The following is a 55,850-nucleotide window of genomic DNA, read 5'->3' as shown; positions in this document are numbered from 1 at the left end:
ACACCTTGCCCGTCCTTGCCACAGGTACCGATACCATCATCAAGCGCCATGTCATTGCCGATCATGGAAACCTTGGTCAGGCTGTCTGGCCCGTTGCCGATCAGGGTCGCGCCCTTGACCGGTGCGCCAAGCTTGCCATCCTCGATCAGATAGGCTTCGGAGGCCGAGAACACGAATTTGCCAGATGTAATATCGACCTGACCACCGCCAAAGTTGACGGCATAGATGCCCTTTTTGACCGAGGCCAGAATTTCTTCCGGCTCCTTGTCGCCACCGAGCATATAAGTGTTGGTCATGCGTGGCATCGGGGCGTGGGCGTATGATTGGCGACGTCCGTTACCGGTGGATTTGACACCGGTCAGGCGCGCGTTCAGGCGATCCTGCATAAAGCCCTTGAGGATGCCATCCTCGATCAGGACGGTTTTCTGGGTTGGCGTGCCTTCATCATCAATGGACAGCGACCCGCGACGGTCATGGATGGTGCCATCATCAACCACCGTCACACCCGGCGATGCTATCCGCTGGCCCAGAAGCCCGGCAAAGGCAGAGGTGCCCTTGCGATTGAAATCACCTTCAAGGCCGTGACCGATGGCTTCGTGCAGCAAAATGCCCGGCCAACCCGGGCCAAGCACCACGGTCATTTCACCCGCCGGTGCGGCGACTGAATCAAGGTTCACAACCGCCTGACGGAGCGACTCATCAACCGCCTTTTTCCAGGTTTTCTCATCAAAGAACCCGTCATAACCAATCCGGCCACCTTCGCCGTGTGATCCGGTTTCCATGCGATCGCCCTGTTTGACAACGACCGAGACGTTAAAACGCACAAGCGGGCGAATATCGCCAATACGCTGTCCGCCGGAACGCCAGATTTGCACGGCCTGCCAGTTGCCTGAGATTGAGGCGGAAACCTGTACCACACGCGGGTCACGCGAACGCGCATAGGCATCAATCTGGGCCAAAAGGTCGACCTTGGCCTCAAATGTGGCCTCACCCAGCGGGTTCACGTCGGAATAAAGCGATACGTTCGTACCGATTGATCCCAGATCAACCTTGCCCGAGCGGCCCGAGCCAACCGCCTTGACGGTTTCGGCGGCACGCGCAACCGCGTCATTGGAGAGTTCGTTGGAATGCGAAAAGGCGGTCGCCTCGTCGGCAACAGCGCGCAGGCCAAAGCCCTGTGCGGTATCAAAGTTCGCACTGCGCAGGCGGCCATCATCCCAGACAAGGCTTTCGGATTGGCGATATTCAAGGAACAGTTCCCCGTCTTCGGCAGCGCTGAGTGCATCATTGACCTGTGTTTCAAGCCGGTCGCGATCAAGATCACCCTTGGCGAAAAACAGATTGTCGGTGGTGCGAAGATCGGTCATGGAACCTCCTTGGGGCCGCGATAACACGGCCAGAGAAAATGTCTTTCCCTGTACGATAATTCAGTTGAGGCAGTATTATCCCTTACTCAATTTAGGGTTTCTGATGCCTTCGACTTTCATCTATACAGGTACTTGTTCGGGCAGAGGACAAAGCAATGGCCCGAGTGGTTTATATAGACTGCAATAACCAATTATGAAAGCCCGTGGCAATGTTTGTCGAACATCCCCAGCGCGTCGCCCTTCATAATGAAATCCATGCCCGACCGTTTGGTGGTGTGACTAGCCCGGCGCGGTGTTCCTGCCTTGCCTTTCAAACGGGCGAAGACCTTGATGACGCGGTGCGCGACCACTTCACCGCCTTTTGCCACCGCTACAGCCTGACGCCACCAGCTGCAGATCAAAAATATTTCGAAGCCGCCTGTGATGGATTTTCCGTCATCTGGGAACGGCACGCGGAATTCACGGTCTATGTCTTCAAACGCACCGAGCCATTCGATAACCCGTTCGAAGACCCGGTGATCAATCTTGTGCCGCGCGACTGGCTTGATGAAACACCGGGACAATTGCTGGTGGGGTTGCATATCGTCGTCGACAAGGCTGAGCGGAGTGAGGATGAGCTTTCCCGGCTGTTTGATCACAATGGCCTGACCGGCAGCCGCATATTGGGGGGCACGGCACAGGTCTGGACGGATTTTCGCCTGCATGGCGATGGATTTGGGCGCATCCTGATCAAGGATTGCGGCCTCGAACACCTTCAGGCCGGGCGTCTGGTGCAGCGGCTTAAGGAAATTGAGGTCTATCGCATGATGGCGCTGCTGGCCTTTCCGTTGGCACATACGGCGACACCCAAGGTATCGGAAATCGATACCCGCCTGTCGGAAATCACCGCTGAAATGGCGAGTAAAACCCAGACCAATGACGAAGAAACACTCGCCAAACTGACCGACCTTGCCGCCCAGACCGAGGAAATGGCAGCCTCGCTCAATTACCGGTTCAGTGCAGCGCGGGCCTATTACCGCATCGTACAGGCGCGCCTTGGCGAACTGCGCGAAGAACGCATCGAAGGCATGCAAACCATTGCCGAATTCCTTGAACGCCGCTTGGCGCCAGCAATGCGGACCTGCCAGAATATCGGCGATCGGCTGGAAGTTCTGTCAAAGCGTGTCGCGCGAGCCAACAACCTGCTGCGCACCCGTGTTGATATCCTGCTTGAGGCGCAAAACCGCGACCTTCTGGCCAGCATGGACCGGCGTGTGAAACTGCAACTGCGCCTGCAACAAACCGTCGAAGGTTTGTCGGTGGCCGCCATCACCTATTATGCGGTCGGGCTTCTGGGTTACCTGTTCAAGGCGATCAAGGATACCGGCGTTCCGATCAACGACCGGGTTGCCACCGGTGTTGCCGTGCCACTGGTGCTGGGCGCGATCTGGTTTTCGATGCACCGCATCCGCAAGGCGCTGCATCGTGCCGATGACTAACTAACGATACGTCCGCGACTTAGGCCGTATCGCGCAGTTTGTAGGCGGCATAGGTTGTAGTCCCAACCAGAACAACCGCACCGGCCTGATGGGCGACACCCAGCGGTAGCCACACGACGCTCAGAAGCGTTGTGATGCCAAGCGTGACCTGCAGGCAGGCCGCAAGCAGAACCAGATGGGTGGCAAAGCGTTGGTTGGGGTTAAGGTCCCATTTGCCAGCACGCCACCAGAACACCAGCACCATCACGAATGTCAGTTTCGCCAGCCAGCGATGATCCCACTGCACTGTCATGTGGTCCTCAAATGGCGCGAGCCAGGCCGGATCAAACACGAACAGGCCATCGGGGATCAGTTGCCCGTCCATCAGCGGGAAGGTGTTGTATATGTGCCCGGCATTAAGACCGGCGACAAAGCCGCCGGACAGGGCGGTAAGCACAATCAGACACAGCAACTGCAAGGCGCGCGTTGACGCGGCTGTGGTTGTCACACGCGGGCTCAACTGTTGCAGGGCAACCCACAGCAGGGCGATGAAAATAACCAGTGCCAGACCGAAGTGCGCGGTCAGGCGATACTGGCTGACATCGGGGCGATCAACCAGACCGCTCATCACCATGTACCAGCCCATCAGGCCCTGCAGACCACCAAGGATGAACAGCCCCCAGAGCTTCCACTTGGTTGCGCGATCAATCGATTTCTTGGCCAGGAACCAGACAAACGGGATGAAGAACACGATCCCGATCAACCGTCCCCACAGGCGGTGGATGAATTCCAGCCAGAAGATCGATTTGAAATCCTCCACCGACATCCATGCGTTGATCTTCTGGAACTCGGGATACTGGCTGTATTTTTGATAAAGCGTTTGCCAGTCGGCCTCATTCATCGGCGGAATGATGCCGGTAAAGGGCCGCCATTCCACAATCGAAAGCCCGGATTCAGTCAGGCGCGTCAAGCCGCCGATCACCACCATGATGAACACCATCGCCGCACATGAAAACAGCCAGATGGCGACGTTTTTGTTGGCTTGTGGGTGCGCAAGGCTGACTTCGGACAGGGCAGGGGAGGCACTGCTGGACATCTGGACGCTCTCTTGACGATATCTTCTGGCGGACGGGTTTTGAAATTTGGCCCAATATAGGGCGATTTTGCAAGAATTGCAGGAAAAGCTTTACGGAAAAATCGGGTCTGATGGATCAGTCAGTTCGCAACTATTAAATACCAATATTTAGTGTTATTTATATATAAAACACATAAAAAATGTATTGAATAATTTGCTATCCACACTCATAGTCATGGGCAATAGAGAGAAACCCGCATTAGAGGATCGACGATGTTTCCCATCAATCTGGACCTGACGCGACTTTCGGTCGCTTTGGTCGGCAACGGTCAGGCCACCCTGAACCGGTTGCGCCAGTTTGACGGTGATGGGGCAAAATACGTTACCGTCTATTCTGAAGACCCGATACCCGAACTGACCGAACAGGCCGGTGATCGGTTGCAGCGCTATTTGCCAAATTCGGCGGATGTCAACGCGGCCTCCATCATGTTTATCATCGACCTTGATCTTAAAAAGGCAGCCGAGCTGGCCTCCATTGCCAAGGCCGTTGGCACGATTGCGAATGTCGAGGACGTCAAACAATATTGTGATTTTTCATCGCCCGCGCGCATTCAGCGCGGTGATCTGATGATCACGGTTTCGACCAATGGGAAGAGTCCAAGACTTGCAGGACGCATTCGTCGTGCTATAGAGAACTGGCTTGATCCGAAATGGTCCGAACGTCTATCCATTCTTGCCGACCAGCGAGAGAAGTGGAAGGCCGACGGTGCTGATATGAAGCAGTTACTTGAGAAAACCGACGATTTTATTGATCGTCGTGGATGGTTGCCATGAATGTATTGCGCGAAGAAGATATTGTGACCGGCGGTTCGATGTCTACCGAAGAGGCAACAGACCGTGCTGCGGCTTTGCTAAGCCGTTATGGAGATCTGCAAGGTGTCGCTCTAATTGAACCGATGGTGCATGAAGAATTCAACGGCCGCATCACCATGACCTCATCCTTCGGGACAGAGGCCGCCGCCCTTCTGGCGCTGGTGGCCGAGGTCGACCGTGATCTGCCGGTGATCTTCCTTGATACCCGCAAGCTGTTTGGCGAAACGCATACCTATCGCGAAAAGCTGGTCGACCATTTGGGCCTGACCAATATCAAGATCATGCGCCCGGACGAGGAAAAGCTTAAGGCCGAGGATCCCAACGGCATGCTGTTTGCCTCGGACGTGGCGAAATGCTGCTATCTGCGCAAGGTGGAGCCGCTTCAGCGTGCGCTTGAGGGCTATGACGCCTGGTTGACCGGGCGCAAACGCTTCCACGGTGGCGAACGTGATGCGCTTCCGGTGATCGAGCCGGCGGGTTCGCGGATCAAGATCAATCCGCTGGCGGGGTACAAGCGCGAAGATATCGAAGACATCTTTGAGCATCGCGCGTTGCCGCGTCATCCGCTTGAGGCTGAAGGCTTCCTGTCCATCGGGTGCATGCCTTGCACCGAACGTGTTGATCCCAACACAACCGATGTCCGTGCCGGACGCTGGGCCGGGCAGGACAAGACCGAGTGCGGCATTCACTACATCATCTAGGCCCAATCAGCCTTTTATGAAAAACCCGGCCATCTGGCCGGGTTTTTTGTTAGATGGTGATGCCCTGAAGCTTTCGGAACAGTGTCACCGCATAACGATCCGTCATGCCGGAAATGTAATCCATCACCCGCATCAGGCGGCTATAGAGGTCGGGGGCTGCCATCAGCTTGCCCGACAGAAGCTTGTCGATGCGATCCGCCTGTGGTGGCAGGCGTTTGCCATGGTTTTTATGCTCGTCAATGTCGATGGCGGCCCGGACAAAACTGTCCAGCAGGCCATTGATGACCTCAAACCCGGCCATTTCAATCGGCAGGACATGCGGGGCGTTATAGATCTTTTGCACCGCCAGTTTCTTGCACGCCTTGGCATAGGGGCCAAGCGGGGTGTTGGCCAAAAGATCACCTTCGATGGTGCCGGCAAGCAATGCGTCTTCATGTTCGATGAAGGCATCAACTGCCGCCTTGACCAGATTGCCAATCGCCTTGCCACGCAGGAAACCAATCCGGTCATCTTCGGATTTTTCGGCATACCAGCCTTCCGAACGCAGGTCTTTCCAGCGCTGTTCGGCATCGCCGTCATATTTTTCCGGATGGCGAGCAATCGGGGCCAGCGCGCGTTCGACTTCCTCAAAACTGACACAGCCCAGTTCCCAGCCATCTTCAAGATCGACCACGGAATAACAAATGTCATCGGCCGCCTCGACCAGATAGACCAGCGGATGACGCCGCCATGCGCCATCAAATCCTTCAAGCGGGGATAGGCCACAAACCTTGGCAATCGCCTGCGCAATGTCGCGCTCTGCCTGATAATAGCCGGGCTTTTTAAGGCCGGTATATTCCTTGCGGCGGGCGTCGGGAACGGACGTGCTGCGCGGATATTTGATGAAACTGCCCAGCGTGCCGTAAGTCAGGTTAAGCCCACCGTCAAAGCGCTTCATTTCAAGCTGGCTGATGATGCGTAACCCTTGGGCGTTGCCTTCGAAATGGCGCAGATCTTCAAGCTCCGGCCCGGAAAGTCGTGATGTCAGCTCATCCTTGGCAAGGCGCGATGTGGTGAACCATTCATTGATGGCATCCTCGCCGGAATGCCCAAATGGCGGATTGCCGATATCATGGGCCAGGCACGCGGCCTGCACCATATACCCGATATCGGCCACGGTGGTTTCCGATCCCTTGGGCAGGTTTTTGACGATATGCGCGCCCGCCATCAGGCCAAGCGATTGCCCGACCGAGCCGACCTCGATCGTGTGGGTCAGGCGGGTATGGACATGATCATTTTCGGATAAGGGGTGAACCTGCGTCTTGTTTTGCAGACGCCGGAACGAGGATGAGAAGATTACCCGATCAACATCGATCTGAAACGGGCTTCGGCCATCGGGTGTCGGATAAGGGGCACCTTCGGGCAGGCGAATTTTGCCATCCTTGAATTCAAGCCGATGAGAAGAAAGAAGATCTTCCCAGCGCATCTTATCGCCGGAACCCTGTACAGACGACGCCACTTTTTACCCCTGTCCAAATCAAATGTTATTATCGGGCAACTTTAACGGGCCGGGGAGTCCGGTGCAATCGGACAAACAGTCTTTGACCCGATTGCACCGCGTTTATGGGCGATCAGCCAAAGAACCAGCTTTGCGGGTTATCAATCGGACGGCCATTCAGCGCACGCAGAAGGCCGATCACATTACGCCCGATAAACCAGGCGGTGGTGTAAAGGGCCATCAACCCGACAATAGCCCAGCCCAGAAGCGGGATCCAGCCAATCACGAAGGTGAAGAAGCCAAGAATGATGGCATAAAGGATGCTGATCCAGAATGTCCGGATGACAAAGGTGTAGTGGCTGTTGGTCCAGTGATTGTCGTCTTCGCGCGCGACGTAGGACACAATCAGCGCAATCAAACCGGTGGCAAAGGCCGTAAACAGGGTTGCGATCATCAGCCCGTAACAGACAGCGGCCGTATTCCCGCCGCGCTCGTCAGTATAGCGCGGTGCATTGTCAAAAGACGCATCCTGACCGTGGATATGGTCGTTCATGGATAAAATCCTATCAAGTTGTCGCAATCCCCATCGCGTCTTTGCCATCATATAGCGCGAAAGTTTATAAAAGCTATCCCATAGCGGCATCTTGCGCCTTTGCGGGCACATTGGGGCCCTTTCACGCGGATTTTACGCCCGGTTTACCGTGTTTTGCCTCGACTCTTGGCAAATTCGCCCTACATTTGGCGCCATGTTGTCAATTGACCAAAAACAGGAATTTCCGCATGTCGGACTATGATTTTGATTTGTTTGTTGTTGGTGCCGGTTCGGGTGGTGTGCGCGCCGCCCGCGTGGCATCGGGATATGGCGCCAAGGTTGCCATCGCCGAAGAAAGCCAGGTCGGTGGTACGTGCGTGATCCGTGGCTGTGTGCCGAAAAAACTGCTGGTGTATGGCGCACACTTTGCTGAGGATTTCGAAGATGCCTCTGCCTATGGCTGGACCCTTCCGGGCGAACCGACTTTTAGCTGGAAGACCCTGATCGAAAACAAGGATACCGAGATCAATCGTCTCAATGGCATCTATAAAAGCCTTCTGAAGGGATCGAATGTCGAGCTGTTTGAAAGCCGTGCGGTCCTGAAAGATGCCCATACCCTTGAGGTCGGCGATAAAACGGTGACCGCCGAACGCATTCTGATTGCGGTGGGCGGCACGCCGGTCATGCCCGATATCCCTGGTATCGAACATGCCATTTCATCCAATCAGGCCTTCCATCTTGAAGACCTGCCCGAACGCATCGCGGTTGTTGGCGGCGGTTACATTGCCGTTGAATTTGCCGGTATCTTTGCCGGTCTTGGCGCAAAGGTGACCCAGTTCTATCGCGGTGATCAGATCCTGCGCGGCTTTGATAACGATATCCGCAACCATCTGGCCGCCGAAATCGTCAAAAAGGGCATTGATCTGCGTCTGGACACCAATGTCACGGCGATTGAAAAGAATGACGACGGCTCTCTCAGCCTGACGCTGACCGGTGGTGGGCATCAGGAAGTCGATGCCATCATGTTTGCCACGGGGCGCGAACCCAAAACCCACGGTCTGGGTCTTGAACAGGCCGGGGTGGAATTGAACGACCGCGGGGCGATCAAAACCAATGCCGGTTTGCAGACCAGCGTTCCAAACATCTATGCCGTTGGCGATGTCCGCGATCACGTGCAACTGACGCCGGTCGCGATCAAGGAAGGCATGTCCTTTGCCGATACGGTTTATGGCGGCAAGCCTTGGTCGATGTCCTATCAGGCGATTCCGACCGCTGTATTCAGCCAGCCACCGGTTGGCACCGTCGGACTTTCCGAGGAAGAAGCGCGCGATAAGGGCAAGGACATCGAAATCTATAAATCAACCTTCAAACCGATGCGCCACACCCTGTCGGGCCGTGATGAAAAAACACTGATGAAGCTGGTTGTCGACAAAACCACCGATGTGGTGCTTGGCGCCCATATGGTTGGCCCGGATGCGGCAGAAATCATTCAGGGCATCGGCATTGCGGTTCGAATGGGCGCAACCAAGGCGCAGTTCGATCAGACCGTTGCGGTTCATCCGTCTGCGGCAGAGGAATTTGTCACCATGCGCTTCCCGGTTAGCGACTGATTTGGACTAAAAAGGGCGGTATCACGTGATACCGCCCTCCTCAACTAGTCTTTAACCAAAAAACGGAAGCATTTCCCGTTTTTTGCTTACCTGCGCTGCCCAGTGCGTGGATCCGTAACGTACTTAGTGTAAACGTAGCGGTAGCCCGGCGGGGCGATATCTCTTGAAGTTGTCATACCTCAATCTCCAATATCGAGGATTTACTTGACACTGGAGCCCCTGATAATGCACGTTGAGTTTGCGAAACTTAATCGTGCTGGGGCTTTCCCAGCCCTCCCGTGGGCAAATCCAGTACCTCAGGAGGAATTTTGCCCTGCAGCGCCAACTGCAGGGCATTTCTCTAATGCTCATCAGTCATTATCAGGTTAATTTGATTGATGAGCTGTTGTTTGTCTTCTTCAAAAAATGGTGTTGGTATTTCCAGCCAAGCTTTGCGCCCGTGGCGAAGCCGTACTGGTATTCGGTCGTTACTTAATTGTTTCGACTCGCTGCCGGATTGTTCTGGCTCGCTACTTGTTGTCTGCGAAAGGAGCCTTCTTGCAAGGATTTCTCTGACGGGGCTCGCTGCCTTGTCGCTGGTATCAGTTACCTCATCAATGTCATTTTCTGTGTCTGTGTCTTGAGTTGATGAAGGCGCAGGATTTTCTGTTGTGGCAGCTGTCTGTTCTTCGCTCTCTGGCGATGCAAAGGTTAAAGAGTTTTTGAACGACGTTAGGCAGCTTTGTGCTGCTGCAGGCAGAAATTCCATTTGTATCAAGTCATACTTGATCGCCGCGTCAGAAGGTAGGTGTGCGCCGTACTTATCAAAGAGCTTTTGGAAGACAGGCGGCGTAAGTAGCCACTTTCTCAAAAGTGCTTTCTTGGCTTCTTTGCTCGGAGCATACTCAAATATCTCAACGTCCTTGGAAGCGGCTAGCATTCCAGGGCCGGCGCGTTCTACTAAGCCAAAGTAGCGTAGGGATGCCATCGCTGAGAGCGCTGATCCATTGTTGGCGTTACTGTACCCCATGCTTTGCGCTGCCGCATCGTTTGGAATGGCGTGCAAATGATTCTCTTTATAGAGGCTAACTGCCTTCTCAAGGGATTCCTGCAAATCCATCGAAGGGTATCTGGGACTCTTTTTTCGCGCCATCGATTTGCCCTTGGCTGAGTAGAATTGTCTCTCTTGATATCACTATTTTTCGGTTCAATCAACGTATCAGTACGTGGATTTGTGGAAAATTGACGTTCTTTATGGCGTATTAACTTTTTTGTTTTTCGGTGAATAGTTGTAAATTATTGAAATAATTGATTATTTTCTGATCTTAACATTTATAATCTTCATGTTTTTAAACGTATTTCCCTGCGTTTCTCGATATGCCTGTGGATATCTCTGTTGAAATTTTAAAATAGTTGTTGTTTTTCAAGTGATTAGGTGGTGGGTGTGAAAAGTATGTGGTCTTCTCGTGGGTAGCGGTATCCGTTTTTGGGGTAGTTTTCAGCTGTGTGTGGATAGGTATGGGGCTGAGGGGGTGCCCCAAGTAAAAGAGGGCAGAACCAGATGGCTCTGCCCTCTTTTACTTGGAAGCAGTCCGTGACTGACTTCCGACGCGAAGCCGTAAATATCTTCCCCAGTTCGATCAGGCTGTTGCAGTTCATCCGTCCGCGGCGGAGGAATTCGTGACGACGCGCTTCCCTGTTGTCAACGGATAGCTCTTTTTGTCGTCTCTCCAGATTTTAGACGGTGCCCATTGGGCACCGTTTTTTTTGTCAAATGTCTAAGCCGTTGAGGATCACACTTGTTTATCAGCGGCGTCCTAGTGACCTCGCTACATGCTGGATGGACAAGATGTCTGAACAGCCTCTGTAGTGATCACAAGATCACGAGGACAAATATGAAAATCATGACAAGAACTAAGACGACACTCCTGGCGGTGCTGATGCTTTTGGGTGCGGGTATTGTTGCGACAAATCCGGCATTCGCATATTTCAGTGCAAGCGATTTCAGCACTATCGATTGTTCCGGCCTGATCGACCCGGATGATGTTCGGTTTAGCCAGGACAGCATTTCTGCCAATTTCTCTGATCAGAAACCCGTTAAAGACCTGATCGATGGACTGAAAGATGGATCGGTGAAGCCGTCTGATGTGCCGGCAATCCGTATCGTCAAAGTCGATCCCAAGCAGGTTGTCAAATCAGGTGGAAATGAAGTGGCAGCAGGCGTTTATACGATCGATAATCGTCGCCTTTACGCGTTCCAGCAGGCGGGTAAAAATATCCCCTGCACCAAATTGGACTCAATTCCAGAAAATCAGAAATTCAAGTTCACGACAGACAACGATGGTACTTCCATCAGGGTCCGTTAAAAATAGTCGCCGGGAGGGCTGTCATGTCCTCCCGTGCCGGATGGACAAATATCATCTCTAAGGAGTGCGATAAATGGGCGAAGACGAGCTTCAGGAACTTGCAAAGGTCATAACGTGCAAGGAAGATTTTATCGCTTTTCTTGGGCATCTTATCGCGGACGGACGTGAGACTCCTGACAAGTGGGAAAACGCAAACGCATTATCTTACATTGATGGAATGCGTGGCTATCTCATGGATACGAAAGAAGAAGACTCTGAGAACAGGAGCATAAATTGGCCAAGGCTTGCCGGTGTCATGTTGGCTGCCAGAGTTTATGAATAAGACTAGGCGTATGCAGGCAGATACACCCGGGCCCGTTTGCGCGTCTCGTAAAGAAAAAGGGCGGAGCCAGCTGGCTCCGCCCTTCGTTTTTAGCCCCCAGCAAGGCCCGGGAAGATGATCAGAAGGGCGACGGCCAAAATCTGCAGGCAGATAAACGGCAGAAGCGACTTGAAGATGTCGCCTAGCGATATGTCGGGTGGCGCGACCGATTTCAGGTAAAAGGCCGCAGGCCCGAATGGCGGCGACAGGAAGCTTACCTGCATGTTCATGGCAAACAGCACACCAAACCAGACCGGGTCATAGCCGAGCTCTTTTACGATCGGCACAAAGATCGGCATGGTCAGAAGCGCAATACCGACCCAGTCAAGGAACATGCCCAGCACAAACAGGATCAGCATCATGAACAGGATGATGATGGTCGGATCATCGGAAATGCCGGTGATCAGGGTTGAGACAAACTTGATCCCGCCCATCAGGTTGAATACGCCGACAAGGGCAGATGCACCGATGCCGATCCAGACAATCATGCCGCAGGTCGAAAGCGTTTGAAGTGCTGCCGCCTTAAGCATCGGAAGCGAAAATTCCCGGCGCAGGACGGTCGAGGCAATCACACCTGCCACACCGACGGCCGAGGCCTCGGTCACGGATGCGATGCCACCATAGATCGACCCCAGAACACAGAACACGACCAGAATGGGCAGGAAAAGGCCCTTGAGCAGGCGGATCTTTTCTTCGCGCGGGATTTTTTCGGTCTGTGGCGGCGGGGCAATGTTGTTACCGGTGTAAGAGCGAAACAGCACATAGGCGACATAGAAGCCCGCCAGCATGAAGCCCGGCAAAAAGGCCGAGGTGAACAGATCACCGATCGATACGTTCGCGGTCAGGCCATAAATGATCAAAACAATGGATGGTGGCACCATGGTGCCCAGCGACCCGCCAGCACAAACAACGCCGATGGCAAGGTTCTTGTCATAGCCCTGACGCAGCATCTGGGGCAGGGCGATCAGGCCCAGCAGAACAATCTCGCCACCGATGATGCCGCTCATCGCAGCCAGGATCACGGCAACAAAGATCGTCTGAACCGCAACGCCGCCTTTAAGGCGTCCGCCAAACAGGCGCATGGCATCAAACAGGTCGCGCGCAATACCGGATCGGTCAAGGATCGCCGCCATCAGGACGAACATCGGCACCGAGACGAAAACAAAGGATGAAACGAATGAATAGACCCGGCTTGTGATCAGCGGCACCGCCATCGGGCCGAACCAGCCAAGGGTAAAGATCAAGGCAATCAGCAGCGTGACAAATGCCAACGGCATGCCGGTCACAAGGAAACCGAGCAGCATGACAAACATGGCAAGTGTGCCGAATTCGATGCCAAGGGACTGTAAATCAAACATTTAAATGTATCCTGTTGCGCTGCTTGGCATGGCCGTGCGAAGACGCATCAATTGATTGGGCACGAGGCGCAGATTATTCGGTCGAAGTGTGGGATGTCGGCATGATTGGTGCCTTGCGGGCATAGTTGAAGGCCTGAACCAGGAACTGAACCATCAATACAATCAGGACCACCAACAAAAATACCTTAAGCACGCCCGGATAAGGCGCATTGAACGCACTGCCGGTTGTTTCAAGGTGGATGTCACCGGTGGGCGTAAAGACAGCACGTTCGACCATCAGCCAGGCGGCCCAGGCAAAGAAGCCCGATGCGATCATGCAAACCAGCGAAATACAGATATCAAGCGTCTTGCGCATTTTCGGTCCGGCAATGTCATAGAGCAGGACAACACGAATATGCTTGTCGCGCGCGGCACAATAAAGGCCGCCAAACACAAAGCCGACAGCACAGATAAAGGTCGTGGTTTCATGCGCCCACAAGGTCGGGCTGCCAAAAACGTGACGTGCCACGATCTCATAGATCAGCGTCGCCATGGAAAGCAGAAATCCAATGGCGAACACGCTGGAAACCTTCGTAATCATCTGGCCCAGAAGACCGGACACCTCAGTTGCCTGATCGGTGCTTTCTTCAAGTTCGGGAAGTTCGGGCAACGGTGAGTGTTGCGGGGTGTCAGACATTTCTGCGTTCCTTGCATCAACAGGAAATACAATCCGGCAAGGAGGGAGGCCTTCAGTCCCGATACGTCTCGGATCACGGAACCAGCCGGATTGTATCCCAGCAGTTTGCCGGCAGCAGCACGGTGCGTTGCTGCCGGCGAAAAAGCTGTTCTGTCTTAGATCATACCCTGTGACTTAAGGTAGTCTACAAGGGTGTCGTATACACGCTGTGCATCTTCGGAACGTGCCGCAACTTTTTCCCACTGGCTGGTGGCAATCTGACGGAATTTCGCACGCTCTTCAGCCGACCAGTTGTGGATGGTGACGCCACCTTCCGAACGGGCCTTGGCAACAGCTTCCATGTCTTTCATCGCCAGACGTGCATCCATGTCATGGGCCAGATCACGGACCGACATTTCAAGGATCGCCTGGATATCAGCCGGCATGGAATCCCACTTGGTTTTGTTGATCGAGACTTCAAGCATCGGCATGGAGTGGAAGCCCGGATAGACCGGATGTTTTGCAACATCATGCAGACCCATGGCCTGGTTGGTCGAGAACACGGTCGCATCCGCAGCATCGATCACTTTTTTATCAAGCGAGGTGAATACTTCGGACTGCGGGATGTTCACCGGCGATGCGCCGGCTGCGGCGAAGACCTGCTGAACCATGCCTTCCGGGGCACGCATTTTCAGGCCTTTAAGATCGGCAACGCCATCAAGCGGGACAGAGGAAACAAATGCTTCCAGGCCCGGGGTAACGGCACCGACGAACTGCAAACCACGCGGGTTCAGAAGGCTGTTCATCAGTTCCTTGCCGCCGCCATATTCAACAAAGCGCAGCATTTCGGACGGTGCCGACCATGCGCCAACCGGGTTGGCGATCAGGCCGAATGCCGGATCTTTACCGGTGAAATAGCTGGTGTCGGTGATGTGACCGTCAAGAATGCCAGCGGCAATTGCGTCCTGGGTTTCGGCATGTTCGACAATCGAGTTAACCGGCAGCATTTCCACGGAAACACGGCCACCGGTCATGACGCCGACACGTTCGGCCCATTCCTGTTCCAGCTCAAAGTTAGGCACGCCAGCAGCATCGCTCGACTGCATTTTGAGGGTAAATTCCTGTGCATTGGCGGCAAACGGCGCCGTTGCAATCAGGGTTGCGATAAAGCCTGCACCTGCAAGCGATTTAAGAGTCTTGGTCATTCGTCTTCTCCCTAAAATGCCTTATTTTCCGGCAGTATTCTCTTTGACAAAGGAAAAACTGCCGTCTTCACGCTCCGCCAGTCGGTCAAGGACCGTGGCAACAACAGTTTCAAGCGGGGCATCGATAAAGACAGTCACGCAATTCTCGTCCGGCCCCGGCGGCTCGAGAGCTGTAAACTGGCTGTCTAAAAGTGCGGATGGCATGAAATGACCGACGCGGCGTTCAAGCCGGGTCTGGATCACTTCGCGCGTGCCATCCAGAAAAACAAAGGTGATCGGGTCGAGGTGCCTGCGCAACACATCGCGATAGCGACGTTTAAGCGCAGAACAGGCGATGAAAATGGCCTGACCGGACTTCGCGCTCCCGGCTTCCCCATCAGTTGAACCAGCCTGCGTGCGGGCCGCTGCTGCGACCGCATCAAGCCAGGGCCAACGCATATCGTCATTGAGCGGAAGACCACGGCGCATGTGTTCGACATTCGTGCTTGGATGGTGATCGTCGGCGTCCAGATACATGGTATCTGTCATGCTTGCCAGACGACGCGCGACCTCGGTTTTGCCCGATCCGCTCACACCCATGACAACGACATACTGCGTTTGCCGGTTCATTGAATTCGATGCACTCACTGATTTTCAGGGCGGGTTTTACTCTTGGACTGCCCTGTTGTGTTATAATGTTAGCGCTAACATAATGTTAGCGCTAACATTGAGTCAACAGCCGAATTTCCGTTGTTTGCTTTACCGTCAGAAGGAGCTTGTCGGTTTGGAAAAGACGTAATAAATGTAAGGTTATGAGGAAGCGCAAAGGGGCCGGACGGCCAACAATATCCGATGTTGCCGAACGGGCTGGCGTCAGCACCATTACGGTCTCACGCGCGTTGCGCGATCCGTCAAAGGTGTCTGATCACCTGCGACGAAAAATCAACGATGCGGTGCGCAAGCTTAATTACGTGCCCCATTCGCATGCCAGCGCGCTGGCCTCGACCCGATCAAATGTCATCGGTGTGATCGTTCCCTCGCTGACCAACAACGTGTTCGCCGATACGCTGCGTGCCATTTATGACGAGCTCTATCAGGGACCGTTTCAGGTGCAGCTCGGCAACTCGCGCTATGTCGCCAAGGACGAGGAACGCCTTGTGCGCACCTTCCTTGGCCAGGGCCCGTCAGCCATGATTGTCGCCGGGATTGATCAGACCGATGCAACCCGCGAACTTCTTGAAAATGCCGAATGTCCGGTGGTCCAGGTCATGGATATCAGTGATGACCCGATCGACATGATGGTCGGGTTTTCGCATTTCGAAGGCGGGCGGGCCGCCGGTGTGCATCTGGTGCAAAAGGGCTACAAACGCATCGGGTTTCTTGGCGCGCGCATGGATCCGCGCTCGCACCGCCGTATGGAAGGTTTCAAGGAAGCCTTGCGTTCAGGCGGGCGATATGACCCGGACCTGATGATGACGACCACCGATTCTTCAAGTGTCTCGCTTGGCGGGCATTTGATCGAACAGTTGCGCAAACGTCGCCCGGACCTTGATGCCGTGTTTTGCAACAATGATGACATGGCGCTTGGCGCGCTGTTTGGCTGTCAAAAGGCCGGTATCTCGGTCCCAGACGAAATGGGGATCATCGGATTCAACGACCTTGAAATGATGGCGGCAAGCTACCCGTCACTGACTTCCATCCGAACCGACCGCTATCAGATCGGCAAACGGGCTGTGCAAATGATCAAAGCGGTGCTGGACGGCGAAACCCCCGAACAAAAAATCATCGATCTCGGTTTCGAACTTCAATGCCGTGAAAGCACCATGCGCCCGAAGTCAAAGGCGCGCTCATAACTCTCACTCAGGCATTGGAAACTGAACGCTAAGCTCTGCCAGGCGTTCACGTGGTCCGGTGATTTTGATGTGCGTTCCGTCGGTATCAAACTGACGATCAAGGATGGTGATGCCGTCCTCTGCGCAGGCCTGTTCCAGCGTTCCGGCATCGGAAAATCCGGCAAACAGCTCTGCCTCACCCTGCGGGATGTATTCGATGATTTCGGCAACATCGCAAACCGCATTGGCCGCCCCGCTATAGGCGCGCACCAACCCGCCTGTTCCCAGTTTTGTTCCGCCGAAATAGCGGGTCACAATCACCGCAACATTGATCAGATCACGTCCCTGAAGGACTTTGAGGCACGGGATACCCGATGTGCCGGATGGTTCCCCGTCATCCTTGCCGTGTTCAATCAGTTGGCCTTCGTCATTAAGGTAACGATAGGCGTTCACATGATGATTGGCCTTGGGGTGGAGGGCACGCAATTCATCAATCCGCTTGGCCAGATCGTCATGAAAAACGAGTTCGGCCAGAAAGCGGGACTTCTTTTCTTCGGTTTCGGCAAAGGCAGGGCGGGCGATGGTTTTCATGGCGATGTGCTATCAGAAATGGCCGGGTTGTGCCAGATGGCATCGCGGCCCGGCGTTGGCGTTTGACCGTTAAGACGCAAACAGTTTGCCGACCAGAATGACGCCAAAAATGATCAGCATGATCAAAACAACCTTGCGGAAGGTTTCCGCATCCATCCGGTCCCGCACCCGCGTGCCCAGCTTGGTGCCCAAATAAACCGGCACCAGTCCGGCCAGCGATATCCAAAGCGTTTCAATCGTCATCAGCCCCAATCGCGCAAGGCCAAGTGCCATGACGATGCTTGAAAGACTGAACGAGATATTGATCGCCGTCAGGAAACGTTTGGGTTCAAGCCGCATGGAAAGCAGGAAGGGCAACACCGGCATGACCTGCGATCCGGTGATGCCGTTGATAAGACCCGTGGCAAAACCGGATATCGGGGCCAGTCGCCGTGCAAGCTTGTCAGATAGCGGCTTGCCATGACGAAACAGGGTAATCGCCCCATAATTCATCAACACCAACCCCAAAACCGCCCCGGCCAGAATGCTGTCGACCATTTCAAGCACAGCAAGCCCGATCAGAATGCCCGGAATGGTCGCGAGAAACATCGGCCAGAACCGGTTGATCGTTTCACGAAAGTGACCCGCCTGCGCCATGATGATGGAATTGCTGACAAGCGATGGAATGATCACCAGCGGCATGCCCGCCTTAAGCCCCAGCCCAAGGGCCAGGATCGGCAAGGCCGATGTCGAAAAGCCAAGCCCGGTTGCCCCTTTGACGAAAGCGGCAACGAAATAGGCACAGGCAATTATCGCAAGTGTTTCAAGGGGCATAGGGGATCCGGCTGAACGGTGGCGCTGCTGGTGGTAGGCGCTGGCAGTGTGCCCGCAAATCATGAACTGTGCAATTGGTCTGATGATTGCGTAGTGCCGGATTCGCACTACCTTGTTTGGTGTGATGAATTGGCATTCACCGGTGCATCTTGCATGAATTCACGGTTATGGGTGGAATTTTGCGTGGTTTTTGGGTCGGTTGGCAAAAAATTGCGGGATTTTATTGTCCAAACGTCGAGAAGGGGTGGAAATGCGTTTGCAAAACCCGTATCAAGTTTGGCCCGGTTGCATGACCGGATGCCAAGGCGGAAAACCGCTGGACAACTGGATTTGTGTTATAATGGCGGCATGATGATGAACATGCCGGATTGAGAGGAAGCAAATGAGCAAGAGCTGGAGCATTGAAAGCTGGCGTAACCTGCCGATCAAGCAGGTGCCGACTTATCCTGATGCACAGGCCGTAAAGGCCGTAGAGCAAGAGCTCGGCAGCTATCCTCCTTTGGTGTTTGCTGGCGAGGCGCGTGCGCTTAAGGAAAAGCTTGGTGACGTTGCAGAAGGCAATGCCTTCCTGCTGCAGGGCGGCGACTGTGCCGAGAGCTTCAAGGAATTTCACCCGAACAATATTCGCGACACCTTTAAGGTGATGCTGCAGATGGCGGTGGTTCTGACCTATGGCGCGGCATGCCCGGTGGTCAAGGTTGGCCGTATGGCCGGCCAGTTTGCCAAGCCGCGCTCATCAGACACCGAAACCATCAATGGCGTCGAACTGCCAAGCTATCGCGGTGATGTGGTCAACGGGATCGAGTTCACCGAAGAAGCCCGTATTCCGGACCCGCAGCGCCAGATTCGCGCCTATAACCAGTCGGCAGCGACCCTTAACCTGCTGCGTGCCTTTGCGCAGGGCGGTTTCGCCGATCTGACCAAGATCCATCGCTGGAACCTGTCTTTTGTCGATGGCAGCCCGGCCGGTGAGCGTTACAGCAAGATGACCACCCAGATCGATGAGGCGGTTGCCTTCATGGAAGCATGCGGCATCACGGCTGAAAGCGCGCCGCAGCTGCGTGAAACCGATTTCTATACCTCGCACGAGGCGCTTTTGCTGGGTTATGAGCAGGCCTTGACCCGCCAGGATAGTCTTACCGGCGAATGGTATGATTGTTCGGCACACATGCTGTGGATTGGCGACCGCACCCGTCAGGCCGATCATGCTCATGTTGAATTCCTGCGTGGGGTGAAAAACCCGATTGGTATGAAATGCGGACCGACGATGGATGAGGATGATCTGATCCGTCTGATCGATATCCTTAACCCGCAGAACGAAGCCGGTCGTCTGACCCTGATCGCACGTATGGGGGCGGACAATGTGTTTGATAACCTGCCGCGTCTGGTCAAACGTGTTAAGGCCGAAGGCCGCAAGGTCGTGTGGTCCTGCGATCCGATGCATGGCAACACGATCAAGGCATCAAGCGGATATAAAACCCGTCCGTTTGACGCGATCCTGTCGGAAGTCAAAAACTTCTTTGACGTGCACAAGGCCGAAGGCACCCATGCCGGTGGCGTTCATTTCGAAATGACCGGTACGGATGTGACCGAATGCATCGGGGGTGCCCGCGAAGTGACCGAAGATGCGCTTTCGGATCGTTACCACACTCATTGCGACCCGCGCCTCAATGGCGGACAGGCCCTTGAGCTTGCCTTCCTGATGGCGGAAATGATCAAAAAAGAACGTGACAGTGTACGCGCAGAACAGATGGCTGCTTCTGCTTGATTTGATTGGTCGGGTTGATATTGTCACGGGCGTCCGATTGCCGGGCGCCCGTTTTCTATTGTATTTTTCAGGTGATTACTGCTGTGAAACGCTCAGCCTTTCCAGATTTTCGAGCGTCAACCTTTGACGACAGAAAACTGTACCTTTCCGTCATTTTTATGATCCTACTGTTCAAGATCGCTGTATTGCTCATTTGGGGGCCAGGAGTTGCACCGGATACCGGTGGATATACACGCTTTGCCGAGTTGATATTGGAAAGTTCGGATTGGTTGACCGACGCCGGTCTCGAGGACAGTGCAATGCCGACAACTGTCTTCAGAATAGCCGGATATCCTATGTTCATTGCGCTAACGCAATTGATCTCCTCAGAGAACTGGCAGTGGATTGTTGTTCTTTCACAGTTCTTGCTGTCCGCGGTATCGCTTTACAGCCTTTCGCGCCTTATCTCCGCGTTGGGTATGAAGCCTTTTTGGGGTGCGTTCTGTTTGCTGGCAACGGGGCTGTCATTCTCGTTGCTGTTGGACTCCATGATCTTGACCGACAGTTTTGCCACGAGCCTATTTGTGATTGTGCTTAGCGAAAACGCGGTAGCGACCTTGCGCGGACGCCCCTTTGGGTTTGTTCAAGCGCTGCTCTTTGGCATGCTGATCACCCTTGGCTTTCTTGTTCGAGAAGGAGTGGCGATACTGTCAATCCTGTTTGTCATACCGTTTTTAGTTCGAGCTTTTGTCGCGGAAAAGCAGCGGTGGAAATCATGCGCTGCAATCGCTGTTTTCTTTATTCCACTAATCGTGGCTACGCAATTGTATAAGACGTGGAATGAGGACCGGACTGGATATAGTTTTATCACATCAGGATCGCAAACCATCTACATGGTTGGGCTTGTCGACGCAGCAGAAAAAGATCAGAGAATATTCTCCGGCAATGAACCGGTAGACATAACCGCACGTGAAAAACTAAGCAATTACTCCTTCTCGGAGGTTCTCGCCGTTCAGTGGAGTTTGTTCGAGCAAGGGTGCGTTGCTCCAGAGTTGGCAAATATTTCGAAGCAGAAGTATTTCGAAAGCTGGGTTAACTATCCGGGTTCAATGCTGCGCATGACAATCGGGCACATACGTGAGAACTACGCGACGCTCACTTTCCGCCCGTTCGGCGCGATTAGGGAAACAGGTTTCTGGATTCACGGAGAAAAACCTTGGCCCGATTATCGGGAACTTCGCGAAAGTATGTTTGATGATGCGGCGGCATTCGCACTGTTCTCTGGCGAAATGGTCGAGCGCGTAATTGCTATCATCATTACTGTTGCTTTCGTGATTCTACCGATTGTCTGGCTTGTACGTCTTTATCTCGGCAAGAATGTGTGCAAGAGAGAAGTACTTGTCTGCGCGGCTTTGTGGGCAGTTTATTTTGGTGTGTTATTTGCACACGCTTTGGTCCACTTGGAAACGCGTTATCTTGCACCGGTGGTACCATTCTCAACACTGATTGGTTGTTTTTATCTTCAGCGTATTTTCGATCGGAAGAAGGTACTGGACGCTAGCTCCTGACGTCGTCGACAGGGTTATGTAACCATTTTTTTCCTGCGAGGAATTGTAAAGGGGCAGCGATTGCGACAACAACGAGCGGCGCGATGATATGTGGTACTGAAATTTGTAATGTAATCCACATAAGTGATGCGAATAAAAGAGAATAACCAGAATAAATCAGAAGTGATTTTCCTGCGTTTGCGAGCGTGAGCTTAGCGTTGAAAACAAAAGGTGCCATCATTGCGATCTGAATGACAAACGCTACTGCCAATGCACACCAGTAGGCAGTCATAGGTCCGAAAAACTGTAATGCTATCAGATAGGTCGAATAAGTCGCCGCGGTCGTAATTGCACCTAGTCCAATGAATTTAGCTATTGCTCTCATTTGGTCACTTGTCTCTGGTCGTTAGTGGCAAACGCCAACGGGGTATAGATCTGTTAAAACCGCCCAGTCGGACTGTTTTGCAGCGCCAACCAGTTCCATAGGAAAAAGCGGTTGTCGCTCTTGCCGCTGTGATGCTCAGTCCACTGGGATGCAGCGTAGTACATATCCACCCCTGGGACTGGCCGTGGCGATTGTACCTCAGGCGTTTTACGCATCCAGTCTGCCAACGGGATGCCAAAGCCTTTCTTCTTACGATTTATCGTTTGGCTGGGCAGCAGCGGTTCTAGAGCTTTCTTGAGTAGGTACTTTCTTTGACCGTTCCGGATTTTGAAGTGCGATGGCAGCTTGATGCAGAAATCAACAATGTCGTTGTCGAGGAAGATAGCGCGCGTCTCTAGCGACGACATCATGGATGCACGATCGACCTTGGTCAGGATGTCATTTTGCAGATAGAGATTGGTGAAAAATGTTAGTAGTCGGTCAGTTCTGTCCACAGCAGAATTGCTATCCCAGATTTCCATGGCTTCGGAGTAAAGATCTTCAAGAGGAAGGGGCTCTTCGAAGAACTCTTTCATTTGGTCAGGAAATAGTGGCGCCATCCAGACAGGTGCCCAAACAGATTCCTGATACGACAATCCAGCAAGTGTCCGCCGAAGCTTGAAATCGAAACTCATGTTGCGACCGGATTTCGGTAGTGCGTTTGCAAGTCCGGTAAACAACTTGTGCGCGAGATCTGGCACGTATTTCTTGTAGGCCTGTGCCGGCTTCAGAGCCAAAAAAGGGTCATACCCAGCAAAAAGTTCGTCGGCCCCATCGCCCGAAAGTGCAACTGTAACATTTTCCCTTGTGAATTTACTTAGAAGGTAAGTCGGAAGCAAAGAGGCGTCACCAATTGGCTCGTCCAGTTGCCCCAGGACCTCCGGAATGAGTTCTTGTGCGTTGGCAAGGTTTAGCATTCTAAGATGATGAATGGACCCCGCGTGCTCGGCAACCAACTGAGCGTAACCCGACTCATCATAGGATGCTTCCTCGAAGCCAATGGTAAAGGATGATACCTTCCTATCTTTGGCATTCTTGGCTGCTGCACACAAAATTGCGCTTGAGTCGACGCCGCCGCTCAGGAAAACTCCGAGAGGGACGTCACTTACAAGGCGGCGAGAAACTGATTGCAAAATAAGTTCCTGAAGATGTTCTGCAAGTTCGTCATCTTTGGCTGCGGTGAGGTTGTCATCCGGGGTGATCAAAAATTCCCAATACTTGCTGATCTTCGTGTCAAGTGTATCCAGTTCGACAGTCATTTGCTGGCCAGCTGGTAACTTAAAGACATTCTCAAGCAAACTGTTCGGGGCAGGAATGTAGCCGTAAGCAAACAGTTTCTGCAGGCCAAAGTTGGATATATTGCCGTCGATCCCAGAATGTTTTTCAAGCGATTTCAGTTCGCTTGAAAAGGCAAACAGATCACTTTTAGCTGTATAAAATAGTGGCTTTTCACCAAAGCGATCACGGGCGAGGTAAAGTCTGCCTCGTATCTTGTCGATAATAGCAAAGGCAAACATGCCGTTCAGGCGTCGAGCCAGATCGGTGCCCCAGTGGCGATAGCCATGAATGAGAACTTCGGTATCAGAGTGCGATGTCTGAAAGACGGCACCTAATGCTTCAAGTTCTGCTCGTAACTCGGGGAAGTTATAAATTTCGCCGTTAAAGACGATCCCCGTTTCGTTTGACGCATCCCACATCGGTTGGGCACCGCCTTCAATGTCTCTAACAGACAGACGACGATGTCCTAAGTAGATATGTTTTTCTTCGTCGAAGTAAAACCCTTCCCCGTCGGGACCGCGATGTGCCAGTGCATCAGTCATGGCATGGATATCTGAGCGACTACCCCGTCCCATAAAGCCGGCAATGCCGCACATCGCTATTCTTGCTCCATATTGACCGTCTCTTTGACGAGGTAAGGGCTGCGCCCTTGTGATTCAAAGTATGTTCGGACAATCATCTCCGCCAGAAGACCGAGTAGGATACACATTACGCCGACCAGGAAAGTCATCGTAACGACAAGCGGTAGTGGGGTCTGGATCATTGAAGTATTTTCAAAGAACTTCAGCCAAAGCATCCAGATTGTACTCAGAAAAGAAGCGAAGAAAGACACAAGACCAATTCCGCCGAACACATAGATCGGTTTGACCATGTGACGGTCGAGGAATTTCACGACCATAAGGTCCAGAAGCACTTTCGCTATCCGCTCCAAACCGTACTTTGACTGCCCAAATTGACGGGCATGGTGCTGAACCGGAATTTCACAGACCTTTGCGCCCATCCATGTGGCGTAAATGGGAATAAACCGATGCATTTCGCCATAAAGCCGAATGCCTTTAACAACATCTTTCTTATAGGCTTTGAGCGTGCAGCCGTAGTCGTGAAGGTGAACACCAGAAATCTTTGAAATCAGTCTGTTAGCCAAACGGCTGACAAAGTTCCGGCGTATGGCCGCGTCTTGACGGTCTTTGCGCCATCCAGATACGACATCATAGCCTTCTGCCAGTTTGCCGAGCAGTTTGGGGATGTCGGCAGGATCATTCTGCAAGTCGGCATCAATTGGAATGATGACTTCGCCTGACGCATGATCAATGCCAGCCATCGTGGCTGCGGTTTGGCCGTAATTTCGGCGGAAGTTGACGATTTTCAGTTCAATTCGCTCTTTTGCCGCATCTTGCAACAGCGAGAAAGAGTTGTCTGAGCTTCCGTCATTAACGAAGATTACCTCGAATGGTTTTCCCATTTCATCGAGGACAGAGAGCAAGCGTTCGCAGAGCGGCTTTATGCTTTCTTCTTCGTTATATATCGGAACGATGACCGACAGTTCGGTTAGGTTGACAGTTTGAGAAACAGCTTGCGCCACCTGAATGCCCTGTTATCTGATGCTTTAAAGGAGTAGCGCAATGGTTAGCATGATAACATTGGAAACGTCCAGATTTTGCCGCGTCTACCTTGTTACATTTGGCAAAGTTTCAAGTCTCTTTGTTGCTAGTTGACGACTCAAAATATCAATTTGTTGCGCAATCGGCACGAATTCATAAAAAACATCTACCAATGGGCTGTAAATATTCTTAAGTATGGGTAATTGCAGGGTGTTCCTGACAGACGATTAAGGGCGAGGGATCGCAACGGGTATGATGGACGACGCTGCATTCAGCGCATGGCAAAAGAAGGTGGAGGGAACCAACATTTCCTCGACCACGCTTTTGGCGACCGACTATCTGAACCATTTCAACGAGATCGTCATGCTGCTCGAAATGGTGCCCGACATGCCCGACATGATCGAGGATTGCAAGGAATGGGCGCCGAAAAGCTATCAGGAGCATTTCCGCGATAGTGCCTTTTCCGACAAGGAGCTTGCAATTGAGGCCTATGAACACGTCCCGCCAAGATTCCGTCAGCCGTTCGAGGAAACCATCGAGCACCTCAATACAATCGTGGCACACGCGGTTTCGCAGCTTGAAACCATCATCGAGACGGGTGATGAAGACCTTCTGCGTGTGACGGCCAGCGCAGTGACCACCTCGCTTCAGAAATTCATGGATGTCGCCAGTGGCATTATCCATGGTTCGGCCAAAACCATGAGCCAGGACGAGATCGACGCAGCCCTGGCACTTTAATTGTTGCCGACGTTTTCATGTATGCGGACACAAAAAAACCGGGACTGCGAACAGCCCCGGTTTTGTTTTTGTCTGGTCGAGAAGTTAATCGTGATCAATCCGTCATTTTGGCGAGTTCACCATCAAGACGCTGAATTTCGGACTGCAACAGCGGCAAGACATCGGCACGGGCGGTGGCGACAATTTCCTGCATATTTTTAAGCGCATGTTTTGCCATGCCGTTGGCATTTTGCTGCATGAACATGATCGTCATCTGCGCTTCGATATCGGAATAAAATCGACGTACACCGGTGATAATTGCCGGATCGACTTCAAAGGTACGCTGGGAATAGCGCATGGTTTCCCAAACCATATCATCAAGCTTGTGGCGTTCGCGCGGGGCGAGGTTTGCCGCATGCCAGGTCATCGGGCCTTCTGGATAGTCGGCAATCCAGGTTTCGACCTTTTCAATGTTATCGACAAACTCCGCCTCAAGCGATCGTTCGAGGTTATAGACATCAGACGTGCTTTGATAACGGTCGAAATCAACGGCAATTTCAAAACCGGCAAAGCTTGCCAGATACACACCCAGAACGGTTGATGCCAGAATGATGCACTGGGTAAGCCAGAACTCGGTATTGGGCTGGCCACTTACGCTCAGAAAGCGAAACGGGGCGAAAAGTCCGCGCATTGGCTAGTGTCCTGTATTGGTAAGATTGAATTGGTGCCGGTCTTCAAGCGCGCTTGCCGGGATTTCACCCGTGCGTACAAGGAAATTCTCAAACGCGATCTGAAGATCAACCGGTTCTCTGATCGGAAGACCCTGTTCGCGCGCCATATCCTCAAGCCGTTCCACCCGGTCACGTGGATGGGGATGGGTTGAAAGATAATCCAGCAAACTGCGGCCGCCTTGAAGCTGTCCCAGCTTTGCAAAGGTGGTGGAAGCTTCTGCGACATGGCCGTATTTGGCCATCAGGATACGCAGGCTCCAGTCATCGGCATCGAGTTCCTGACTTCGCGAATAGTCCCGATCAGCCAGAAGTTTTGGCCAGCTTGCCGCCCAGGTGGTCAGAACCGCATCGGTCTGAAACATCATGGCCGAAAGTGCGACACCAACGACTTCGCGGCCAATACCTTCAAGGTGATCGCGCCCGTTATAATGACCGATTTCATGGCCAAGGATCGACAGCAGCTCGTTCTCGGTATCGACCAGTTCAAGCATTCCGGTATGAACAAGCATCAGGCCACCGGGCAATGCCGCGGCATTCGGGCTGTCATCGGGGATGATCAGAACGTCAAAGTCATAATCCTTTGCCGGGCCAATGGCCTCCTTGGGGATGGAATTGACCAGATCAAGAAGATAGCGTTCCGGCAGACTGCGTTCATAATCTTCGCGATGTTCTGCGATCAGTCCGGGTTCAAGCTCCGACCAGATGGCAACTTCTTCCTGAACCGAAATGCTGTTGGCCGCCCATTCAACCGCGAGGCCGCTTGCCGTATAAATCCCCCAGCAAATCAAAAGGAACGCGATACTGCCCGACGCAAATTCGGCCAGTAGATTGCGGTGCGAGATATTCACCCCGTCATCGGGAAGGGCAGATGGCCGACCACCCGTCGGGCGATGATCGGTGTAAATGGCGGTACCGGAGACGATCACCTCAATCATGCCGCGTCCAAGTTCGGCAGAATCAAAGCGTAAACCTATAATGTGACTTGCACCCTTGGCGTTGGTGCGAAGCCGCAATATCGCCTCGCGCTTGGCCCTGGTGACGGTGGCTTCGTGTGCGGCCAGTCGACCGCCGACGAAAATGCGCAGGCGGGCCAGAAGATTGCGAAAACGGTCTTCGGCAATGACGACCTTGCCGGTCACCAGTTTGCTGTCATGCAACGTGATGTCATCGGGAACTGCATCCCCGGAATCAAGATATTGATGGGGCAACAATGCTTCGTCGCGTCTGAGCGCGCGTTCATGTGCCCCATCGGCCAAGCGGCCGGTTATATAAGCGATTCCGATCAGGATGGTCAGGGCAATTCCCGGAAGAAACAGATCTTCCATGGTACTGTGCCTGCCCTGTTATTTCAGTCGTACGGCTGTGCCGTATGCGAAAATCTCAGCCGCCTTGTAGGCCACCTGTGACGTTGCGAAATGCACATCCACAACGGCGTCGGCATCCAATTTTTGGGCTTGGGCAATCAGGCGGCTGGTGGCTTCCTGCTGGGCGTCTTCCAAAAGCCGGGTGTAGGAGCGCACTTCACCCCCGAACAGGTTTTTCAGCATCGCAAAAATATCAAAAAGGAAGTTGCGGCTGCGCACGGAACTGCCAAAGACAATGCCAAGGTTTTCAGTGATTTCGCGGCCTGGAATATGGGAAATGGTTACCGCCGCCATTTCGGCGGCTGCATTGGGGCTGTGGGTCATGTTGTTTGCTCGTATTTTACTTTGTGTTTATTCCCGTGTTTTCACGGTCGCGTGCAATAGATCGGGATGAAGCCGATTTTGCAAGTCATTATCAACACGCTAAGTCGTTGATAAGAATAAAATCACGCTGAAGACCAAGGTGCTTGCTGGTTTCAAAGATTTGCATTTCTGCCATGCAAGAATGGTGATCTTGTCTGAAACATGGGATATTGCGCATTCCGCAATTGACAGCGCGCAGGGGCGATCCTATTCCAACATCATGACAAAGAAGCTTGCCATTGCGATTGCCCAACTCAACCCGATTGTCGGTGATGTCACCGGGAACCGGGACAAGGTTGTGGCTGCCTGGGAAACTGCGGCCGATCAGGCTGCGGACGTGGTTCTGTATTCTGAACTGGTCCTGTCGGGCTATCCGCCCGAGGATCTGGTAATGAAGCCGGCCTTCATGCGCCATCTTCATGACGCGGTCGAATTCATCTGCGAACACACAGCCAAACGCAAAGATGGCCCGGCCTTGCTGTTGACCACGCCATGGGAAGTCGACGGCACGCGCCATAACGCGGTGTTGCTGATTGATCAGGGCAAGATCATTGATGTGCGCGCCAAGAATGATTTGCCGAATTATGGCGTGTTTGATGAAAAACGCGTCTTTGCCGCAGGTCCGATGCCGACCCCGATTTCATTCAAGGGCGTCAAGCTGGGTGTGCCGATCTGTGAAGATGTCTGGACGCCGAACGTCGTTGCCCATCTGGCGAACGCGGGGGCAGAAATCTTCCTCGTGCCGAACGGGTCACCGTTTGAAGCCGACAAGGATGATTTGCGCCGTAAGCTGATCGAGGATCGGGTGCGCGAAAGCGGCAAGCCGATGATTTATTGCAACGAAGTCGGCGGTCAGGATGAGCTGGTGTTTGACGGCGGATCTTTCGGCCTGAACGGCGACGGATCGCTTGCGGTTGCCCTGCCGGCCTTTGCCGAGGATGTGGTGCTGACCACCTGGCAACAGGATGAAAACGGTCAATGGCGTTGCACGGATGACGCGCCGAAGGTTGGCTATCCCACCGGGCTTGATGCGATCTATCAGGCGCTGGTTCTGGGCCTGCGCGATTACGTAAATAAAAACGGTTTCCCGGGTGTTGTGATCGGCATGTCGGGCGGGATCGACAGTGCGCTTTCGGCCGCGGTTGCCGTGGATGCGCTGGGCTCTGATCGCGTGCGTCTGGTGATGATGCCATCGCCCTATACCTCGGCCGAGAGCCTTGAGGATGCGGAGCTTTGCGCAGGCATGCTCAAGACCGGGATTGAAAGCATCAATATTGGCCCGGCCATGGCCGCGTTCGAACAGATGCTGGCCCCCGCCTTTGAAGGCCGCGATGCCGACATTACCGAAGAAAACATTCAGGCCCGTTCGCGCGGGATTATCCTGATGGGGCTTTCAAACAAGTTTGGCCACATGGTGCTGACCACCGGCAATAAGTCGGAAATGTCGGTTGGCTATGCCACGCTTTATGGCGATATGTGTGGTGGCTATTCGGTTCTGAAAGACCTTTATAAAACGACCGTGTTTAATCTGTGCCACTGGCGCAATGAACACAAACCGGTTGGGGCAATCGGCCCGGATGGCATGGTGATCCCGGAACGGATTATCACCAAGCCGCCATCGGCCGAGCTTCGCCCGGATCAGAAAGACGAAGATAGTCTGCCGCCTTATGATGTTTTGGATGATATCCTGCATCAGATGATTGAAGGTGAGCGGTCTGTTCGCGATATCGTGGATAGCGGTCACGATGAGGCAACAGTACGCCGGGTCTGGCGGTTGCTGGATCGGGCGGAATATAAACGCCGTCAGGCACCCCCGGGGGTCAAGATCACCCCGCGTGCCTTTGGCCGTGACCGTCGCTATCCGATTACCAATGGTTTCACGAACCTTGTTACGTGATTGAAAAGTTTGAAATGACAAAACCTGTTCTGCGATTTGCCCCCAGCCCGACCGGGCTTCTTCACGTCGGTAACGCCCGTGTGGCGCTGATGAACTGGCTTTATGCCCGTAAATCAGGTGGGAAATTCATCCTGCGCTTTGACGATACCGACCCGGTGCGCTCCAAAGACGAATATGTCGATGCGATCCGTGAAGACCTTGCCTGGCTTGGCATCGACTGGGATCAGGAAGAACGTCAAAGCCTGCGTCAGGACAAATATGACGCGGCGATTGATGACCTGAAAAAGCGTGAATTGCTTTATCCGTGCTACGAGACGGAAGGTGAGCTCAACTGGAAACGCAAGGCAGCCCGCCAGCGTCACCAGCCGTTCATCTATGACCGCAAGGCATTGACGCTGTCTGATGAAGAAATTGCCGCCCTTGAGGCCGAAGGCCGCAAGCCGCATTGGCGTTTCCTTCTGACCGACGGCATGGTCGAATGGGATGACCTGACACGCGGGATCTGCTCGTTTGATACCGAACATGTGTCCGACCCGGTTCTGATCCGTGAAGATGGATCGCTTCTTTATATGCTGGGCTCGGTGGTGGATGACCTTGAAATGGGTGTTACCCACATCATTCGCGGCGAAGACCATGTGACCAACACCGTGTCGCAGATCTTGCTGTATCTGGCGCTTGGTGGGAAGCCGGGCGCGCTTGAATTTGCCCATATGCCGCTTCTGGCGGGGCCGGGTGGCTCGCAGCTTTCCAAACGTCTGGGCAGCCTTTCACTGCGCGAACTGCGTAATGACGGGTTTGAGGTCGAGGCGCTTGTTGGTCTTCTGACCGGCCTTGGCGCATCGGACAAGATTGAGCCGGCGAACCTTTCGCAGGTGCTTGAGAAATTCGATCTGGATCATTATGGCCGCTCCACGCCGAAATTTGATCCGGCCGAACTGGCAAGCCTCAATGAAAAAGTCATTCACGAAATGTCGTTTGAGGCGGCCAAGCCAAAGCTTGAGGCCGCTGGCATGGCAGATGCCGACGAGATGTTCTGGAATGCGGTGCGCGGCAATTGCTGGCGCGTGGCCGAGGCACTGGAATGGTGGGATGTGATCCACAAAAACGTCATTCCGGAAATCGATGCCGAGGATGCCGAGTTCCTGAAAAAGGCCGCCGAAATGCTGCCGGAAGGTGAACTTGATGGCACCAGCTGGAAAACCTGGACCACGGCGCTTAAGGATGAAACCGGACGCAAGGGCAAGCAGCTTTTCATGCCGCTGCGCAAAGCACTGACCGCGCGCGAACATGGTCCGGAAATGTCGACGATGCTGGTTTTGATCGGGTCTGAAAAGGCGCGTGACCGGTTGTGTGGGAAGGCGGTCTAAGCATCTGCTTTGATCGCCGGAAAATGTATGCATTTGACCCGATAACACAGCCAAACGGACGTTTGAAATGACCAAAACCCTTCGCATCTTTGATACGCTCACCCGCGAAAAGCAGGTGTTCGCGCCGATTGATCCCGATCACGTGCGCCTCTATGTCTGCGGCCCGACGGTCTATGACTATGCCCATGTCGGTAATGCCCGCCCGGTGGTGGTGTTTGATACGCTGGTGCGCGTGTTGCGCCATATCTATCCTAAGGTAACCTACGTTCGGAATGTCACAGACGTTGATGACAAGATCAACGCACGTGCCAAGGAAAGCGGCGAGCCGATTTCCGAAATCACCAAACGCACCCATCAGGCCTATCTGGATGACATGGGCGCGCTGAATGCTGCCAAGCCCGATATCGAACCGCGCGCGACCGAACATATCGCGGAAATGATCGCCATGTGCGAAAGCCTGATAGAGCAGGGCTTTGCCTATGCCGCCGAGGGCCATGTGCTGTTCTCAGTCGAGGCGTTTGATGACTATGGCAAGCTGTCGCGTCGAGATCGCAAGGAAATGATTGCGGGCGCACGCGTGGAAGTCGCCCCCTATAAAAAAGACCCGGCTGATTTCGTTCTGTGGAAACCGTCGAGTGACGATATTCCGGGATGGGATAGCCCGTGGGGCCGTGGTCGTCCGGGCTGGCATATTGAATGCTCTGCCATGTCGACGCGTTATCTCGGTGAAAACTTTGACATCCATGGCGGTGGTTCGGATCTGGTGTTCCCGCACCATGAAAACGAACTGGCGCAAAGCTGCTGCGCCAATAAGGGTTCAAGCTACGCCAAATACTGGATGCATAACGGCCATCTGATGGTCGAAGGCGAAAAGATGTCCAAATCATTGGGCAATTTCGTCACCGTGCATGAGCTGCTTGAAAAATGGCCGGGTGAGGCGATCCGTCTGGCGATGATGGGAACGCATTACCATCAGCCGATCAACTGGACCGAAGAAAACCTGCGTCAGGCCAAAGAGGCGCTTGATCGTTTCTATACCGCACTTCGTCAAAGTTCGGACGTGACGCCGGAAACCATGCCGGTCCCGCGTGCGGTGCTTGACGCGCTGTGTGATGACCTCAATACGCCGCTTGCGATTTCGGAATTCCATAACCTTGTGACCAAGTTCAACAAGGCGGAAAAGAAGTTCGAACGGGCTGAGGCCAAGGGTGAAATCCTTGCCGCAGCAAAGCTTCTGGGTATTCTTGAAGCGGATCCCGAAGCCTGGTTTACCGGATCAGCCGATGAAGACGAGGCGGCCGAGATCGACGGGCTGATTGCCCAGCGTGCGGATGCCAAGAAGAACAAGGATTTCGCAACGGCGGACAAAATCCGTGATGACCTTTTGGCACGCGGCATCATCCTTGAAGACTTCAAGGATGGGACCAGCTGGAAGCGCGTTTAACGTCCAGCCGCCACGAAAATGATAAAAGGCCGCAGGTATCGCTGCGGCCTTTTTCGTTGATAGTCGGATAATCAGGCGGCCTGATCCATTTCATCAAACAATTCTTGTGCCGCATTCAGGCCATTGATTGCGGCTGGAAGGCCGCCATAAACGGCCATTTGCCAGATGGCCTCAACAACTTCCGTGCGGGTGGCACCTGCTGCCAGGGTGTGGCGAATATTTATCTTGAGCTGCGGGGCGGTTTGACCACCGAGCACGGTCAGGGCCGAAATCGTGCAAAGCTGTCGGGTTTTAAGATCAAGTCCCGGGCGTGCATAATGACGCCCGTAGGCCCATTCAACCAGTGTTTCTGCAAAGTCAGATACCAGACAGTCGTATTTTTCTGACAGTTGGCCTTCAAGTTCCGGGTTCAGAATGGCCACGATTTTGCGACCAGCTTCCAGGGCGGATTTGGTTTCGGTCATTTTTTAGCGTCCTTTAATGGCGCACTCGTCGTGTCGTAATTGGCAATTTTGGCATCCAGTACATCAAGCGTTTCGGTCAGACTTCCGATACGGGTTGCAAGCTCGTCGCGATAGGTTTGAAGCAAGGTCCTGCGGGCTTCGATCGTACTGTCACCCTCGGCGCGCAGCCGGGCATATAACACCCGGTCGCGAATTGGCATCCCGAGATCCCTGAGCCGACCAAGAAAGTCGAGCCAGCGCAAAACATCGCGGTCATAGAACCTACGTCCGCCGGGGTCGCGGTCTGCATTTGGTAGAAGGCCGATCTTTTCGTAATATCGAAGGGTGTCGATGGAAAAACCGCTTTTTTCTGCCACTTCGCCAATCATCATGACGGGCACCTTTGTGTTGAAGTTATTCAATGCTGCATCAGGCTAAGAGCTGGAGCGCACTCTAGGTCAAGCAGTATTTTGCGAAGCCGCGTGATTTGGCGAGAAAGGCTTGAAAGTACCTAAGGTTGCGGTAGGGCAGAATTCTGCCCAAATCTTGATGGATCATGTTTGAAGATTGGTCCGAAGCAACGAAAAGGTGCTCTAAGCCATGTCTGAATTTGACCGTCGAGGGTTTCTGAAGGCTTCTGCCTCATTAGGGGCGCTTGGCCTGTTGGCGTCGGGTCTCCCGGCCTGGGCGCAGGGAAGCTCCGATGCGCCATCGGAAGTATTGCAAAAGCAAATCCCGTCAACCGGTGAAGAAATCCCCGCTGTCGGGCTTGGAAGCTGGATCACGTTCAATGTCGGCCAAGACATTGTGCTGCGCAATCAGTGCGCAGATGTGATGTCGGCGTTTTTCGATGCCGGTGGCCGCATGATTGACAGCTCGCCAATGTATGGCTCCGCTCAGGATGTGATTGGTTACGGGCTTGATAAGCTTGGTGCGCGGGATCGTGTGTTTTCGACCGACAAGGTCTGGACCGCAGGCGATGGTGCCGAACAGATCGCAGAAACATCAGATCGATGGAAGGTCGAGCAGTTTGACCTTTTGCAGGTCCATAATCTGTTGGGCATCAATGAAAACCTGCCGCTTCTGTTTCGCATGAAGGACGAAGGGCAGTTGCGCCATGTCGGTGTGACGACTTCGCACGGGCGACGTACCGAAGACCTGATTGCGGTGATGAAGAATGAACGGCTTGATTTCGTGCAGGTGACCTATAACCCGATTGACCGCAAGGTTGAGGATTATCTTTTGCCACTGGCATATGATCGCGGCATTGCGGTGATTGTGAACCGGCCGTTTCGTGGCGGCAGCCTGACCGAGCGTCTGGAAGGCCAACCCTTGCCGGAATTTGCCGCCGAACTTGAAGCCAAAAGCTGGGCGCAGTTGATTTTGAAATATCTGATCGCCCATCCGGCGGTGACCTGTCCGATCCCGGCCACCACCAAACCGGCCCATGCGGCGGAAAACATGGCGGCCGCAACCGGGCCTTTGCTCGATGATAAAATGCGCGAACAGATCGCCGCCGTCATTGGCGTTCTGGTGTGATCAAGGCAATCGGGGGCAAACAGCATGACTGAATGGTGGGATTACGGACTGGCGGATTTGTTGCTGTTTTCGCCGCGTGTCTATTACCGGCTGTTTGAAACCATGAACACCACCTGGTGGCTGGTGGTTGCCAGTGCGCTGATTGCCGGGGTGATCGCATCCGGCCTTGCCCTGCGTCACGGTTTTCGCGGCAACCGGGTTATTCTGGTGTTGTTGGCGCTGGTTTGGGCCTGGTCGGGCTATGGCTTCCTTTGGCAATATTATCAGCCGATCAATTGGGCGGTGCCTTATCTGCTGCCGGCCTTTGCCCTGCAGGTGGTTTTGTTTGCCATCTTTGCTGCGCGTCCGTTGCCGCTTCGTTTTGGCTGGCGCGGGGATTTGTCGTGTTATGTCGGGGCGTCTCTGGTTGCCTTTGCGCTGATTGTCTATCCGTTTATTGGCCTGATTGAAGGGCGCGACTTGGTGCAAGCCGAAATTTTTGGCAGTGCTGCCGATCCAACCGCCCTTGGCACGTTGGGCTTTGTTTTGCTGTCGCGCGGGACCTGGCGGTGGGTTTTGTTGCCGGTTCCGCTGGCGTGGTGCGTGATATCCGCAGGCACGCTTTGGGTGATGGATCAGTATGTCGCGTATTTGATGCTAGCCGCCGTCTGGGTGACTGTTTTTTGCGGCTGGCTTGATCTTAAAAACGGGGTCACCACCAAACGCCTGACCGAGGCCGAGATCAGAGACCCGGCTGCTTAGGCCAAAAAATCCCCCTCATACCGAAAAAAGTCTGGAAACTGAATGTGATCAGTGGTTTCGTACTTTTCGCTGAGACTTGTCATTTGTCTGAACCAACACGACATCAGACCAAGGCGCGCTGAGCTCACAGACAGTCCGGTAATCCCCAAAGTGCGAAAGGGCGATTCATGATCCAGGTTTTAACCAGTGTCTGGGCACTTCTTATTGGAGTTGTCCTGATCATGCTGGGCAATGGCATGCATTTCACCCTGATCGGTTTGCGCGGCGGGATTGAGGGTTTTTCCTCTGCCGAACTGGCGATTGTCACATCGGGTTACTTTGCCGGTTTCCTCTCGGGCGCGCGCATCACACCGCGCATGATCAAGCGGGTTGGCCATGTGCGCGTCTTTGCTGCACTCGGAAGCTTTACCTCCGCTGGGTTGATTGCCTTTCCCCTGATTGCCGAGCCATGGGCATGGACGGCGTTGCGCGTGATCTTGGGCTTTTGCATGTCGGGGATCTATGTGACGGCGGAAAGCTGGCTTAACGATGCCTCGACCAACGAAACCCGGGGCAAGGTTCTGTCGGCTTATATGATTGCCCAGACGCTTGGCATTATCGGGGCGCAGGGGCTTTTGACGCTTGGCGATGCTGCGAACTCGGCCCTGTTTATTGTTGCGTCCATTCTGGTCTCGATTTCCTTTGCCCCGATCCTGCTGTCGGCCTCGTCCGTGCCAGTGACCGAGGCGGCCCGTCCGATGGGGCTTAAGGAACTGTTTGCGGGATCGCCGCTCAGTACCGTGGGCATCTTCCTGTTGGGCTGTGTATATGCCACCCAGACCGGTATGGCGGCGGTTTATGGCACCCAGATCGAAATGACGACCGTGCAGATCGCGACCTTTGTGGCGATGCTGTTTGCCGGTGCGTTGGTATTCCAATACCCGATTGGCTGGTTGTCGGACCGCATGGACCGCCGCAAGCTGATTTTTGGTGCGGCGGCAGTTGCCATGTCAGCCTGCATGCTTGGTTGGCTTTCGGGTAACCAGTTGGTCTTTATGATGTGTGCGGCCTTTGTCGCAGGCGGCATGACCACACCGCTTTATGCACTGTTTCTGGCCTACACCAACGATTTCCTGTCACTCGAAGAAATGCCGGCGGCATCAGGTGGTCTGGTCCTGACCTTTGGGGTGGGGGCTATTCTTGGCCCGTTGATTGCCGGTTGGTCGATGGAGCACCTTGGCCCGCAATCGTTCTGGCTGGTGCTTGCCGGGACCTTTGCGGTGATTGCGCTTTATGCGCTTTATCGCATGACGCGTCGTGAAGCCCTGCCGGTTGAAGAAACCGAAAGCTATGTCAGCGTTCTACCGACGGCATCCCCGATGGCGGTTGAAACCGCCGGGGTATGGGCGGCTGAGCAGGCCGAGGCCGCCGCAGAAGAAGCCGCTGCTGAAGAGGCTGCTGCAGAGGAAGCTGAAGCGGAAAAGGCCGAGGCCTTCGAAGACAAGACGCCCAAGGCATAGCCTTTCGCTGACAGCTTAGCGGTTGATCAGTAACCGTAGCCCAACGGCGGCAAAGAACACACCAAGCAATCCGTTGATCCATCCGGCTGCCCGGCGATAAATCGAAATCGCCGGGGCGGTGGAAAAGGCGGTGGCATAAAGCAAATGCATGCTGGTTGAAATCAGACCACAGCCAATCACAATCGCCGCCCCGACCCAAAGCGGGGCGCCTTCATGGAAGCCGATTGAAATGATGGCGATCCATGTCAGGATGGCCTTGGGATTGGTCAGGTGAAGTCCCAATCCGCGAAAATAGTAGCCGCGTCCGGATATCTTTCGGGCATCAACAGCGTCGGCGATGTCTGATGTGGTGGGTGGTTTGCGAAATGCCGTACGAAACGCCCGATAGGACATCCACAGCAAATAAAGCCCGCCAAAAATCCGGATGGCGGTCATCGCATCGGCATAAGTGGCAAGAACGGCGGACAGCCCCGTCAGGGTCAGAAGGCCGATCGAAAACGATCCGGTCCCAATGCCAAGGGCAAAATGTTGACCAGCGCGACGGCCCTGATCAAGCGACACCCCCATCAAACCCAAAAGGGCAGGGCCGGGGCTGATGAGCCCGACAAGCAGGGCTGCATAAGACAGCAATATTCCAGGCAGATATTGCCCAAACTCGGCAAGGCTGATCATGGGGCGTTTCCTTGTGTGGTGGCAAGATCAGCCTAGATCGGTAATTGAGTTCTGTCGAGGGCCACGAAAAAGCCCGATCCAATGGACCGGGCTTTGTTCATCTGTCTGCACTTGGGCCTAATCAGGCGTCGTTTTGCGCTTCGGCAAGGATTTCATCACCCTGACGCGCGATTTCCGAAAGGGCCTGTTCGAATACTTCTGGCGGGTGGCCGCCGGAAATGGCGAATTTGCCATTGACCACATAGGTAGGTACCGAACTGATACCGGCATCGCCAAATTCGTCTTCCTCGGCGCGGACTTCCTTGGCGAATTCGTCGCTGGCAAGGATTTCGGCGGCGCGTTCCGGTGAAAGACCAACTTCCTCGACCGCGCGTTTCAAAACACCATGGTCGGCGGTGTTGTCGCCACCCTGGAAGTAGGCGGCAAACAGATTGAGTTTAAGCGCGGTCTGCTGGCCGTATTCGCCTTCCTTGCCCGCCCAATACAAAAGGCGGTGGGCGTCAAAGGTGTTATAGATGCGTGCATCTGATCCGAAATGGATCGGGAAGCCGACATTTTCGCCCATCATGGTGATGCGTGCGCGGTTATCGGCACTTTGATCGGCAGTCAGGCCGTATTTTTCGCTGATATGTTCCGAGAGGTCCTGGCCCTCGGGCGGCATATCGCGGTTCAGTTCGAACGGGTGCCAGCGCAGGGTGACGTCAATTTCGCCGTCCAGACGGCTGATGGCATCTTCAAGGTTCTTGTAACCGATGATGCACCACGGACAGACAACGTCCGAAACAATGTCGATCTGCATGGGAATGGCTTTGGTCATTGGATTAGGCTTGCCTTGGATTATGTAACGTTGTGCTACCCCAACACATAATCGACATGGCGTCAAACGCAAGGAAAAGCCGGGTCAGACGCGTATTTGAAGGGCAATTTATTAGTTATATCTGATTCTTCGGGCGTGGTTACCCGCCTGATTATCAGGATGATTGCCGCCGGGCGTTATCAACCATGTATTCGGCAAATGTTTCAAGGATCGGGCAAGACCAGTCCGCACGGGTCAGTTCCCCGTCCCGTTCCCAGTCGCCATACCAACGTTCATCGATGTCACGGAATATGATGTAGCGGGCAAAACGGTCTGATGCAGTCCAGCAATTGCGACCGGTACGTTCCCACGTCAGGCCGGCAAGCATCATGATATCAACGCTGGTGGGGGCGTCATTTGCCATTTTTATTGTCCTTGGACGTCGCGCGATCATTAGCTTTGTTCTACATGTGCAGGGTTTTGATCAAGCGTACTACAACCTAGGATAAAGGTAATCATCGCATAGTGGTGGTTGCAACCATTCAAGGGGACAGGTCAGCTATCCTAAAGATGGGTAATTTGTTGAAATAGAGCAGAAATTGTCGTCGGGATGGCAATTTGAGTAATGCTGTTGCGCTGCTGTCTGTTTTGCGGCAATTTGCCAGACCCGCAAAAGACATGAAATCATGAGCCTTGCGAACAGAATAGCAGCGGCCAAAAAAAACGGCCGCGGCACCCGAGACGATCGATCAGTTGGAATGAAAATGTCAGACAAGCGCGTCTATCTCTATGACAGTACCTTGCGCGATGGGCAGCAGACCCAGGGCGTGGATTTTTCGGCCGCGGACAAGACCGCGATTGCCAAGGCACTGGACGAACTGTCGATTGACTATATTGAAGGCGGCTGGCCGGGGGCGAACCCGACCGATGATGCATTCTTTGCCAATCCGCCCAAACTCAAGAATTCCAAACTGACCGCCTTCGGCATGACCCGCCGTGCGGGGCGTTCGGCATCAAACGATCCGGGGCTTACCAGCCTTGCGCAGAATGCGCCGATTGTTTGCATGGTCGGCAAAAGCTGGGATTTTCAGGTGACCGAGGCACTCGGGATCGAGCTTGATGAAAATCTGGCGATGATCTCGGACTCAATTGCCCATCTGAAAACCAAGGTTTCCGAAGTCATGTTCGATGCCGAGCATTTCTTTGACGGTTACAAGGCCAACCGGGATTATGCGCTTGCCGCGATCAAGTCGGCCTATGAGGCCGGTGCGCGCTGGGTCGTTTTGTGTGACACCAATGGCGGCACGCTGCCTGACGAGATTTTTGACATTGTTACCGATGTCTGCAGCCAGATCCCCGGCAGCCATGTGGGTATTCATTGCCACAATGATACGGAAAATGCGGTTGCGAACTCTTTGGCCGCGGTGCGTGCCGGTGCGCGGCAGGTGCAAGGCACTTTGAATGGCCTTGGTGAGCGGTGTGGTAATGCCAACCTGATTTCGATCATCCCGACGCTGATGCTGAAAATGGGCTATGACGTTGGCATTTCCCATGACCAGCTGACCCATTTGCGCCGCATTTCGCACATCCTTGATGAGCGGCTTAACCGTGAACCGCTGCGTCAGGCGGCCTATGTCGGCGACAGTGCCTTTGCCCACAAGGGCGGCTTGCATGTTTCAGCGGTTGAAAAGAACCCGACCTGTTACGAGCATATCGAACCGCATCTGGTCGGCAACCAGCGCCATATCCTTGTTTCCGATCAGGCGGGCCGGTCGAACATTCTGGCCCGTTTCCGCGAGATTGGCGTTGAAGTTGATCCCAAATCAGAGGCCGTCGGCAAACTGGTTGAAACCGTCAAGCGCCGCGAGTTTGACGGTTATGCCTATGACGGGGCCGAGGCCAGCTTTGAATTGCTCGCACGCAAGGCGATGGGCGAGCTTGATCGTTATTTCCGAGTGACGTCTTTCCGTGTGATTGACGAACGTCGCTGGGTCGATGAACAGGACGAGCAGGTCATCACCATGTCGGAAGCGACCGTCAAAGTCGTGGTTGGCGATGATCAGTTCATGTCGGTCGCCGAAGGCAATGGCCCGGTTAACGCCCTTGATGCGGCCCTTCGTAAGGTCCTTTTGACCGTGCCGGAATACCGCGATGCGGTCGAGCAGATTGAGCTGATCGACTATAAGGTCCGCATCATAACCCGCGGCGATGGCACGCGTGCAGTGACCCGCGTCATGATCGAAAGCCGGGATGCCGAAGGCAATAACTGGGCGACGGTTGGCGTTTCGACCAACATTATCGAGGCGTCCTATAACGCGCTTCGCGATTCCATCACCTATAAACTGTTCAAGTCCGGTGTGCGCAGTCAGCACGCCTGATGATGTGATCGGATATCCGTCAAATACATGCAGCCGGGCCATATCAAGGTCCGGCTGTTTTCGTGACGGATAAGGAGACTTAAATCTGGAGGCTGGCGCGAACGGTTGGCTTTTGCTAAGTAAGCGCCAATATGGACGGGGACGCCCGAAAAACAGCTTCTATGCCTTCCTTTGACGACCGGAGAATACCGCGATGAGCGAGCCCATCGGCAGTGCCAAGCCTGAAACAGGCGGGATTGCCAATCCGCCCGTAATCATTCTGATTGAGCCGCAGCTTGGCGATAATATCGGCAAGGCCGCGCGTGCGATGCTCAATTGTGGTCTGGTGGATTTGCGTCTGGTGCGGCCGCGTGATGGTTGGCCAAATGAGCGGGCAACCGCCAATGCATCAGGGGCCGATATCGTCATCGATAACACCAAGGTGTTTGAGCGTGAAGAAGATGCGCTGGCCGATCTGAACCGGGTTTACGTCACCACCGCACGTACCCGTGATGCCATCAAGCCGGTCTTTACCCCCAAGGGGCTGGCACCGGAAATGCGCGCTGTGATCGGGCGCGGAGAAAAGGTCGGCGTGATGTTTGGCCCGGAACGCACCGGGGTTCGCAACGAACATATTGCCATGGGCGATGCGGTCGTCACCGTGCCGCTTAATCCTGGTTTTACGTCGCTTAACCTGGCCCAGGCGGTTCTTTTGATCGGCTATGAATGGTGGCAGGCGGGCGTTGATGTGCCTGACTATCAATTGATGATGGCCGATACCTTCCCGGCGACCAAGGATGATATGGAACGTCTTTTCTTGCACCTTGAAAGCGAACTTGATGAGTCGGGTTTCTTCCGGGTCGCGGAAAAACGCCCCGGCATGGCGCGCAATATCCGCAACATCTTTAACCGTGCAAATCTGACCCATCAGGAAGTCCAGACGCTGCGCGGGATGATTGTTGCCATGCGCGGTGGTAAGCACAAGCCAAAGGACTGATTTTCCACCCGATTGCCAAGTGCGGTGCAGGTGGGGTGCCATTCAAGCAGAAGTCGGCAGAAATGCAGGGCTTCCATGCGGGATGGCGGGCGCGATTAATGTTTGACTCTTGATCAATCATCTCTATATTGCGCCTCACTTCCGAGAAAGTGGGTCGAAACATGTGGTTTCGTCCCCGTTCCGCATGCTCAGGTGTTGGGCGGTTGGAAACTATCGGGACAATAAGTGATCTTTAAAAAAAGAGAGTTACAAAATGTCGAAACGTATTGCTGCAAAGCATAAGATTGACCGCCGCCTTGGTGTGAACCTTTGGGGCCGTGCAAAATCGCCGCTGAACAAGCGCGAATATGCACCGGGCATGCACGGCGCAACCCGCCGTAAGAAGCCGACCGACTATGGTACCCAGCTGTTTGCGAAACAGCAGCTCAAAGGCTACTACGGCTCGATCTCTGAAAAACAGTTCCTGCGCTACTACAAAGAAGCATCCCGTCGTCCGGGTGATACCTCCGAAACCCTCGTTGGTATTCTTGAGCAGCGCCTCGATGCGGTTATCTACCGCATGAAATTCGTTCCGACCGTGTTTGCTGCACGTCAGTTCGTGAACCACGGCCACATTCTTGTTAACGGCAAGAAAGTAACCATCCCGTCCTACCTGGTTCAGGAAGGTGACGTTGTCGAAGTAAAACCTGCTTCGCGCGAAATCCCGATGGTTATGGAAGCTGCCAACCTGAACGAACGTGACGTTCCGGAATATCTCGACGTTGACGCGAAGGCCTTCAAAGGTACCTTCGTTCGCGTTCCGAAATTCGCAGAAATTCCGTACCCGGTTCAGATGCAGCCGAACCTGGTTATCGAATTCTACTCGCGTTAATCCTTACGGATTTCGCGACGAACCGATACGAAGACGCCCGCTGGAAACAGCGGGCGTTTTTGTTTGTCTGCGTTATGGGCAACGCGATCAGGCGGGCGGTTTGTTCAGTTGCTCGGACGCCTGTTGGGCGGCGGCGGCAACCGCTTCCTGTTTTTGTTCGGGTGTTGCATCTGGCGGCACATCGACCTTGACGTTGCGCGAGGCCATCTGGATGCCGTTTTCCTTGAACATGGCGAGAACCCGTTGATAGACGGTTTTGCGGATGGTGAATTGTTCGCCGGGTTTTGAGGTGTATTTCAGCCCGATCACCATGTTGAATTCTTCCATCCGGCGCACGCCCTGGGATTTCAGCGGTTCGATGAAGCTGTCGCCAATCAGCGGATCTTCCAGAAGTTCTGCCGCCAGCTTCTTGATCAGTTTCTTGATCTTGTTGACGTCAGTTTCAAACGGTACACGGAATTCCAGTTTGACGATCACCCAGTCGCGGCTGTGGTTGACGATGGATTTAATCTCGCCAAACGGGACGGTCTGAAGCGGGCCACGATGATGGCGCAGCTGCATGGACCGGATGGAGATGTTTTCGACCCGCCCGCGCAGATTGTCGACTTCGATATATTCGCCAAGCCGGAACGCATCATCAAGCAGGAAGAACACACCCGCCACCACATCGCGCACCAGCGCCTGACTGCCAAAGCCAAGGGCAAGGCCGACAACACCGGCACCGGCAATCAGGGGCCCGATATCAACGCCCAATGAGGACAGGGTGACCATCGCCACCATAATGACAATCACGGTCAGCGCGAAGTTTTTCAAAAGTGGCAAAAGGGTTTCGACCCGCGAAAGCCCGGTGCCCCCGCCCTCATCACCGGCATTGCCCGTTGCTGACGCGCTCATGCGTTCATCAAGGAACGTCTTGATCAGCGACCAGATCAGATCGGCGATCAGAAGGATCATGATGATTTCGGTCGAGCTATCAATGATCCGGGCAATGATCCCGGCATCATCGGCCTGAGCCAACCGGTCAAAGCCCCAGATGCGCCAGATACTTGCCAGCACAAATACCAGTGCCAGAAGCCGCACACCGCGTTTAAGCACCTTGGTAAAAACAGGTGCCTTGGGCTTTATTGGTTCAAACACCTCGTCATGTTCATGGGCAACTGCCTCCGCCCTGGCATTGTGTTTTGCGGCTTCCTGTTCGGCCACTTGCAGTTTCTTGCGATGCTGGCTTTCGATGATGTTGCGAAACACCACGTCAAACAAACAGGCAAGTCCGATGGCAAGCAGTGCCTTAAGGATGCGTTCGGCCCCAATGATTGCAACCCCGCCCGCCAGAATGAACCAGCCACAGACAATCATCGGCCACAGACGGGCGATGGATGTTGGCAGGGCTATCTTCTCGACCTCGGCACTTGCCGCATGGCTGGCAAAGAACCGTCCAATTGAAAGCGTGACCACGCAAAAGGTGACGACAGAAATCACCACGGCTGCATCAAAGAGGATGATATCGCCCGCAACCATGGTCGGCGCGGCACCAAACACATTGGCCACGGCAAAGGCAAACAATGATATTCCCGCCGCCCAGGTCAGGCGTTTGGTCAGAACGCTGGCGGCCTGCGGATCAACATTGATCATGCGAAGGCCTTCGGCCTTGGGCGCAAACAGGAATTGCAGCACGATGATCAGGACACGCAGGGCAAAGAACGCCATCAGAAGCGACATCACAGCCGATTTCATGATTGGCGGCCAGTCAAACATCATAAACGCGCCAAGCGATCCGATGGCAAAGACAAGCAGCGAAAACAGCGAAAGCGCACAAAGCCCAACCATGTGTTTGAGGCGTTCCGAAAACTTCCGGGGGCTTTGCGATTCAAGATAGGCACATGCTGGTGCCGAAAGCCTGCGATAGATCACCTCGGCCGCGATACCGACACCAACGAAAATGACGGTAAACAGCAAAATGCGCATCAGGCCGGTCTGGCCAAAATCGGTCGACAGCAAGGCCCGTGTGGCATCGAGTTCTGCGGGAAAGGCATCAAGGCCGGACATGGTTTCGGCAATGCGGGCCTGAGTGCGGGTGACACCTTCTTCAAGGAAGCCATAATAGCTGAAGGTTTCGGCAATCACGCCGTCTTCGGGAAGTTCTGTGGCGGGTTCTGATCCGCCCTCTGAGCCACTTAGGGCGGTAACGGCCGCCATCTGTGCTGCTGTGGGCAGGATGGGCAAGGCAAACCAGATTGCAAACAGCCAGATCGCAAAACATGCCATTGTTTTGATTGCCGGTTTCATGCCTGTGACTTCCCCTGTGGCGCAAATTTCAGCTTGCCCTAAAGATGGGGAATAGCAGACAAACCATCAAGAAATAGTTTTATCGTGTGCGGGATATGATCGCATTTGGCGAGTTTGGCGATGGTTCGGGCACAAAAAACGCGCTGGCAGAAAACCTGCGCAGCGCGTTTTTGAATGGGGTAAGGCCTTATGCCTTGTTGCCTTGATGCCTTAGGCGGCAACGGCAACGCCCTTGTCTTTAAGGTGCTGGGACAGCTCGCCGCTGGCAGCCATTTCACGCACGATGTCGCAACCACCAAGGAACTCGCCCTTGACGTAAAGCTGCGGAATGGTCGGCCAGTTGGAGAAGTCCTTGATGCCCTGACGGATTGCCGGGTCGACCAGAACGTTGATATCCTTGAACTGAACGCCAAGCTCGGCCAGGACCTGAACAACAGCGGCAGAGAAGCCGCACTGCGGGAACATAGCGGTACCCTTCATGAACAGGACGACGTCATTGTCATTGACGTCTTTCTGGATGCGTTCGAATACCGGATTGTCGGTCATGATGATTGTCCTTGGCTTGGGGGCCCTGTTCGGGCCGCGAATTCAGGTTAAACTTTTATGGGCGAAGATATGGCTGGAACCTGCGGTTCTGTCAACTCTTGGCGCGATTTTGCCGCGCGGTGCGCAGGTTATCCCAGGTAAAAATTCCCAAGCCGAACCACACCAGCGCATAGGTGATCATGTGGGCCTCGGTAAAGATCTCGCCGAAAATTAGAACCGCGACAAAGAACTGGATGGTCGGATTGAGATATTGCATCAATCCAAGGGCCGAGAATTTCATGTTGCGCGCCGCAAAGGCAAACAACACAAGCGGCGCTGTCGTGCAAACCCCAAGCCCGATCAAAAGCGCATCTTCGACCCGTCCGATATGCCCAAAGGTCATATCCCCCTGATAGGTCAGCCAGCCAAGATAGCCCAAGGCAAACGGAGTCAGAAGAATACACTCAACAAAAAGACCGGCGATCGGATCAGCCGGGATGAATTTGCGAATCACACCGTAAAAGCCAAACAACGTCGAAAGCCCGACGGCCACCCAGGGCATATTGCCATAAAAAACCAGAAGGTTCAGAACCCCGGCCGTACAGATCAAAACGGAAATGATCTGAATGCGGTTGAGTTTTTCGGCAAAGAAAATGCGCCCCAGGATCAGCATGATCAGCGGCATGATGTAATAGCCGAGGCTGGCTTCCAGGGCATGGGCATTATTGACAGCCCAGATGTAAAGCAACCAGTTTCCGGCAACCAGAAGGCTCGAAAGAAACAAAAGCCCGACGGTGCGTGCTGATGAAATCAGCTCAAGCAGTTTTTTGCGCCGCCCCAGAACAAACACCAGCAGAAGGGTGAGAAGTGCTGACCACACAATGCGGTGCGACAGGATTTCAAGCGGGGTGGCAAAAGCGACCTGTTTGAAATACAGGCCGAAAAACCCCCAGAAGATGAAGGCGCCAAGCCCGGCGAGGGGGCCGGGGCCGATCAGTGCCGGTTTTTCTTGAGAAGACATAATTTCAAGCCGTGGTCAGTGAATGGGGCTGTGACCGGCCGCTTAAGTCTTCGGACCAGCTCAGTTCGATCGGAAAGGCAACAGGGGCCGAAGGCAAACGGCCCCTGAGTTTGGTCTGGCGAAGCGGTTCGTGGTGGCGAGGTGCTTTGCCAAAGCTTTATCTTGGGTGACCTTATTCCGGCGCAGAAGTTTGCAGCGCCAGCGCATGCAGATCGCCGCCCATTTTGCCCTTAAGGGCGGAATAGACCATCTGGTGCTGAACCACGCGGGTTTTGCCGCGGAACTGTTCGGAGACGACAATCGCTGCATAATGATCGCCATCGCCGCGCAAATCCTCAATGCGGACCTGAGCATCGGGAAGGGCTTCCTTGATCATGCTTTCGATTTCATAGGCTTCCATGGCCATGGCGCATATTCCTTATGGTTGATCGGCGCATATTCGGGACCGCCGATATGACGTGTTTTCACTGGTATATGTTGTTGTCACGGGGGCTGTCAATTTTTGAGAAAGGCGCGCCATCCGCCGATGTCAGGCTATAACCGCGCAATATCAGGCAACGTGAAAACCTTGTTTTTAGGTCGAGATTGGGCTAACACGCTTTTTACGGGGTGCGCACCCCTGCCGTCCGCAAGGTTTATGCCTTTGGTAAAGTGCGTGGAATGAAATTTTCGGACCCGTTTCCCGATCAGGATACGGCCCGGCAATGCGGACCCCCGGCCTCCTGCGTGGAGACGATTTATGACTTCCAATACGCTCAATATCAGCCGTGTCGACGTTGAAACCGACGCGACCGAGCAATTCAAGGCACAGGCCAAACGCCTGCGCAAAGCCTTGGCCGCGCGTGATGTCTCGATTTCGCATACCGGTTCGCTGGAACTGCTGGCGCAAAGCCACGGTTTTCGTGACTGGAACACCGCCGTTGCCATGGCACGGCGCAATATCCCGACCAGTGTGTCTGATCTTGGCATAGGCAAACGGTTTGCCGGTTCCTACCTTGGTCATGCCGTCACCGGCTTGATCCGAAGCGTCACGGCGACCCCGACACCGGGTGTGTTCCGGGTCGAGGTGCATCTCGATGAACCGGTCGATGTCGTGGAATCAAAACGCTTTAGCGGTTTTCGCCAACGCATCGCGTCGCGGATCAACGAACATTGCGAACCGGTCCTGACCAATGGCATGGCCGGACCCGGACTTTCGATTGATCTGTTGCTGCGAGAGTCCCCGGACGCGTGAGCACGTTTGTCACAGAGATCAATGATCAAACCCTCCGGCAGCTCCCCAAAGTTGCCGGAGCATACGTTCTGGTGATCGAACTCACCGCTGACCTGACGCTTCAAAATAAACGCTTCACAGGCATCACCCTTGCCAAAGGAACCTACCTCTATTGCGGCTCTGCCAACGGCCCCGGCGGTATTGCCGCACGGGTCAAACGCCACTGCAAAGCGGACAAAAAAACCCATTGGCATGTCGATGAACTGACCTCAGAGGGCGCTGGGCGCGTTGTGTCGGTGCTGGTGGTGCCGGGTGGGGATGAGTGTGAACTGCGTGCTAGATTACAGGACCAAAGCAAACCCGTTCCGGTACCGGGATTTGGCAGCAGTGACTGTGTTTCCTGCGTGTCTCACTTGATCTCTGAAGTATCTAAAGCACGCTTACGGTCACTAGGTTTTGATAAGTAGGCCGCGACGACGCGCTCTCATGTTGGTAGATCGATGAGGACCTGTTCGTTTGGTCAACGAATGTACCTCGCCCATCTAGAAGTGCTTCAACGCGCCGTCTCCGATCATATTCGCCGGGCTGCCGAAACCTGATCGCTTCCAAAATGGTCCCGAAGGGATTTTCAGTCGCCATCACGGCAATTTCGCGAAATGAACCACTACGATTGGCTCACCGTACTGTACAACCTTTAGCCCAATCGCCCCCTAGAAACACTTCCATGAATAATCGTAGTAATCATGCCATGAGTTTGGGAGCTGAAAAAAGCTTCGCATCGCGATATCCCTTCAACCCCCTCCAATGAGGGCTGTTGGCTATTTTATTGTATATTAAAAGGCGAGGGAAGATTTGAGTATGTCATCCGCCAGTCATGCTCATATGGCGACCGACCGCCGGTTTCTGGCCTTTGCGGTCGATGACAAAATCATGGCCCTTGGGTTTGAGGTCCATGGCGGCATCCAGCATCTGATCAAGCGCACGCGGGTCGCCGGTACGAAGGGCGGCACGCAGGTCAACGTGGTCTTCCTGACCCAGGCACATGTAAAGCGTACCGGTGCAGGTCACACGTACGCGGTTGCAGCCTTCGCAGAAATTATGGGTGAGTGGCGTGATGAAGCCGAGACGCCCGCCGGTTTCGGCCACGGTGGTATAGCGGGCCGGGCCCGGTGTGACATATTCGGACGGGATCAGGGTGTATTCCTGCTCCAACCTTTCGCGCACAGCGGTCAGCGGCAGGTATTGGTCGGTCCGGTCGCCATCAATGTCGCCGAGCGGCATGGTTTCGATCAGGCAAAGATCAAAGCCCTCCTTCCCGCACCAGGCGACAAGGCGTGAAATTTCGTCTTCGTTGAAGTTGCGAAGCGCCACCGTATTGATCTTGATCGAAATACCGGCTTGTTTGGCGGCCTCAAGCCCGGCCAGCACCTGTTCAAGGCGGCCGCGGCGGGTGATTTCGGTAAATTTCTGAGAATCCAGACTATCAAGCGAGATGTTAAGTCGCTTCACACCAAGGCGGGCCAGATCATCGGCATAGGTGGCAAGCTGGCTGCCATTGGTGGTCATGGTCAGTTCGTCGAGCGCGCCGGTTTTAAGATGGCGCGACAGATTGGCGATCAGATCCATGATGCCACGGCGCACCAGCGGTTCACCGCCGGTCAGGCGCAGTTTGCGCACACCGCGCGTGATGAAAGCCGTGCAAAGCTGATCGAGTTCTTCAAGCGAAAGAACATCGGATTTGGGCAGGAAGGTCATGTTTTCCGCCATGCAATAGGTGCAGCGGAAATCGCAGCGATCGGTTACCGAAACGCGCAGGTAAGAGACATGTCTGCCATATTTATCGATCAGCGGTTTGGTCATGGTGGCGTTTCAACGGTGTTGTTGAGTTTCCGGGCGTTTTGCAATCGTTGTGAGGCGACTGTGGCACAGCAGACGGGGTTTTGACCAGTCTGTTTCGATCTGTGGTGTTCACCTTTCCGTCAGGTGAAAACGATATGAGCCACGATCCGATACCAGATCGCAGCTCATATATTCGTTCGGTAAGGGGTAACTGTCAGGTAACGGGTGCCCGCAGGTCGACGATCACTTTGATAATTTGGCGACGTCCGCATCAATGCATTTGACCACTTCGCGCAGGGTGGCGACGTTTTCGCGGCCCATCCGCGCGACCAGTTCGGCGGACTGTTCCGGCACAGCAAGCGTCTTGCGCACATCGGCAAACAGCGCATCAAGCAGGCGGATGCAGTGGGTTTCGGTGAATTCCCAACGTTCTTCGCCATGGACCATGTTGTCATTGACGAGCTGGATCAGCCATTTCTTGCGGTGTTCATAGTTGCTGAAATGCAGCGCCATGCGGGCAAATACCAGATTGATCCGGGAACGGACTTCCGGGGTTTTGGCCAGATGATCCCAGTATTCGGAGGGATTGCGCAACTCGTCATCATCATTGGCGTGGGCTTCGATGATTTCGTGAATTTCACGATCGATTTCCTGAAGCATGTCCATGCCGACCATCATGCGGATGACCTTGAAGAAAGGCTGCAGGATGGTGCGTGACAATGCGCCGTGTTCGGTATCGCCGGCAGCATTGCCTTCAAGCAGATGATCAAAGCGCGAGACCAGCAGACGCCCGAACGGATCGTGACGCAGGGCCGCATGTTCACGGGTCTTGATCGCTTCGAGGTCGCTTTCAAGGATCGCCCATGCATTTTCGAACAAATCTTCGTTGTCGCGCAGGCTATTGAGCGATTTCAGGATCTGTTCTTCGGTAACGGAACCGCCATGGTTGCGGGCAACATGCACAAGACCCTGGGCAAATTGTTCCAGCACGGTAAAGGCCGCGACGTGGTGGCGCTGTTTAAAGCTGTCACGCGGTGGTTTATTGGCTGCGATCATGGGCTTCGAAACCTTCTTAAGACTGTTGTGCTCGTGTCAGGTTCATCTATCGAGTTTATGATAGAGACCATCTTTATGGTGAATTGATTAACAATTCGATCCGAGCAATCCATGTGCCAAGCGTTGCCTTCAAGGACCGGTTGCAGGAAGGGCGCTTATTCGTAGCCCGCCGCGGCTTCGACAATTTCCAGAACGACATAGCGCTGGCGGATGATCTGGCGACCGGCCTCTTCGAAATTGACAGCGATTCGATCTCCGTCAACGGCCTGAATGCGGCCCAGTCCCCAGTCCGGTTGATTGGGATGACGCACGATGGCGCCTGGCGTCAGCAAGAAATCCATTGGGTGCTCTGTATCCTGTGTTGCTGGTTTCAATATAGGTCGTTTGCCGAGGTCGCGCAATTTGCGGCTGCGTGTTGCGGACCGGATATCGGGGCCGATATCGCAGAAAGGCAAAATTTGCCGGGTCGGAAAAGCCTGATTTTCGAGCGTGCTAAATAAGCTCTTAATATATCGGCGGCAATCTTGTGGCTTCTGCGAGTGACCTGTTCGCTCAGATCGGACCATTCGGGAAGCGCATCGTGTCTTGGGGCATGATGTTGTGACGATACGCAAAGACCTTGGAGAGCCCGCGCTATGGAAGAGGATGCCACCCTTGAACTGACCTTGATCGAACTGATCAGTTCGCGGATCTGTCATGATCTTGTCGGTCCGGTCGGGGCGGTCAATGCCGGGGCAGAACTGATGGGGGAAGACGGCGTTAGCGACGATGAGGCGCTGGCACTCATGCGCAAAAGCGGTCTTGAGGCCGCGCGTCGTTTGCAACTGTTCCGGTTGGCCTTCGGGCGTGCGGGCAGCAGTGCCGATACCGCCGCGATGCGTGAAGCGGCAAAACAGACTTATGCGGCCGAGGGGAAGGTCGCACTTGATTGGCCGGATCTTCCAATTGATCCATCTCACGGGCGAATCGTATTGAACATGGTTATGCTTGCCCGTGAAGCTTTGCCGTTCGGTGGAACGCTTTCGGTTATGCGCGACTCCGGTAAAGTAACGGTTCTGGGCGAAGGCAAACGCGCTGCCTTGCGCCCTGAAATCATGAATGTATTGGAAAAAGAAGTTTCTACTGATGCACTCGATCCGCGCAATGTTCAGGCGTTTTTCTTGCGGAAACTGGCTAAACTCGGGGGTGGAGTGCTTTCGGTCTTGCAACAGGACGGAAATATTGCATTGATCTATGGATAAAAATTTGACCGGCAGGTCTGGTAATGGCGTGCAATAGCTTCTACCTAAGATACCGAAGTATAGTACGTTTGCGCCATTTGGCGCTTTAATGGGAGTTCCAGTTCCGACAAGCTATTGATTGTTGGAGATTTGGAGGGGGTATATGGACGATCTTTTAAGTGAATTTCTGACCGAGACTTCTGAAAGCCTGTCGACGCTTGACGTCGAACTGGTGAAGCTGGAACAGAACCCGAATGATCCGGACATCTTGTCCAATATTTTCCGCTTGGTTCACACCATTAAGGGCACTTGCGGCTTTCTTGGCCTGCCGCGCCTTGAGGCTGTTGCCCACGCTGGCGAGAACGTGCTCGGTAAAATCCGTGACGGCGAACTGGTGGTGACACCTGATGCCGTGACGCTTGTTCTTGAGTCGATTGATACGATTAAGTATCTGCTGGGCGAGCTCGAACAGAACGAAGCAGAGCCGGACGGAAATGATGCTGACCTGATTGGTCGTCTGAACCACTTTGCCGATACCGGCCAAATTCCGGGTGGTGCGCCGGCTGCTGCAGCAGCCCCGGCAGCAGAGGAAGCCGACGAAGAAGTTCCGATGACGGACGACGAAAAACTGCAGGCTGCTTTTGACGCCGCAGAATACGATCCCGATTTTGAAGTTCCTGACGAACCGGCTGCGGCCGCTGAACCGGAGCCGGAAGCACCGGCAAAACCGGCGGCACCGCCCGCAGCCGCAAAATCCCAGGAAGTAGCGCCGGCCAAAAAGGCTGCCGAAAAGCCAAAGGCAGAGGCTCCGCGCGCAGAAGCCAAGGAAAGCTCGGTTGCAGCCCAGACCATTCGTGTGAATGTCGAGCTGCTTGAAAATCTGATGACCCTGGTTTCAGAACTCGTCCTGACCCGTAACCAGCTTTTGCAGATGGTTCGCGGCAAGGATGACAGTGAATTCACCGTGCCGTTGCAGCGCCTGTCGCACATCACGACTGACCTTCAGGAAGGCGTGATGAAGACCCGTATGCAGCCGATCGGCAACGCATGGGCAAAACTGCCGCGTATTGTTCGCGACCTTGCCCTTGAGATGAACAAGAAAATCGATCTGCAAATGATCGGTGCTGACACCGAACTGGATCGTCAGGTTCTTGAACTGATCAAGGACCCGCTGACCCACATGGTGCGTAACTCGGCCGACCATGGTCTGGAAGATATTCCGGGCCGCCGCGATGCAGGAAAGCCTGAAACCGGTACGGTCACGCTGAATGCGTATCATGAAGGCGGTCACATCATCATCGAGATTTCCGATGACGGTCGTGGTCTGAACCTTGAGCGCATTAAAGCCAAAGCCATTGCCAACGGTCTTGCGACCGAAAGCGAGCTTGAAGGCATGGGTGAACAGCAGATCCAGCAGTTCATCTTCAAAGCCGGTTTCTCGACCGCGGAAAAGGTTACTTCGGTTTCCGGTCGTGGTGTGGGTATGGACGTTGTGCGTACCAACATCGAAAAGATCGGTGGTACGGTCGAGCTGAAATCGGTCGAAGGCCGTGGGTCGACCTTCATCATCAAGATCCCGCTGACGCTGGCCATCGTGTCGGCCCTGATCGTGGAAAGTGGCGGCGAACGCTTTGCCATTCCGCAGATCAGCGTTCTGGAACTTGTGCGTGCATCGAACAACTCCGAACATTCCATCGAACGCATTCACGATACGCCGGTCCTGCGCCTGCGTAATCGTCTGCTGCCGCTGGTCACGCTCAAGAAAATTCTTGGTCTTGATACCACTCAGGAAAGCGATGATGCGGTTGATGAAGAAGCATTCATCGTGGTCGCACAGGTTGGTACCTATTCGTTCGGTATCATCGTTGACCGCGTGTTCGACACCGAGGAAATCGTTGTTAAACCGGTGGCCCCGATCCTGCGCGATCTGTCGCTGTTCTCGGGTAACACAATCCTTGGCGACGGTAGCGTGATCATGATCCTTGATCCGAACGGCATTGCCACCCGCACTGGCGAAATCACCGTTGGTGGTTCGCAGGGTGTCGAAGGCAAGGCCAAGGCCGATGCATCGGATCGCGAAACCACATCCATGCTGGTCTTCCGGGCTGGTGGCAGCGAAGTGCGCGCGGTTCCGCTGGCACTGGTTGCCCGCCTTGAAGAAATCGATGTCGAGAATATCGAACATTCGAATGGCCGTCCGCTGGTCCAGTACCGCGGCAAGCTTATGCCTCTTGTCTTTATCGACGGTAGCTACCAGATGAAGTCAGAAGGCCGTCAGCCGACCCTTGTGTTCCAGGATCGTGAACGCACCATGGGTCTGGTTGTCGACGAGATCGTCGATATTGTTGATGACGTGCTGAATGTTGAACTGACCGCGGATCAGGATGGTCTGGTTGGTTCGGCCGTCATTGACGGCAAGGCGACCGACCTTATTGATGCCGGTTACTATCTCGAACTGGCCTTCAGCGACTGGTTCGGCACCGAGGATAACGGTGGCGAGAAGAAGCGTGTACTTCTGATCGATGACAGCCCGTTCTTCCGTAACCTGCTGACGCCGATGCTGTCGGTTGCCGGTTTCAATGTGACTGCGGTCGAAAATGCAGAACAGGCCATGGACCTTAAAAACCGTGGTGTTCTGTTTGACGCGATCATCAGTGACATCGAGATGCCGGGCATGAACGGCTTTGAATTTGCCGAAGCGCTTCAGGATGATGCAGAATGGGGTGAAATTCCGATCATTGCCCTGTCTTCGCACACCAAAGAGGAAGACTTCGAACGCGGTCGTCAGGTCGGTTTCAGCGACTATGTGGCCAAATTTGATCGCGATGCGCTTGTCTCGACCCTGATCCAGACACTGAGCAGCATGTAAGCGGGAGAACAGTCCTATGAGCGATAAAAACGCACTCGTCCCGAGCCAGGAAAAAGGCGGCGCCCTTGAACTTGGTGGTGACAGCCAGGATTTCGTGACCGCGAATATTGGCAAGCAGCTTTTCGGTATCCCTGTCCTGACCGTTCAGGATGTCCTGGGGCCGCAACGCATAACCCGTATCCCGCTTTCACCGCCGGAAGTGGCCGGATCGTTGAACCTGCGTGGTCGTATCGTGACCGCGATTGATGTCCGCAAACGTCTTGGTCTGCGTGACCGCGAAGACGATGAGCCGGGCATGAGCATCGTTGTCGATGAAGGTGGCGAGCTTTACAGCCTGATGGTCGATCAGGTGGGTGAGGTTCTGAGCGTTCCGAAAAAGGCGTTTGAACAGAACCCGGCAACGCTCGATCCGCGCTGGCGCGAATTCTCGGACGGTATTTTCCGTCTCGACAAGAAGCTTCTGGTGATTCTCGACGTGACCCGTCTGCTTGATTTCACGTCTTCGATCAAGCAGGCCGGTTAACCTGATTTCCCATGCCGGGCACGCAATGTGCCCGGTTCCTGCCATTGTGGCTTAACGACCTAAGTAAGCGAGAAGGAAGTCGATGAAGAGTTGTCTCGTCGTCGATGATTCGAAAGTCATCCGGATGGTAGCAAGACGCATTCTCGAGGAAATCGGGTTTGCGGTTGTGGAGGCAGTGGACGGTCAGGAGGCACTCGACAAGTGCCTTGAGTCCATGCCCGACGCGGTTCTGCTTGATTGGAACATGCCCGTCAAAAGCGGGATCGAGTTCCTGCGTGAACTGCGTGCAACGCCTGGTGGCGATGATCCTGTTGTTGTGTTCTGTACAACTGAAAACGACCTTGAACACATTCAGGAAGCCATCACCGCTGGCGCGAACGAATACATCATGAAGCCGTTCGATAGCGAGATCATCCAGGCCAAGTTCGAGCAGGTCGGCCTGATCTAGGCCGGGGTGCTCACGAACCTGTAAGCCTTCAAGATCCGATCTCCATCATCAAGCGGGGACGCTACCACGTGGAAGAAACGCCCATCCATTCGCCATACAAAGTCCTGATCGTGGATGATTCCGCCATCGTGCGCGGACTTGTTACACGTATGATGACCGAAGACGCCGAAATCGAAGTCGTCGGATCGGTCAGCAATGGCGAAGAAGCACTGGCAGTCATGGAA

The 55,850-nt window shown here is 54.2% G+C and carries 54 protein-coding genes (1 of these 54 running past the window's edge); 25 read left to right on the top strand and 29 right to left on the bottom strand.

What is annotated here, in order from left to right:
• Nucleotides 1–1,367: the 5' portion of a metalloprotease TldD gene (gene tldD / locus B2T33_RS06860; RefSeq protein WP_008891569.1), read on the bottom strand. It extends 67 nt beyond the left edge of the window; only the first 1,367 of its 1,434 coding nucleotides appear in the window; the start codon lies at nt 1,365–1,367; the stop codon falls past the left edge of the window.
• Between the two features lie 209 nt (nt 1,368–1,576).
• On the opposite strand from tldD, the gene B2T33_RS06855 reads away from it, so the two are divergent.
• A complete protein-coding gene (locus tag B2T33_RS06855) occupies nt 1,577–2,845 on the top strand; it encodes a DUF3422 family protein (protein WP_063087365.1) in 1,269 nt (422 codons plus the stop codon).
• A 19-nt stretch (nt 2,846–2,864) separates the two neighbouring features.
• Here B2T33_RS06855 and B2T33_RS06850 read toward each other — a convergent pair whose 3' ends face one another.
• Nucleotides 2,865–3,920 carry a COX15/CtaA family protein gene (locus B2T33_RS06850; protein ID WP_064782127.1) on the bottom strand — a complete coding sequence of 352 codons (1,056 nt, stop codon included), beginning with the start codon at nt 3,918–3,920 and terminating at the stop codon, nt 2,865–2,867.
• A gap of 252 nt (nt 3,921–4,172) precedes the next feature.
• On the opposite strand from B2T33_RS06850, the gene B2T33_RS06845 reads away from it, so the two are divergent.
• On the top strand, nt 4,173–4,733 hold the full coding sequence (locus B2T33_RS06845) for a precorrin-2 dehydrogenase/sirohydrochlorin ferrochelatase family protein (protein WP_197146827.1): 561 nt from the start codon (nt 4,173–4,175) through the stop codon (nt 4,731–4,733).
• Nucleotides 4,730–5,473 (top strand): phosphoadenylyl-sulfate reductase, encoded by a 744-nt coding sequence (locus tag B2T33_RS06840; protein ID WP_197146828.1) that lies wholly within the window; start codon nt 4,730–4,732, stop codon nt 5,471–5,473. Before B2T33_RS06845 ends, B2T33_RS06840 begins: the two co-directional genes overlap by 4 nt.
• 49 nt (nt 5,474–5,522) lie before the next feature.
• On the opposite strand, the gene B2T33_RS06835 is transcribed toward B2T33_RS06840, so the two are convergent.
• Both B2T33_RS06835 and B2T33_RS06830 read right to left on the bottom strand, forming a co-directional pair.
• Nucleotides 5,523–6,971: a deoxyguanosinetriphosphate triphosphohydrolase gene (locus B2T33_RS06835; protein WP_286791563.1), complete on the bottom strand. Its 1,449-nt coding sequence runs from the start codon at nt 6,969–6,971 to the stop codon at nt 5,523–5,525.
• 112 nt (nt 6,972–7,083) lie between these two features.
• Nucleotides 7,084–7,503, bottom strand: a complete 420-nt coding sequence (locus tag B2T33_RS06830) for a DUF4870 family protein (protein ID WP_008891575.1) — start codon at nt 7,501–7,503, stop codon at nt 7,084–7,086.
• Nucleotides 7,504–7,730: 227 nt separating this feature from the next.
• Between B2T33_RS06830 and gor the strand changes: the two genes are divergently transcribed.
• The gene (gor, locus tag B2T33_RS06825) at nt 7,731–9,092 is read left to right on the top strand and encodes a glutathione-disulfide reductase (RefSeq protein ID WP_286791562.1); all 1,362 of its coding nucleotides are present in this window, start codon (nt 7,731–7,733) and stop codon (nt 9,090–9,092) included.
• 340 nt (nt 9,093–9,432) lie between these two features.
• Here gor and B2T33_RS06820 read toward each other — a convergent pair whose 3' ends face one another.
• Complete coding sequence (locus B2T33_RS06820; protein ID WP_286791561.1) at nt 9,433–10,191, bottom strand: hypothetical protein; 759 nt, start codon at nt 10,189–10,191, stop codon at nt 9,433–9,435.
• A 775-nt stretch (nt 10,192–10,966) separates the two neighbouring features.
• On the opposite strand from B2T33_RS06820, the gene B2T33_RS06815 reads away from it, so the two are divergent.
• Nucleotides 10,967–11,437, top strand: a complete 471-nt coding sequence (locus B2T33_RS06815; RefSeq protein ID WP_286791560.1) for a hypothetical protein — start codon at nt 10,967–10,969, stop codon at nt 11,435–11,437.
• 73 nt (nt 11,438–11,510) lie between these two features.
• Nucleotides 11,511–11,759, top strand: coding sequence for a DUF7660 family protein (locus tag B2T33_RS06810; protein ID WP_286791559.1), 249 nt, complete (start codon nt 11,511–11,513; stop codon nt 11,757–11,759).
• 89 nt (nt 11,760–11,848) lie between these two features.
• Here B2T33_RS06810 and B2T33_RS06805 read toward each other — a convergent pair whose 3' ends face one another.
• From B2T33_RS06805 to B2T33_RS06790, 4 genes are all read right to left on the bottom strand, one after another.
• Nucleotides 11,849–13,156 carry a TRAP transporter large permease gene (locus B2T33_RS06805; RefSeq protein WP_008891577.1) on the bottom strand — a complete coding sequence of 436 codons (1,308 nt, stop codon included), beginning with the start codon at nt 13,154–13,156 and terminating at the stop codon, nt 11,849–11,851.
• A 73-nt stretch (nt 13,157–13,229) separates the two neighbouring features.
• The gene (locus B2T33_RS06800; protein WP_286791558.1) at nt 13,230–13,832 is read right to left on the bottom strand and encodes a TRAP transporter small permease subunit; all 603 of its coding nucleotides are present in this window, start codon (nt 13,830–13,832) and stop codon (nt 13,230–13,232) included.
• 155 nt (nt 13,833–13,987) lie between these two features.
• Nucleotides 13,988–15,016 carry a TRAP transporter substrate-binding protein gene (locus B2T33_RS06795; protein ID WP_008891579.1) on the bottom strand — a complete coding sequence of 343 codons (1,029 nt, stop codon included), beginning with the start codon at nt 15,014–15,016 and terminating at the stop codon, nt 13,988–13,990.
• A gap of 21 nt (nt 15,017–15,037) precedes the next feature.
• Entirely contained in the window at nt 15,038–15,625 is a 588-nt protein-coding gene (locus tag B2T33_RS06790; protein ID WP_063088005.1) for a gluconokinase, read from the bottom strand.
• Nucleotides 15,626–15,807: 182 nt separating this feature from the next.
• Between B2T33_RS06790 and B2T33_RS06785 the strand changes: the two genes are divergently transcribed.
• Nucleotides 15,808–16,848 carry a LacI family DNA-binding transcriptional regulator gene (locus tag B2T33_RS06785; protein WP_286791557.1) on the top strand — a complete coding sequence of 347 codons (1,041 nt, stop codon included), beginning with the start codon at nt 15,808–15,810 and terminating at the stop codon, nt 16,846–16,848.
• A 3-nt stretch (nt 16,849–16,851) separates the two neighbouring features.
• Here B2T33_RS06785 and B2T33_RS06780 read toward each other — a convergent pair whose 3' ends face one another.
• Nucleotides 16,852–17,418, bottom strand: coding sequence for an IMPACT family protein (locus B2T33_RS06780; RefSeq protein ID WP_286791556.1), 567 nt, complete (start codon nt 17,416–17,418; stop codon nt 16,852–16,854).
• A 69-nt stretch (nt 17,419–17,487) separates the two neighbouring features.
• Nucleotides 17,488–18,231 (bottom strand): sulfite exporter TauE/SafE family protein, encoded by a 744-nt coding sequence (locus B2T33_RS06775; protein ID WP_120225468.1) that lies wholly within the window; start codon nt 18,229–18,231, stop codon nt 17,488–17,490.
• 382 nt (nt 18,232–18,613) lie between these two features.
• Here B2T33_RS06775 and B2T33_RS06770 point away from each other — a divergent pair, with 382 nt between their 5' ends.
• Nucleotides 18,614–19,999 (top strand): class II 3-deoxy-7-phosphoheptulonate synthase, encoded by a 1,386-nt coding sequence (locus B2T33_RS06770; protein WP_064782115.1) that lies wholly within the window; start codon nt 18,614–18,616, stop codon nt 19,997–19,999.
• Nucleotides 20,000–20,082: 83 nt separating this feature from the next.
• A complete protein-coding gene (locus tag B2T33_RS06765; RefSeq protein WP_197146834.1) occupies nt 20,083–21,546 on the top strand; it encodes a hypothetical protein in 1,464 nt (487 codons plus the stop codon).
• Here B2T33_RS06765 and B2T33_RS06760 read toward each other — a convergent pair.
• The 3 genes from B2T33_RS06760 to B2T33_RS06750 are packed head-to-tail and all read right to left on the bottom strand — an operon-like array spanning nt 21,536 to nt 24,809.
• The gene (locus B2T33_RS06760) at nt 21,536–21,910 is read right to left on the bottom strand and encodes a GtrA family protein (protein WP_064782113.1); all 375 of its coding nucleotides are present in this window, start codon (nt 21,908–21,910) and stop codon (nt 21,536–21,538) included. The genes B2T33_RS06765 and B2T33_RS06760 overlap by 11 nt on opposite strands.
• A 53-nt stretch (nt 21,911–21,963) precedes the next feature.
• The gene (gene asnB / locus B2T33_RS06755) at nt 21,964–23,823 is read right to left on the bottom strand and encodes an asparagine synthase (glutamine-hydrolyzing) (RefSeq protein ID WP_197146835.1); all 1,860 of its coding nucleotides are present in this window, start codon (nt 23,821–23,823) and stop codon (nt 21,964–21,966) included.
• Between the two features lie 2 nt (nt 23,824–23,825).
• Entirely contained in the window at nt 23,826–24,809 is a 984-nt protein-coding gene (locus B2T33_RS06750; protein WP_157097785.1) for a glycosyltransferase family 2 protein, read from the bottom strand.
• Nucleotides 24,810–25,080: 271 nt separating this feature from the next.
• Between B2T33_RS06750 and B2T33_RS06745 the strand changes: the two genes are divergently transcribed.
• Entirely contained in the window at nt 25,081–25,566 is a 486-nt protein-coding gene (locus tag B2T33_RS06745) for a hypothetical protein (protein WP_197146836.1), read from the top strand.
• Between the two features lie 94 nt (nt 25,567–25,660).
• Here B2T33_RS06745 and B2T33_RS06740 read toward each other — a convergent pair whose 3' ends face one another.
• The 3 genes from B2T33_RS06740 to B2T33_RS06730 are packed head-to-tail and all read right to left on the bottom strand — an operon-like array spanning nt 25,661 to nt 27,964.
• Nucleotides 25,661–26,236, bottom strand: a complete 576-nt coding sequence (locus B2T33_RS06740; protein ID WP_286791555.1) for a hypothetical protein — start codon at nt 26,234–26,236, stop codon at nt 25,661–25,663.
• Between the two features lie 3 nt (nt 26,237–26,239).
• The gene (locus B2T33_RS06735) at nt 26,240–27,601 is read right to left on the bottom strand and encodes a M48 family metallopeptidase (protein ID WP_286791554.1); all 1,362 of its coding nucleotides are present in this window, start codon (nt 27,599–27,601) and stop codon (nt 26,240–26,242) included.
• 18 nt (nt 27,602–27,619) lie between these two features.
• Nucleotides 27,620–27,964: a YbjQ family protein gene (locus tag B2T33_RS06730; RefSeq protein WP_008891588.1), complete on the bottom strand. Its 345-nt coding sequence runs from the start codon at nt 27,962–27,964 to the stop codon at nt 27,620–27,622.
• 259 nt (nt 27,965–28,223) lie between these two features.
• Between B2T33_RS06730 and B2T33_RS06725 the strand changes: the two genes are divergently transcribed.
• From B2T33_RS06725 to cysS, 3 genes are all read left to right on the top strand, one after another.
• Nucleotides 28,224–29,900 carry an NAD+ synthase gene (locus B2T33_RS06725; RefSeq protein ID WP_286791609.1) on the top strand — a complete coding sequence of 559 codons (1,677 nt, stop codon included), beginning with the start codon at nt 28,224–28,226 and terminating at the stop codon, nt 29,898–29,900.
• 14 nt (nt 29,901–29,914) lie between these two features.
• Nucleotides 29,915–31,267, top strand: coding sequence for a glutamate--tRNA ligase (gltX, locus tag B2T33_RS06720; protein WP_286791553.1), 1,353 nt, complete (start codon nt 29,915–29,917; stop codon nt 31,265–31,267).
• Nucleotides 31,268–31,334: 67 nt separating this feature from the next.
• Complete coding sequence (cysS, locus tag B2T33_RS06715) at nt 31,335–32,711, top strand: cysteine--tRNA ligase (protein WP_286791552.1); 1,377 nt, start codon at nt 31,335–31,337, stop codon at nt 32,709–32,711.
• Nucleotides 32,712–32,782: 71 nt separating this feature from the next.
• Here the strand turns inward: cysS and B2T33_RS06710 are convergent, their stop codons facing one another.
• Both B2T33_RS06710 and B2T33_RS06705 read right to left on the bottom strand, forming a co-directional pair.
• A complete protein-coding gene (locus B2T33_RS06710) occupies nt 32,783–33,175 on the bottom strand; it encodes a carboxymuconolactone decarboxylase family protein (RefSeq protein ID WP_286791551.1) in 393 nt (130 codons plus the stop codon).
• Nucleotides 33,172–33,546, bottom strand: coding sequence for a MerR family transcriptional regulator (locus B2T33_RS06705; RefSeq protein ID WP_286791550.1), 375 nt, complete (start codon nt 33,544–33,546; stop codon nt 33,172–33,174). Before B2T33_RS06705 ends, B2T33_RS06710 begins: the two co-directional genes overlap by 4 nt.
• Before the next feature lie 208 nt (nt 33,547–33,754).
• Here B2T33_RS06705 and B2T33_RS06700 point away from each other — a divergent pair, with 208 nt between their 5' ends.
• From B2T33_RS06700 to B2T33_RS06690, 3 genes are all read left to right on the top strand, one after another.
• Nucleotides 33,755–34,693 (top strand): aldo/keto reductase, encoded by a 939-nt coding sequence (locus tag B2T33_RS06700; RefSeq protein ID WP_286791549.1) that lies wholly within the window; start codon nt 33,755–33,757, stop codon nt 34,691–34,693.
• 24 nt (nt 34,694–34,717) lie between these two features.
• Nucleotides 34,718–35,434: a hypothetical protein gene (locus tag B2T33_RS06695; RefSeq protein ID WP_286791548.1), complete on the top strand. Its 717-nt coding sequence runs from the start codon at nt 34,718–34,720 to the stop codon at nt 35,432–35,434.
• A 167-nt stretch (nt 35,435–35,601) separates the two neighbouring features.
• Nucleotides 35,602–36,933 carry an MFS transporter gene (locus tag B2T33_RS06690; protein WP_286791547.1) on the top strand — a complete coding sequence of 444 codons (1,332 nt, stop codon included), beginning with the start codon at nt 35,602–35,604 and terminating at the stop codon, nt 36,931–36,933.
• Between the two features lie 15 nt (nt 36,934–36,948).
• Here the strand turns inward: B2T33_RS06690 and B2T33_RS06685 are convergent, their stop codons facing one another.
• From B2T33_RS06685 to B2T33_RS06675, 3 genes are all read right to left on the bottom strand, one after another.
• The gene (locus tag B2T33_RS06685) at nt 36,949–37,605 is read right to left on the bottom strand and encodes a LysE family translocator (protein WP_286791546.1); all 657 of its coding nucleotides are present in this window, start codon (nt 37,603–37,605) and stop codon (nt 36,949–36,951) included.
• Nucleotides 37,606–37,726: 121 nt separating this feature from the next.
• Entirely contained in the window at nt 37,727–38,422 is a 696-nt protein-coding gene (locus B2T33_RS06680; RefSeq protein WP_064782103.1) for a DsbA family oxidoreductase, read from the bottom strand.
• Between the two features lie 154 nt (nt 38,423–38,576).
• A complete protein-coding gene (locus tag B2T33_RS06675) occupies nt 38,577–38,825 on the bottom strand; it encodes a hypothetical protein (protein ID WP_008891599.1) in 249 nt (82 codons plus the stop codon).
• 340 nt (nt 38,826–39,165) lie between these two features.
• Here B2T33_RS06675 and cimA point away from each other — a divergent pair, with 340 nt between their 5' ends.
• The 3 genes from cimA (at nt 39,166) to rpsD (ending at nt 42,626) form a co-directional block, all read left to right on the top strand.
• Nucleotides 39,166–40,779 (top strand): citramalate synthase, encoded by a 1,614-nt coding sequence (gene cimA, locus B2T33_RS06670; RefSeq protein WP_064788905.1) that lies wholly within the window; start codon nt 39,166–39,168, stop codon nt 40,777–40,779.
• Nucleotides 40,780–40,972: 193 nt separating this feature from the next.
• On the top strand, nt 40,973–41,755 hold the full coding sequence (locus B2T33_RS06665) for an RNA methyltransferase (protein WP_063087426.1): 783 nt from the start codon (nt 40,973–40,975) through the stop codon (nt 41,753–41,755).
• 253 nt (nt 41,756–42,008) lie between these two features.
• Nucleotides 42,009–42,626 (top strand): 30S ribosomal protein S4, encoded by a 618-nt coding sequence (gene rpsD / locus B2T33_RS06660; protein WP_063087428.1) that lies wholly within the window; start codon nt 42,009–42,011, stop codon nt 42,624–42,626.
• Between the two features lie 87 nt (nt 42,627–42,713).
• Here the strand turns inward: rpsD and B2T33_RS06655 are convergent, their stop codons facing one another.
• The 4 genes from B2T33_RS06655 to B2T33_RS06640 all read right to left on the bottom strand — a co-directional run bounded on the left by B2T33_RS06655 (nt 42,714) and on the right by B2T33_RS06640 (nt 46,864).
• Nucleotides 42,714–44,912 carry a mechanosensitive ion channel domain-containing protein gene (locus B2T33_RS06655; RefSeq protein WP_286791545.1) on the bottom strand — a complete coding sequence of 733 codons (2,199 nt, stop codon included), beginning with the start codon at nt 44,910–44,912 and terminating at the stop codon, nt 42,714–42,716.
• A gap of 210 nt (nt 44,913–45,122) precedes the next feature.
• Nucleotides 45,123–45,458, bottom strand: a complete 336-nt coding sequence (grxD, locus tag B2T33_RS06650; RefSeq protein WP_044827586.1) for a Grx4 family monothiol glutaredoxin — start codon at nt 45,456–45,458, stop codon at nt 45,123–45,125.
• A gap of 91 nt (nt 45,459–45,549) precedes the next feature.
• Entirely contained in the window at nt 45,550–46,458 is a 909-nt protein-coding gene (gene rarD, locus B2T33_RS06645) for an EamA family transporter RarD (RefSeq protein WP_286791544.1), read from the bottom strand.
• Between the two features lie 172 nt (nt 46,459–46,630).
• On the bottom strand, nt 46,631–46,864 hold the full coding sequence (locus B2T33_RS06640) for a BolA family protein (protein WP_008891609.1): 234 nt from the start codon (nt 46,862–46,864) through the stop codon (nt 46,631–46,633).
• 333 nt (nt 46,865–47,197) lie between these two features.
• Here B2T33_RS06640 and B2T33_RS06635 point away from each other — a divergent pair, with 333 nt between their 5' ends.
• On the top strand, nt 47,198–47,692 hold the full coding sequence (locus B2T33_RS06635) for a glyoxalase superfamily protein (RefSeq protein WP_286791543.1): 495 nt from the start codon (nt 47,198–47,200) through the stop codon (nt 47,690–47,692).
• Nucleotides 47,689–48,138, top strand: a complete 450-nt coding sequence (locus B2T33_RS06630; RefSeq protein WP_286791542.1) for a GIY-YIG nuclease family protein — start codon at nt 47,689–47,691, stop codon at nt 48,136–48,138. The genes B2T33_RS06635 and B2T33_RS06630 overlap by 4 nt, the downstream gene beginning before the upstream one ends.
• Before the next feature lie 394 nt (nt 48,139–48,532).
• On the opposite strand, the gene moaA is transcribed toward B2T33_RS06630, so the two are convergent.
• The 3 genes from moaA to B2T33_RS06615 form a co-directional block, all read right to left on the bottom strand.
• The gene (moaA, locus tag B2T33_RS06625; protein WP_286791541.1) at nt 48,533–49,531 is read right to left on the bottom strand and encodes a GTP 3',8-cyclase MoaA; all 999 of its coding nucleotides are present in this window, start codon (nt 49,529–49,531) and stop codon (nt 48,533–48,535) included.
• A gap of 222 nt (nt 49,532–49,753) precedes the next feature.
• Nucleotides 49,754–50,566 carry a hypothetical protein gene (locus B2T33_RS06620; RefSeq protein ID WP_286791540.1) on the bottom strand — a complete coding sequence of 271 codons (813 nt, stop codon included), beginning with the start codon at nt 50,564–50,566 and terminating at the stop codon, nt 49,754–49,756.
• A gap of 155 nt (nt 50,567–50,721) precedes the next feature.
• Nucleotides 50,722–50,907 (bottom strand): DUF3553 domain-containing protein, encoded by a 186-nt coding sequence (locus B2T33_RS06615; RefSeq protein ID WP_008891614.1) that lies wholly within the window; start codon nt 50,905–50,907, stop codon nt 50,722–50,724.
• A 294-nt stretch (nt 50,908–51,201) separates the two neighbouring features.
• On the opposite strand from B2T33_RS06615, the gene B2T33_RS06610 reads away from it, so the two are divergent.
• The 4 genes from B2T33_RS06610 (at nt 51,202) to B2T33_RS06595 (ending at nt 55,626) form a co-directional block, all read left to right on the top strand.
• Nucleotides 51,202–51,807 carry a histidine phosphotransferase family protein gene (locus B2T33_RS06610; protein WP_063087440.1) on the top strand — a complete coding sequence of 202 codons (606 nt, stop codon included), beginning with the start codon at nt 51,202–51,204 and terminating at the stop codon, nt 51,805–51,807.
• Nucleotides 51,808–51,949: 142 nt separating this feature from the next.
• Nucleotides 51,950–54,655 (top strand): chemotaxis protein CheW, encoded by a 2,706-nt coding sequence (locus tag B2T33_RS06605; protein WP_120225452.1) that lies wholly within the window; start codon nt 51,950–51,952, stop codon nt 54,653–54,655.
• A 16-nt stretch (nt 54,656–54,671) separates the two neighbouring features.
• Nucleotides 54,672–55,178: a chemotaxis protein CheW gene (locus B2T33_RS06600; RefSeq protein ID WP_008891617.1), complete on the top strand. Its 507-nt coding sequence runs from the start codon at nt 54,672–54,674 to the stop codon at nt 55,176–55,178.
• An 82-nt stretch (nt 55,179–55,260) separates the two neighbouring features.
• Nucleotides 55,261–55,626: a response regulator gene (locus B2T33_RS06595; protein ID WP_008891618.1), complete on the top strand. Its 366-nt coding sequence runs from the start codon at nt 55,261–55,263 to the stop codon at nt 55,624–55,626.
• Nucleotides 55,627–55,850 lie beyond the last annotated feature (224 nt).

Source organism: Thalassospira sp. UBA4513, assembly GCF_002388495.1.
Classification (GTDB): domain Bacteria; phylum Pseudomonadota; class Alphaproteobacteria; order Rhodospirillales; family Thalassospiraceae; genus Thalassospira; species Thalassospira tepidiphila.
Note: the sequence above shows the minus strand (reverse complement) of the source record. Positions and strands in the feature narration are given on the sequence as shown.

What these genes read in the sequence shown, in the direction of transcription:
- B2T33_RS06855 (WP_063087365.1), top strand. Translation starts at nt 1,577, where the DNA reads ATGTTTGTCGAACATCCCCAGCGCGTCGCCCTTCATAATGAAATCCAT.
- B2T33_RS06850 (WP_064782127.1), bottom strand. Translation starts at nt 3,920, where the DNA reads ATGTCCAGCAGTGCCTCCCCTGCCCTGTCCGAAGTCAGCCTTGCGCAC.
- B2T33_RS06845 (WP_197146827.1), top strand. Translation starts at nt 4,173, where the DNA reads ATGTTTCCCATCAATCTGGACCTGACGCGACTTTCGGTCGCTTTGGTC.
- B2T33_RS06840 (WP_197146828.1), top strand. Translation starts at nt 4,730, where the DNA reads ATGAATGTATTGCGCGAAGAAGATATTGTGACCGGCGGTTCGATGTCT.
- B2T33_RS06830 (WP_008891575.1), bottom strand. Translation starts at nt 7,503, where the DNA reads ATGAACGACCATATCCACGGTCAGGATGCGTCTTTTGACAATGCACCG.
- gor (WP_286791562.1), top strand. Translation starts at nt 7,731, where the DNA reads ATGTCGGACTATGATTTTGATTTGTTTGTTGTTGGTGCCGGTTCGGGT.
- B2T33_RS06820 (WP_286791561.1), bottom strand. Translation starts at nt 10,191, where the DNA reads ATGGATTTGCAGGAATCCCTTGAGAAGGCAGTTAGCCTCTATAAAGAG.
- B2T33_RS06815 (WP_286791560.1), top strand. Translation starts at nt 10,967, where the DNA reads ATGAAAATCATGACAAGAACTAAGACGACACTCCTGGCGGTGCTGATG.
- B2T33_RS06810 (WP_286791559.1), top strand. Translation starts at nt 11,511, where the DNA reads ATGGGCGAAGACGAGCTTCAGGAACTTGCAAAGGTCATAACGTGCAAG.
- B2T33_RS06805 (WP_008891577.1), bottom strand. Translation starts at nt 13,156, where the DNA reads ATGTTTGATTTACAGTCCCTTGGCATCGAATTCGGCACACTTGCCATG.
- B2T33_RS06800 (WP_286791558.1), bottom strand. Translation starts at nt 13,832, where the DNA reads ATGTCTGACACCCCGCAACACTCACCGTTGCCCGAACTTCCCGAACTT.
- B2T33_RS06795 (WP_008891579.1), bottom strand. Translation starts at nt 15,016, where the DNA reads ATGACCAAGACTCTTAAATCGCTTGCAGGTGCAGGCTTTATCGCAACC.
- B2T33_RS06790 (WP_063088005.1), bottom strand. Translation starts at nt 15,625, where the DNA reads ATGAACCGGCAAACGCAGTATGTCGTTGTCATGGGTGTGAGCGGATCG.
- B2T33_RS06785 (WP_286791557.1), top strand. Translation starts at nt 15,808, where the DNA reads ATGAGGAAGCGCAAAGGGGCCGGACGGCCAACAATATCCGATGTTGCC.
- B2T33_RS06780 (WP_286791556.1), bottom strand. Translation starts at nt 17,418, where the DNA reads ATGAAAACCATCGCCCGCCCTGCCTTTGCCGAAACCGAAGAAAAGAAG.
- B2T33_RS06775 (WP_120225468.1), bottom strand. Translation starts at nt 18,231, where the DNA reads ATGCCCCTTGAAACACTTGCGATAATTGCCTGTGCCTATTTCGTTGCC.
- B2T33_RS06770 (WP_064782115.1), top strand. Translation starts at nt 18,614, where the DNA reads ATGAGCAAGAGCTGGAGCATTGAAAGCTGGCGTAACCTGCCGATCAAG.
- B2T33_RS06760 (WP_064782113.1), bottom strand. Translation starts at nt 21,910, where the DNA reads ATGAGAGCAATAGCTAAATTCATTGGACTAGGTGCAATTACGACCGCG.
- asnB (WP_197146835.1), bottom strand. Translation starts at nt 23,823, where the DNA reads ATGTGCGGCATTGCCGGCTTTATGGGACGGGGTAGTCGCTCAGATATC.
- B2T33_RS06745 (WP_197146836.1), top strand. Translation starts at nt 25,081, where the DNA reads ATGATGGACGACGCTGCATTCAGCGCATGGCAAAAGAAGGTGGAGGGA.
- B2T33_RS06740 (WP_286791555.1), bottom strand. Translation starts at nt 26,236, where the DNA reads ATGCGCGGACTTTTCGCCCCGTTTCGCTTTCTGAGCGTAAGTGGCCAG.
- B2T33_RS06735 (WP_286791554.1), bottom strand. Translation starts at nt 27,601, where the DNA reads ATGGAAGATCTGTTTCTTCCGGGAATTGCCCTGACCATCCTGATCGGA.
- B2T33_RS06730 (WP_008891588.1), bottom strand. Translation starts at nt 27,964, where the DNA reads ATGACCCACAGCCCCAATGCAGCCGCCGAAATGGCGGCGGTAACCATT.
- B2T33_RS06725 (WP_286791609.1), top strand. Translation starts at nt 28,224, where the DNA reads ATGACAAAGAAGCTTGCCATTGCGATTGCCCAACTCAACCCGATTGTC.
- gltX (WP_286791553.1), top strand. Translation starts at nt 29,915, where the DNA reads ATGACAAAACCTGTTCTGCGATTTGCCCCCAGCCCGACCGGGCTTCTT.
- cysS (WP_286791552.1), top strand. Translation starts at nt 31,335, where the DNA reads ATGACCAAAACCCTTCGCATCTTTGATACGCTCACCCGCGAAAAGCAG.
- B2T33_RS06710 (WP_286791551.1), bottom strand. Translation starts at nt 33,175, where the DNA reads ATGACCGAAACCAAATCCGCCCTGGAAGCTGGTCGCAAAATCGTGGCC.
- B2T33_RS06705 (WP_286791550.1), bottom strand. Translation starts at nt 33,546, where the DNA reads ATGATGATTGGCGAAGTGGCAGAAAAAAGCGGTTTTTCCATCGACACC.
- B2T33_RS06700 (WP_286791549.1), top strand. Translation starts at nt 33,755, where the DNA reads ATGTCTGAATTTGACCGTCGAGGGTTTCTGAAGGCTTCTGCCTCATTA.
- B2T33_RS06695 (WP_286791548.1), top strand. Translation starts at nt 34,718, where the DNA reads ATGACTGAATGGTGGGATTACGGACTGGCGGATTTGTTGCTGTTTTCG.
- B2T33_RS06690 (WP_286791547.1), top strand. Translation starts at nt 35,602, where the DNA reads ATGATCCAGGTTTTAACCAGTGTCTGGGCACTTCTTATTGGAGTTGTC.
- B2T33_RS06685 (WP_286791546.1), bottom strand. Translation starts at nt 37,605, where the DNA reads ATGATCAGCCTTGCCGAGTTTGGGCAATATCTGCCTGGAATATTGCTG.
- B2T33_RS06680 (WP_064782103.1), bottom strand. Translation starts at nt 38,422, where the DNA reads ATGACCAAAGCCATTCCCATGCAGATCGACATTGTTTCGGACGTTGTC.
- B2T33_RS06675 (WP_008891599.1), bottom strand. Translation starts at nt 38,825, where the DNA reads ATGGCAAATGACGCCCCCACCAGCGTTGATATCATGATGCTTGCCGGC.
- cimA (WP_064788905.1), top strand. Translation starts at nt 39,166, where the DNA reads ATGTCAGACAAGCGCGTCTATCTCTATGACAGTACCTTGCGCGATGGG.
- B2T33_RS06665 (WP_063087426.1), top strand. Translation starts at nt 40,973, where the DNA reads ATGAGCGAGCCCATCGGCAGTGCCAAGCCTGAAACAGGCGGGATTGCC.
- rpsD (WP_063087428.1), top strand. Translation starts at nt 42,009, where the DNA reads ATGTCGAAACGTATTGCTGCAAAGCATAAGATTGACCGCCGCCTTGGT.
- B2T33_RS06655 (WP_286791545.1), bottom strand. Translation starts at nt 44,912, where the DNA reads ATGAAACCGGCAATCAAAACAATGGCATGTTTTGCGATCTGGCTGTTT.
- grxD (WP_044827586.1), bottom strand. Translation starts at nt 45,458, where the DNA reads ATGACCGACAATCCGGTATTCGAACGCATCCAGAAAGACGTCAATGAC.
- rarD (WP_286791544.1), bottom strand. Translation starts at nt 46,458, where the DNA reads ATGTCTTCTCAAGAAAAACCGGCACTGATCGGCCCCGGCCCCCTCGCC.
- B2T33_RS06640 (WP_008891609.1), bottom strand. Translation starts at nt 46,864, where the DNA reads ATGGCCATGGAAGCCTATGAAATCGAAAGCATGATCAAGGAAGCCCTT.
- B2T33_RS06635 (WP_286791543.1), top strand. Translation starts at nt 47,198, where the DNA reads ATGACTTCCAATACGCTCAATATCAGCCGTGTCGACGTTGAAACCGAC.
- moaA (WP_286791541.1), bottom strand. Translation starts at nt 49,531, where the DNA reads ATGACCAAACCGCTGATCGATAAATATGGCAGACATGTCTCTTACCTG.
- B2T33_RS06620 (WP_286791540.1), bottom strand. Translation starts at nt 50,566, where the DNA reads ATGATCGCAGCCAATAAACCACCGCGTGACAGCTTTAAACAGCGCCAC.
- B2T33_RS06615 (WP_008891614.1), bottom strand. Translation starts at nt 50,907, where the DNA reads ATGGATTTCTTGCTGACGCCAGGCGCCATCGTGCGTCATCCCAATCAA.
- B2T33_RS06610 (WP_063087440.1), top strand. Translation starts at nt 51,202, where the DNA reads ATGGAAGAGGATGCCACCCTTGAACTGACCTTGATCGAACTGATCAGT.
- B2T33_RS06605 (WP_120225452.1), top strand. Translation starts at nt 51,950, where the DNA reads ATGGACGATCTTTTAAGTGAATTTCTGACCGAGACTTCTGAAAGCCTG.
- B2T33_RS06600 (WP_008891617.1), top strand. Translation starts at nt 54,672, where the DNA reads ATGAGCGATAAAAACGCACTCGTCCCGAGCCAGGAAAAAGGCGGCGCC.
- B2T33_RS06595 (WP_008891618.1), top strand. Translation starts at nt 55,261, where the DNA reads ATGAAGAGTTGTCTCGTCGTCGATGATTCGAAAGTCATCCGGATGGTA.